The sequence below is a fragment of the Streptomyces sp. MMG1533 genome, from assembly GCF_001279775.1.
Lineage (GTDB): Bacteria > Actinomycetota > Actinomycetes > Streptomycetales > Streptomycetaceae > Streptomyces.
The window spans coordinates 1-55,800 of record NZ_LGDG01000228.1; the positions used below are offsets into that span (position 1 = coordinate 1).

At 71.0% G+C, this 55,800-nt stretch carries 55 protein-coding genes and 1 tRNA gene (1 of these 56 only partly in view); 22 read left to right on the top strand and 34 right to left on the bottom strand.

The features are described 5' to 3' along the window. Position 1 precedes the first annotated feature (1 nt). Both ADK57_RS27685 and ADK57_RS27690 read right to left on the bottom strand, forming a co-directional pair. Positions 2-1,255: a pyroglutamyl peptidase gene (locus ADK57_RS27685; protein ID WP_053752314.1), complete on the bottom strand. Its 1,254-nt coding sequence runs from the start codon at positions 1,253-1,255 to the stop codon at positions 2-4. A 72-nt stretch (positions 1,256-1,327) separates the two neighbouring features. Then, complete coding sequence (locus ADK57_RS27690; protein WP_078973376.1) at positions 1,328-2,296, bottom strand: LysR family transcriptional regulator; 969 nt, start codon at positions 2,294-2,296, stop codon at positions 1,328-1,330. Between the two features lie 48 nt (positions 2,297-2,344). Here ADK57_RS27690 and ADK57_RS27695 point away from each other — a divergent pair, with 48 nt between their 5' ends. Further along, entirely contained in the window at positions 2,345-2,737 is a 393-nt protein-coding gene (locus tag ADK57_RS27695) for a RidA family protein (RefSeq protein WP_053752316.1), read from the top strand. 18 nt (positions 2,738-2,755) lie between these two features. Here the strand turns inward: ADK57_RS27695 and ADK57_RS27700 are convergent, their stop codons facing one another. After that, positions 2,756-3,334, bottom strand: a complete 579-nt coding sequence (locus ADK57_RS27700) for a TetR/AcrR family transcriptional regulator (protein WP_053752317.1) — start codon at positions 3,332-3,334, stop codon at positions 2,756-2,758. A gap of 102 nt (positions 3,335-3,436) precedes the next feature. Here ADK57_RS27700 and ADK57_RS27705 point away from each other — a divergent pair, with 102 nt between their 5' ends. Further along, entirely contained in the window at positions 3,437-5,875 is a 2,439-nt protein-coding gene (locus ADK57_RS27705; protein WP_053752318.1) for a beta-glucosidase family protein, read from the top strand. Positions 5,876-5,951: 76 nt separating this feature from the next. Here ADK57_RS27705 and ADK57_RS27710 read toward each other — a convergent pair whose 3' ends face one another. Then, positions 5,952-6,923, bottom strand: a complete 972-nt coding sequence (locus tag ADK57_RS27710) for an aldose epimerase family protein (RefSeq protein ID WP_053752319.1) — start codon at positions 6,921-6,923, stop codon at positions 5,952-5,954. A gap of 29 nt (positions 6,924-6,952) precedes the next feature. Continuing rightward, the gene (locus tag ADK57_RS27715; RefSeq protein ID WP_053752320.1) at positions 6,953-7,852 is read right to left on the bottom strand and encodes an SGNH/GDSL hydrolase family protein; all 900 of its coding nucleotides are present in this window, start codon (positions 7,850-7,852) and stop codon (positions 6,953-6,955) included. A 274-nt stretch (positions 7,853-8,126) separates the two neighbouring features. Here ADK57_RS27715 and ADK57_RS27720 point away from each other — a divergent pair, with 274 nt between their 5' ends. Continuing rightward, a complete protein-coding gene (locus ADK57_RS27720) occupies positions 8,127-8,621 on the top strand; it encodes a DUF3145 domain-containing protein (protein ID WP_030040113.1) in 495 nt (164 codons plus the stop codon). Between the two features lie 69 nt (positions 8,622-8,690). Here the strand turns inward: ADK57_RS27720 and fabF are convergent, their stop codons facing one another. From fabF to ADK57_RS27745, 5 genes are all read right to left on the bottom strand, one after another. Continuing rightward, complete coding sequence (gene fabF / locus ADK57_RS27725) at positions 8,691-9,962, bottom strand: beta-ketoacyl-ACP synthase II (RefSeq protein ID WP_053752321.1); 1,272 nt, start codon at positions 9,960-9,962, stop codon at positions 8,691-8,693. A 79-nt stretch (positions 9,963-10,041) separates the two neighbouring features. After that, a complete protein-coding gene (locus tag ADK57_RS27730; RefSeq protein ID WP_030040115.1) occupies positions 10,042-10,290 on the bottom strand; it encodes an acyl carrier protein in 249 nt (82 codons plus the stop codon). Positions 10,291-10,367: 77 nt separating this feature from the next. Then, positions 10,368-11,366, bottom strand: a complete 999-nt coding sequence (locus ADK57_RS27735; RefSeq protein WP_053752322.1) for a ketoacyl-ACP synthase III — start codon at positions 11,364-11,366, stop codon at positions 10,368-10,370. A gap of 17 nt (positions 11,367-11,383) precedes the next feature. Continuing rightward, entirely contained in the window at positions 11,384-12,322 is a 939-nt protein-coding gene (locus ADK57_RS27740) for an ACP S-malonyltransferase (RefSeq protein ID WP_053752323.1), read from the bottom strand. Positions 12,323-12,411: 89 nt separating this feature from the next. Further along, positions 12,412-13,617: a PucR family transcriptional regulator gene (locus tag ADK57_RS27745; protein ID WP_053752324.1), complete on the bottom strand. Its 1,206-nt coding sequence runs from the start codon at positions 13,615-13,617 to the stop codon at positions 12,412-12,414. 70 nt (positions 13,618-13,687) lie between these two features. On the opposite strand from ADK57_RS27745, the gene ADK57_RS27750 reads away from it, so the two are divergent. Next, positions 13,688-14,344, top strand: a complete 657-nt coding sequence (locus ADK57_RS27750) for a pirin family protein (protein ID WP_053752380.1) — start codon at positions 13,688-13,690, stop codon at positions 14,342-14,344. Positions 14,345-14,492: 148 nt separating this feature from the next. Here the strand turns inward: ADK57_RS27750 and ADK57_RS27755 are convergent, their stop codons facing one another. Together ADK57_RS27755 and ADK57_RS27760 are read right to left on the bottom strand one after the other, a co-directional pair. Beyond that, positions 14,493-15,314 carry a serine hydrolase domain-containing protein gene (locus ADK57_RS27755; protein ID WP_053752325.1) on the bottom strand — a complete coding sequence of 274 codons (822 nt, stop codon included), beginning with the start codon at positions 15,312-15,314 and terminating at the stop codon, positions 14,493-14,495. 19 nt (positions 15,315-15,333) lie between these two features. Beyond that, positions 15,334-15,807, bottom strand: a complete 474-nt coding sequence (locus tag ADK57_RS27760; protein ID WP_053752326.1) for a GNAT family N-acetyltransferase — start codon at positions 15,805-15,807, stop codon at positions 15,334-15,336. A gap of 97 nt (positions 15,808-15,904) precedes the next feature. Between ADK57_RS27760 and ADK57_RS27765 the strand changes: the two genes are divergently transcribed. Next, positions 15,905-16,366, top strand: a complete 462-nt coding sequence (locus ADK57_RS27765; RefSeq protein WP_053752327.1) for a MerR family transcriptional regulator — start codon at positions 15,905-15,907, stop codon at positions 16,364-16,366. Then, a complete protein-coding gene (locus ADK57_RS27770) occupies positions 16,366-17,382 on the top strand; it encodes an aldo/keto reductase (RefSeq protein ID WP_053752328.1) in 1,017 nt (338 codons plus the stop codon). Before ADK57_RS27765 ends, ADK57_RS27770 begins: the two co-directional genes overlap by 1 nt. Here the strand turns inward: ADK57_RS27770 and ADK57_RS27775 are convergent, their stop codons facing one another. The 3 genes from ADK57_RS27775 to ADK57_RS27785 form a co-directional block, all read right to left on the bottom strand. Next, positions 17,383-18,240 (bottom strand): DUF4429 domain-containing protein, encoded by an 858-nt coding sequence (locus ADK57_RS27775; protein ID WP_053752329.1) that lies wholly within the window; start codon positions 18,238-18,240, stop codon positions 17,383-17,385. It abuts the gene before it with no gap. A gap of 57 nt (positions 18,241-18,297) precedes the next feature. Next, a complete protein-coding gene (locus ADK57_RS27780) occupies positions 18,298-19,518 on the bottom strand; it encodes an alpha/beta hydrolase (RefSeq protein ID WP_053752330.1) in 1,221 nt (406 codons plus the stop codon). 100 nt (positions 19,519-19,618) lie between these two features. Further along, on the bottom strand, positions 19,619-20,260 hold the full coding sequence (locus tag ADK57_RS27785; RefSeq protein WP_053752331.1) for a TetR family transcriptional regulator: 642 nt from the start codon (positions 20,258-20,260) through the stop codon (positions 19,619-19,621). A gap of 95 nt (positions 20,261-20,355) precedes the next feature. Here ADK57_RS27785 and ADK57_RS27790 point away from each other — a divergent pair, with 95 nt between their 5' ends. Together ADK57_RS27790 and ADK57_RS27795 are read left to right on the top strand one after the other, a co-directional pair. Next, entirely contained in the window at positions 20,356-22,002 is a 1,647-nt protein-coding gene (locus ADK57_RS27790; RefSeq protein ID WP_053752332.1) for an MFS transporter, read from the top strand. A gap of 307 nt (positions 22,003-22,309) precedes the next feature. Beyond that, positions 22,310-22,618 carry a hypothetical protein gene (locus tag ADK57_RS27795; protein WP_053752333.1) on the top strand — a complete coding sequence of 103 codons (309 nt, stop codon included), beginning with the start codon at positions 22,310-22,312 and terminating at the stop codon, positions 22,616-22,618. A 204-nt stretch (positions 22,619-22,822) separates the two neighbouring features. Here ADK57_RS27795 and ADK57_RS27800 read toward each other — a convergent pair whose 3' ends face one another. Together ADK57_RS27800 and aceE are read right to left on the bottom strand one after the other, a co-directional pair. Further along, positions 22,823-23,560 carry a potassium channel family protein gene (locus tag ADK57_RS27800; RefSeq protein ID WP_053752334.1) on the bottom strand — a complete coding sequence of 246 codons (738 nt, stop codon included), beginning with the start codon at positions 23,558-23,560 and terminating at the stop codon, positions 22,823-22,825. A 71-nt stretch (positions 23,561-23,631) separates the two neighbouring features. Beyond that, positions 23,632-26,379: a pyruvate dehydrogenase (acetyl-transferring), homodimeric type gene (aceE, locus tag ADK57_RS27805; RefSeq protein WP_053752335.1), complete on the bottom strand. Its 2,748-nt coding sequence runs from the start codon at positions 26,377-26,379 to the stop codon at positions 23,632-23,634. A 407-nt stretch (positions 26,380-26,786) separates the two neighbouring features. Between aceE and ADK57_RS27810 the strand changes: the two genes are divergently transcribed. The 6 genes from ADK57_RS27810 (at position 26,787) to ADK57_RS27835 (ending at position 31,203) form a co-directional block, all read left to right on the top strand. Then, positions 26,787-27,224 carry a DUF3052 domain-containing protein gene (locus tag ADK57_RS27810; RefSeq protein ID WP_053752336.1) on the top strand — a complete coding sequence of 146 codons (438 nt, stop codon included), beginning with the start codon at positions 26,787-26,789 and terminating at the stop codon, positions 27,222-27,224. A gap of 127 nt (positions 27,225-27,351) precedes the next feature. Then, positions 27,352-27,810 (top strand): peroxiredoxin, encoded by a 459-nt coding sequence (locus tag ADK57_RS27815; protein WP_053752337.1) that lies wholly within the window; start codon positions 27,352-27,354, stop codon positions 27,808-27,810. A gap of 113 nt (positions 27,811-27,923) precedes the next feature. Further along, a complete protein-coding gene (locus tag ADK57_RS27820; protein ID WP_053752338.1) occupies positions 27,924-28,499 on the top strand; it encodes a TerD family protein in 576 nt (191 codons plus the stop codon). A 101-nt stretch (positions 28,500-28,600) separates the two neighbouring features. Then, positions 28,601-29,176, top strand: coding sequence for a TerD family protein (locus tag ADK57_RS27825; protein WP_053752339.1), 576 nt, complete (start codon positions 28,601-28,603; stop codon positions 29,174-29,176). Positions 29,177-29,225: 49 nt separating this feature from the next. Beyond that, positions 29,226-30,371: a DUF475 domain-containing protein gene (locus ADK57_RS27830; RefSeq protein WP_053752340.1), complete on the top strand. Its 1,146-nt coding sequence runs from the start codon at positions 29,226-29,228 to the stop codon at positions 30,369-30,371. A 94-nt stretch (positions 30,372-30,465) separates the two neighbouring features. Continuing rightward, a complete protein-coding gene (locus ADK57_RS27835) occupies positions 30,466-31,203 on the top strand; it encodes a TerD family protein (protein WP_053752341.1) in 738 nt (245 codons plus the stop codon). Positions 31,204-31,249: 46 nt separating this feature from the next. Here the strand turns inward: ADK57_RS27835 and ADK57_RS27840 are convergent, their stop codons facing one another. Continuing rightward, positions 31,250-32,020 carry a TerD family protein gene (locus ADK57_RS27840; RefSeq protein WP_053752342.1) on the bottom strand — a complete coding sequence of 257 codons (771 nt, stop codon included), beginning with the start codon at positions 32,018-32,020 and terminating at the stop codon, positions 31,250-31,252. 188 nt (positions 32,021-32,208) lie between these two features. Between ADK57_RS27840 and ADK57_RS27845 the strand changes: the two genes are divergently transcribed. Genes ADK57_RS27845 through ADK57_RS27855 form a run of 3 tightly spaced genes read left to right on the top strand, consistent with a single transcriptional unit; the run spans position 32,209 to position 36,685 of the window. Next, positions 32,209-33,375, top strand: coding sequence for an HpcH/HpaI aldolase/citrate lyase family protein (locus ADK57_RS27845; protein WP_053752343.1), 1,167 nt, complete (start codon positions 32,209-32,211; stop codon positions 33,373-33,375). A gap of 23 nt (positions 33,376-33,398) precedes the next feature. Further along, positions 33,399-35,870: a phosphoribosyltransferase gene (locus ADK57_RS27850; RefSeq protein ID WP_053752381.1), complete on the top strand. Its 2,472-nt coding sequence runs from the start codon at positions 33,399-33,401 to the stop codon at positions 35,868-35,870. Next, positions 35,870-36,685, top strand: a complete 816-nt coding sequence (locus ADK57_RS27855) for a hypothetical protein (protein WP_053752344.1) — start codon at positions 35,870-35,872, stop codon at positions 36,683-36,685. The genes ADK57_RS27850 and ADK57_RS27855 overlap by 1 nt, the downstream gene beginning before the upstream one ends. A 163-nt stretch (positions 36,686-36,848) precedes the next feature. Here the strand turns inward: ADK57_RS27855 and ADK57_RS27860 are convergent, their stop codons facing one another. From ADK57_RS27860 to ADK57_RS27870, 3 genes are all read right to left on the bottom strand, one after another. Continuing rightward, the gene (locus ADK57_RS27860) at positions 36,849-37,070 is read right to left on the bottom strand and encodes an FmdB family zinc ribbon protein (protein ID WP_053752345.1); all 222 of its coding nucleotides are present in this window, start codon (positions 37,068-37,070) and stop codon (positions 36,849-36,851) included. A gap of 82 nt (positions 37,071-37,152) precedes the next feature. Beyond that, on the bottom strand, positions 37,153-38,544 hold the full coding sequence (locus tag ADK57_RS27865; protein ID WP_053752346.1) for a hypothetical protein: 1,392 nt from the start codon (positions 38,542-38,544) through the stop codon (positions 37,153-37,155). Positions 38,545-38,619: 75 nt separating this feature from the next. Next, positions 38,620-39,390: a DUF4097 family beta strand repeat-containing protein gene (locus ADK57_RS27870; protein WP_053752347.1), complete on the bottom strand. Its 771-nt coding sequence runs from the start codon at positions 39,388-39,390 to the stop codon at positions 38,620-38,622. A gap of 250 nt (positions 39,391-39,640) precedes the next feature. Here ADK57_RS27870 and ADK57_RS27875 point away from each other — a divergent pair. After that, a tRNA-Val gene (locus ADK57_RS27875) sits at positions 39,641-39,712 on the top strand. 46 nt (positions 39,713-39,758) lie between these two features. On the opposite strand, the gene ADK57_RS27880 is transcribed toward ADK57_RS27875, so the two are convergent. The 5 genes from ADK57_RS27880 to ADK57_RS27900 all read right to left on the bottom strand — a co-directional run bounded on the left by ADK57_RS27880 (position 39,759) and on the right by ADK57_RS27900 (position 43,261). Continuing rightward, complete coding sequence (locus tag ADK57_RS27880; protein WP_053752348.1) at positions 39,759-40,139, bottom strand: hypothetical protein; 381 nt, start codon at positions 40,137-40,139, stop codon at positions 39,759-39,761. Between the two features lie 93 nt (positions 40,140-40,232). Then, on the bottom strand, positions 40,233-40,811 hold the full coding sequence (locus ADK57_RS27885) for a dihydrofolate reductase family protein (protein WP_053752382.1): 579 nt from the start codon (positions 40,809-40,811) through the stop codon (positions 40,233-40,235). 84 nt (positions 40,812-40,895) lie between these two features. Next, positions 40,896-41,891: an alpha/beta fold hydrolase gene (locus ADK57_RS27890; RefSeq protein ID WP_053752349.1), complete on the bottom strand. Its 996-nt coding sequence runs from the start codon at positions 41,889-41,891 to the stop codon at positions 40,896-40,898. Between the two features lie 172 nt (positions 41,892-42,063). Next, positions 42,064-42,324, bottom strand: a complete 261-nt coding sequence (locus ADK57_RS27895) for a hypothetical protein (RefSeq protein ID WP_159050160.1) — start codon at positions 42,322-42,324, stop codon at positions 42,064-42,066. A gap of 34 nt (positions 42,325-42,358) precedes the next feature. Continuing rightward, positions 42,359-43,261: a ketopantoate reductase family protein gene (locus ADK57_RS27900; RefSeq protein ID WP_053752351.1), complete on the bottom strand. Its 903-nt coding sequence runs from the start codon at positions 43,259-43,261 to the stop codon at positions 42,359-42,361. A gap of 166 nt (positions 43,262-43,427) precedes the next feature. On the opposite strand from ADK57_RS27900, the gene ADK57_RS27905 reads away from it, so the two are divergent. Then, positions 43,428-43,658 (top strand): DUF2277 domain-containing protein, encoded by a 231-nt coding sequence (locus tag ADK57_RS27905; protein ID WP_053752352.1) that lies wholly within the window; start codon positions 43,428-43,430, stop codon positions 43,656-43,658. Between the two features lie 144 nt (positions 43,659-43,802). Here the strand turns inward: ADK57_RS27905 and ADK57_RS27910 are convergent, their stop codons facing one another. The 5 genes from ADK57_RS27910 to ADK57_RS27930 form a co-directional block, all read right to left on the bottom strand. Beyond that, positions 43,803-44,459 carry a DedA family protein gene (locus tag ADK57_RS27910; RefSeq protein ID WP_420711904.1) on the bottom strand — a complete coding sequence of 219 codons (657 nt, stop codon included), beginning with the start codon at positions 44,457-44,459 and terminating at the stop codon, positions 43,803-43,805. 178 nt (positions 44,460-44,637) lie between these two features. Next, on the bottom strand, positions 44,638-45,090 hold the full coding sequence (locus tag ADK57_RS27915; RefSeq protein WP_053752353.1) for a DoxX family protein: 453 nt from the start codon (positions 45,088-45,090) through the stop codon (positions 44,638-44,640). An 89-nt stretch (positions 45,091-45,179) separates the two neighbouring features. Next, complete coding sequence (locus tag ADK57_RS27920) at positions 45,180-47,126, bottom strand: FAD/NAD(P)-binding protein (RefSeq protein WP_053752354.1); 1,947 nt, start codon at positions 47,124-47,126, stop codon at positions 45,180-45,182. A gap of 169 nt (positions 47,127-47,295) precedes the next feature. Beyond that, positions 47,296-48,933, bottom strand: coding sequence for an alkaline phosphatase D family protein (locus ADK57_RS27925; protein ID WP_053752355.1), 1,638 nt, complete (start codon positions 48,931-48,933; stop codon positions 47,296-47,298). 109 nt (positions 48,934-49,042) lie between these two features. Then, on the bottom strand, positions 49,043-49,687 hold the full coding sequence (locus ADK57_RS27930) for an HNH endonuclease family protein (protein ID WP_053752356.1): 645 nt from the start codon (positions 49,685-49,687) through the stop codon (positions 49,043-49,045). A 555-nt stretch (positions 49,688-50,242) separates the two neighbouring features. On the opposite strand from ADK57_RS27930, the gene ADK57_RS27935 reads away from it, so the two are divergent. Beyond that, on the top strand, positions 50,243-50,824 hold the full coding sequence (locus ADK57_RS27935; RefSeq protein WP_053752357.1) for a TMEM165/GDT1 family protein: 582 nt from the start codon (positions 50,243-50,245) through the stop codon (positions 50,822-50,824). A 184-nt stretch (positions 50,825-51,008) separates the two neighbouring features. Further along, positions 51,009-51,668, top strand: a complete 660-nt coding sequence (locus ADK57_RS27940) for an HAD family hydrolase (protein WP_053752358.1) — start codon at positions 51,009-51,011, stop codon at positions 51,666-51,668. Between the two features lie 47 nt (positions 51,669-51,715). On the opposite strand, the gene ADK57_RS27945 is transcribed toward ADK57_RS27940, so the two are convergent. After that, positions 51,716-52,789, bottom strand: coding sequence for a peptidoglycan-binding domain-containing protein (locus ADK57_RS27945; RefSeq protein ID WP_053752359.1), 1,074 nt, complete (start codon positions 52,787-52,789; stop codon positions 51,716-51,718). A 173-nt stretch (positions 52,790-52,962) separates the two neighbouring features. Here ADK57_RS27945 and ADK57_RS27950 point away from each other — a divergent pair, with 173 nt between their 5' ends. Beyond that, on the top strand, positions 52,963-55,011 hold the full coding sequence (locus tag ADK57_RS27950; protein ID WP_053752360.1) for an MFS transporter: 2,049 nt from the start codon (positions 52,963-52,965) through the stop codon (positions 55,009-55,011). Here ADK57_RS27950 and ADK57_RS27955 read toward each other — a convergent pair. Beyond that, positions 55,004-55,507, bottom strand: coding sequence for a GNAT family N-acetyltransferase (locus ADK57_RS27955; RefSeq protein WP_053752361.1), 504 nt, complete (start codon positions 55,505-55,507; stop codon positions 55,004-55,006). The genes ADK57_RS27950 and ADK57_RS27955 overlap by 8 nt on opposite strands. Next, positions 55,495-55,800: the 3' portion of a dihydrofolate reductase family protein gene (locus ADK57_RS27960; protein WP_234390439.1), read on the bottom strand. 105 nt of this gene lie beyond the right edge of the window; only the last 306 of its 411 coding nucleotides appear in the window; its start codon lies beyond the right edge, outside the window; the stop codon is at positions 55,495-55,497. Before ADK57_RS27960 ends, ADK57_RS27955 begins: the two co-directional genes overlap by 13 nt.

A 55,800-nucleotide genomic window follows, 5' to 3' on the forward strand; every position in this document is an offset into this window, starting at 1 on the left:
CCTACGAACCCGCCACCCCCTCGACCGCCACCCGCAGAATCCCCGTCACCTGCGCAATGATGTCCACCCGGTTCCGCACGAACTCCGCATCCGTCACCGTCCCGCTCGCCGGATCGGTGTTCCCCGCCCCGAACTGCAGCACAGGCGTATGCACATGCCCACCCGGCAGCACGTCGTGCAGCCCCAACCGATCCCGCAACAACGTGGCCCGATAGGCGATCTCGTTGGACAGGTAGTTCCCGCCGCCCCCGGCCCGCGCGGTCGACCCCGGAGTCGGCCCGTCCGCCCGCACGACGGCCTCCGTGCCGCCCGCCGGGATCTCGGTCACACTCGTGTTGTCGTACACAGGAAACCGCCCGGTCCCGGCGGCCACGATCTTCCCGTACGGCAGTGTCGTCGTCGTCCACTGCGGCTGCGAGGCCGGGTCGGCGACCGGCACGGTCTCGGTCCTGCCGATGTTGTCGTTGTCAGGGAACCCGCCCCGCCAGGCCCCGTTGGTCCGCTCGACGTCGAACCGCCCCACCCGCCCCTGGCTCACGGTGGTGAAGAGATCCACCTTCCTCAGATGCGGCCGCAGCGTCCGCTCCACCGTCCCGTCGGCGAAGTCCTGCCAGCGCACCGGGAAGACGACGGTCTCGACCCGCGCCGGCCCGTCCGCGGTCTCGATCACCGTGCCGTCGAGTGCGAGCGCGGTCGCCCCCGACGGGTTGGAGATCCGGACGTCCCGGTCCAGCGTGAACGGGTCGAAGCCGGTCACCAGGACCCGCTTGATGTCCTTGCCCTGCGGATACCGGACGGCGGTCTGCCCGCGCGAGGTCCGCTCCAACTCACCCAGCAGGGCCGTACGCCGGGCGTCCGTCAGCCCGAACCCCGGCTCCCACGTCCGCACCTGTCGCGTCATCCCCAGCCGCGCCCAGTACAGCGGCCGGTCGTCGTCCCGACTGAGGTCCCCGCCCACCGGCCCCCGCCCCTGCGCCCGCGCAACGGCCCGCCGCCACAGCGCCGACCCCTCCCGTACGACGACCCGCCGCGCCTCGGCGTAGGAGCGGGCCGCACCGAGCTCCCGGGCGAACCCCGCGGTCACGGCGTCGAATCCGGAACGCCGGAGGATCTCCTGCGGCACGGCGCGGTCGAGCCGCTGCTCCTCGACGGTGGGTGAGAGGACCGTCTCGGCGGCGGACACCTGCGTGGGGGCCGCGAGCCCCGCCACCAGGGCCAGTCCGAGTACGCCGATGCGAACACGTATGTGATTCAAGGGAGTTCGGGTCCTTCCGTCGCGGTGGGGCGCGTGGTGCGAACGCCGGCAGTATGGCGTGACGGAAGTGGTCTACGCCATGGTGCGTGACGCACGCGGAATCCGTTCCGCCGCCTCCCGCAGCGCACCGACGAACGCCTCGACGGCCGGCGCGGGCGACCGCCCCCGTACCGTCGCCGCGTACACCGCCCGGGCCGGCCCGCCCTCGTCGAGCACGGACAGCAGGGCCACGTCCGGGCGTACCGACTCGGCGGCGAGCGCCGGGACCAGGGTCACGCCGAGCCCGGCGGCGACGTACCCCTGCTTGGCGGTCCACTCGCCGACGACATGCGCGACGCGCGGCCGGAAACCCTGCCGCAGGGCCGCGTCCAGCAGGGTGCCCTCGGGCCGCGAGCCGCCGGAGATCCAGTCGGCGTCGGCGAGGTGCCCGAGCCGTACCGGTCCGCGGTCCACCGCTGCCAGCGGATGGCCGGCCGGGACGGCGACGTACAGCGACTCGTCGAGCAGATGGCGGAGTTCGTACCCCGTCGGCGGGATGCCGCCGCCCGTCGTCGAGACGACCGCGAGGTCGAGGTGCCCGGCGGTGAGCCGCTCCAGAAGGACGGGTGTGAAGCCCTCCTCCCGCGTGACCGCGACCTTGGGGTGGCGGGCGCGGAACGCGGCGAGGGCGTGCGGCACCAGCGCCGCGTCGGCCGTCGCGAACGCCCCGAACCGCAGCCGCCCACCGGCCACTTCACGCAGCGCCACCAGCTCATGCCCGGCCCCCTGCAGGGCCTCGACGACGGCCTGCGCGTACGGCACGAGGATCCGGCCGGCCTCGGTCAGCCGCACACCCCGGGGCAGCCGGTCGAACAACGGCCCCCCGCTCAGAGCCCCTTCGAGCGAGGAGACCTGGCGGGACACCGCCGACTGCGTCCAGCCGAGGGTGCGCGCGGCGACCGTGAACGACCCCTGCCGGGCGACCTCCAGGAACGCCCGCAGCCAGACGGTGGAGAGGTCCGGAACGTCCACAGGGGCATGCGAGTTCGGCATGGCAGCCATGCTAGACATTCGCTTGTCGCATTCCGGTCCGGAACCTAGCGTCGACGCATGCAGATCACTCTCGGCAACCCCGCCTCCGCACCCCAGCCCCTGAGCCCGTACTACTCCCAGGTCGCCCGTGTCGAACACGCCGACGGCAGCGCCCTGCTGTTCGTCTCCGGGCAGATCGCCGAGGGCGCCACGCTCGCCGAGCAGTCCCGGGGCGTCTTCGAGACGCTGGACGCCCTGCTGAAGGCCCACGGGGCGGCCCTGGCCGACGTCATCAACATCCGTACGTACCTCACGGACATCGGCAAGCTGGAGGAATACGGGGCCGTACGAAGGGAGTTCCTCACCGGGACCCCGCCGACCAGCATGACCTTCGAGGTGCCCCGGCTGTTCCGGCCCGAGGCGCAGATCGAGGTCGAGGTGGTGGCCGCCGTGCCGGCCGGCCGGTCGTAGGCGAGGGCGAGGGCGAGTTCAGGAGGTCTCGCCCAGCAGTGTCAGGAAGTCGCGGAACGCGCCCGGCATGTCGACCGACTCCGGGTCCAGCAGCCACTGGTACTGCAGGCCGTCCATCACCGCGACCAGCAGGGGAGCGGTGCGCTCGGGGGTGAGGCCGTTCGGGAGGCGGTCGCCGTACTCGGCGCGCAGGACCGCCGCCATGTTCGTCCGCACCTGCGCGTACCGCTCGGTGAAGTAGCCGCGCGCGGGATGCCCCTCCGTGACACTCTCGCCGAGCAGCGCAGAGAAGGTCTGGATGATGCCCGGCCGCATCGCGTTGTACTCGACGAGTGCGGCGAGCAGGTCGGTCCGCCACTGCCCGACCGGGACCGCGTCCCACTTGTCCCGCTCCTCGAGGACGGCCACGAGCAGCGCGTCCTTCGTGGGGAAGTAGTGCAGCAACCCCTGCTGGGTGAGCCCGACCCGTTCCGCGACGGCGGCCAGACTCGCCCCCCGGTAGCCGCGCTCGGCGATCACTTCCAGGGCGGCGCGGACGATCTCGGCGCGTCGCTCCGCGCTCCTGGTCCTGGCGTTCATGGCGTCACCGTACGGCATCCGTCCCACCCGAATATAACGTCAAGATAACAAAACCTACCGACCTACAGGCGACGGGTGCACGATGGAGGACACCGCACGGACTCAACGAGGAGGCACCCGATGCCGGGGACCCACAAGCAGGAAGACCTGGCCCGCGAGGCGGCCGTCGAGGCGGCCCTGAGGAGGCTCGGCCTGGACGCCAAGGTCCGGCTGCTCGCCGGCCAGGACGTGTGGTCCCTGCCCGCCCTGCCGGAGATCGGCCTGGAGTCCCTCGTCATGTCGGACGGCCCCATCGGCGTCCGGGGCGTCCGCTGGACCGCCGACGACCCGTCCATCGCGCTGCCCTCCCCGACCGCGCTCGCCGCCACCTGGGACCCCGACCTCGCCCGCCGCGCCGGCACCCTCCTCGCCCAGGAGGCCCGCCGCAAGGGCGTCCACGTCCTGCTCGCCCCCACCGTCAACCTGCACCGCTCCCCGCTCGGCGGCCGCCACTTCGAGGCGTACAGCGAGGACCCGTACCTCACGGGCCGCATCGGCTCCGGCTATGTGACCGGCGTCCAGTCCGGCGGCGTCGGCACCACCGTCAAGCACTTCGTCGCCAACGACGCCGAGACCGACCGCTTCACGGTGAACAACCTGCTGAGCGAGCGCACCCTGCGCGAGCTGTACCTCGCCCCCTTCGAGGCGATAGTCGAGAACGCCCACCCCTGGGGCATCATGACCGCCTACAACTCGGTCAACGGCACCACGATGACCGAGCACCACCACCTGGTGAACGAGATCCTGCGCGGCGAATGGGGCTTCGACGGCTTCAACGTCTCCGACTGGACCGCCGCCCGCTCCACCACCGGCGCCGTCAACGGCGGCCTGGACGTCGCCATGCCCGGCCCGCGGACCGTCTACGGCGACGCGCTCGCCCAGGCCGTCCGCGCCGGCGAGGTCGACGAGGCCAAGGTCGACGACGCCGTCCGCAACGTCCTGCGACTCGCCGCCCGCGTAGGCATCCTGAAGGACGCCGAACCGGCCGTCACCGAACTGCCCGACACCGTCGACGGCGAGGCCCTGGCCCGCGAGATCGCCCGCCGCTCCTTCGTCCTCGTACGCAACGAGAACGAGGCACTTCCGCTGAAGCCGGGCACGGTCGCCCTCATCGGAGCCGCCGCCCGCGACGCCCGCGTCCTCGGCGGCGGCTCCGCCACCGTCTTCCCGGCCCGGATCGTCTCCCCGCTGGACGGCCTCACCGCGGCCCTCCCCGAAGGCACCCTCAGCTACGCCGTCGGCGCCGACCCGGACACCGAACTCGCCGTCGCCGACAGGGGATTCGAGCTGCGGGCCGTCTGCCGCGACGCCGACGGCCAGGTCATCGGCGCCGCCTCCGCGCCGAGCGGACAGCTCCAGTGGATGGGCGAGGACCTCCCCGACGGCGTGACCCACGACCGCCTGCACACCGTCGAACTGACGGGCACCTTCACCCCGCGCGACACCGGCACCCACACCTTCGGCATCAAGGGCATCGGCGCCTTCACCCTCCGGGTCGACGGCACCACGTACTTCGACGACGTCCGGCGCCCCGCCAACGACGACGACCCCTTCGAGTCGTTCTTCGGCGCCCCCGTCCCCTGCGCCAGGGCCGAACTCACCGCGGACCGGCCGGTCGAGGTCTCCCTCACCCATGTCGTCCAGTTCCCCGACGACCTCCCGCTGAAGGTCGTCTCCTTCACCCTCGCCCACCAGGAACCGCAGCGCGACCCCGACGAGCTGATCACCGAGGCGGTTCAGGCCGCCCGCGCCGCCGACACGGCCGTCGTCGTGGTCGCCACCACCGAGCGCGTCGAGTCGGAGGGCTTCGACCGCACCGATCTCGCCCTCCCCGGCCGCCAGGACGACCTGGTCCACGCGGTCGCCGCCGCCAACCCGAACACCGTCGTGATCGTCAACTCCGGCTCCCCGGTGGAACTGCCCTGGCGCGAGGAGGTGGCCGCCGTCCTGCTCAGCTGGTTCCCCGGTCAGGAGGGCGGCGACGCCCTCGCCGACGTCCTGACCGGCGCCCACGAGCCCGGCGGCCGTCTCCCCAGCACCTGGGGCAGCCTCGCCGACGCCCCGGTCACCCAGGTCGTCCCGGACAACGGGGAGATCGCGTACCGCGAGGGCGTGTTCATCGGCTACACCGCCTGGGAGAAGCAGGGCCGCACCCCCGCCTACCCCTTCGGCCACGGCCTCGGCTACACCGACTGGACCTACGAGTCGGTCGAGGTACAGGGCACCGCCGTCCGGGTCCGCCTCCGCAACTCCGGCGCGCGCCCCGGCCGCGAGGTCGTCCAGGTCTACCTGGCCCCCGGCGGGCCCGGCGCCGAGCGCCCGGCCCGCCGACTGGCCGGCTTCGCGGGCGTCACGGCCGCTCCCGGCGAGAGCGTCGAGGCCACCGTGGAGCTCCCGCGCCGGGCCTTCGAGGTCTGGGACGAGCAGGAGGGAGCCTGGTCGTTTGTGAAGGGTTCGTACGAGATCCAGGTGAGCCGCTCGATCTCGGACCGCCGGCTCACCGCGACCATTAACGTCTGATCCGGGACAAGTCTCCCCATGACCAGCCCCGGCCCGGGACCTGACCCCTGGGCCGGGGCTATGGGCGTCCGGCGACTCAGCGCGCCGAGAAGCCGTACACCGTCTCCGACCTGTACGTCTCGCCCGGCCGCAGCACCGTGCTGGGGAACTCCGGGCGGTTCGGGGAGTCGGGGAAGTGCTGGGTCTCCAGCGCGATGCCGTCGCAGGGCGCGAAGGGCTCGCCGAGGTGGTCCGCGGTGTACAGCTGGAGGCCGGGCTCGGTGGTCGCGACGGTCAGCACCCGGCCGGACGCGGGGTCGTACAGCTCGGCGACCTCCACGGGCCCGTCCGTCACCCCCTTGTCGAGCACGAAGTTGTGGTCGTACCCGGAGCCGACCTTCCGCGCCTCCCGGAAGTCGAAGCGCGTGTCGCCCACCGCTTCCAGGACACCGGTCGGGATCAGGTCCGCGTCGACCGGGGTGAACCGGGAGGCGGCGATCCGCAGTTCGTGCCCGCCCGCGTGTCCCGACCCGCCGAGGTTGAAATAGCTGTGGTTGGTCAGGTTCACGAGGGTCGGCGCGTCGGTGACCGCCTCGTACGCGATCCGCAGCGCACCGGACTCCTCCAGCGTGTACGTCACCGAGACCTCCAGACGCCCCGGGAAGCCCTCCTCGCCATGCGCGCTCACCCGCGTCAGACGCACACCGTGCTCGACCGGCGCCGGGTCCCACACCCGCTTGTCGAAGCCGCGCTCACCGCCGTGCAGGGAGTTGGGCGGGTTGTTGAGCGCAAGCGCGTACGTCCGGCCGTCCAGCGGGAAGCGGCCGCCCGCGATCCGGTTCGCGTACCGCCCGACCAGGGCGCCGAAGTACGGCTCGGGGTTTGTCAGATAGCCGTCGAGCTCCGGGAAGCCGAGCACCACGTCCGCGGCCTGCCCCTCCCGGTCCGGGACCTCCACCGACTGCACGATCCCGCCGTAGGACAGGATCCGCACACGGACGCCGGCCCGCTCCAGGGTCCAGCGGTGGACTGGCGTGCCGTCGGAAAGTGTGCCGAAGAGTTCGTTCATGTGCGGAACTTTAAGTCACCAACCCTGCGTCAGGCCTTCTTGCCCGTCACCGCCCGATAGGCGATCTCCGCGAGCCGCGCCTGGCCGTTCACACTCGGATGGAACCAGTCCCAGTGGCTGAGCTGGGCGGTGCCGAAGCGGAAGTCGTAGACCGCGCCGCCGTCGAAGCGGCAGCGGCGGTCCTTCGCGCAGACCTCCTTCAACACCTCGTTGTAGTCCTCCACACGTTGCTGCACGGTGTCCCGCCGCTCGGTCGCCGCCGCGTCCAGGGCGTCCGCGTCGCCCAGCATCGACGGGCAGAGGCCCAGCTTCCACACCTGCTTGCCCATCGGGTTCGTACGGCCCTCGGACCACAGCCGCTTCAGGTTCGGCACGCTCGCCACAAACACCTGCGCCGTGGGCGAGGCCCTCCGCAGCGTGCTCATCGCGTCCTCGAAGTCGGCGCGGAAGTCCGCCACCGACGTCATCGCCGATGTGCTGGACCGGCAGGCGTCGTTCGCCCCCGCCATCACCGCCACCAGCCCGGGCTTCTTCGCCGCCGCCTGCGCCATCTGACCGGGCAGATCCGCCATCCGCGCCCCGGTCACCGCGTAGTTCCAGCTCCGCTCGGCCGCCTTCGCCTTCCCCAGCAGGCGTACCGCGAGACTGTCGACCTCGGCACTGCTGCCCGTCGCCCACGACACCTCGGGGCAGTCCGACAGCACCGAGCACGCGTCGAAGCCGCGGGTGATGGAGTCCCCCACGGCGGCGACCGACGCCGGGCTGCTGTCCCAGGCCGGCGTCGGCTTCGGGGACGGCTTCGCCTTCTGCTCCCCGGTGCCGCTCGGCCCCGGCGAGTTGCCACCGACGGCGTCACAGCCGGTGACGCCCAGGACGACCGCCGCCAGGACGGCGAGAACGGCGCGCGAGCGGTGGCTCTGCTTCCGCATCCGGTGGTGGTCCCCTCGGTCGTCGGGTGATGGCATGAAACGCGAAAAAGGTCGTCCCCTCATAACAACGCGCGAGAGTTCCCGACGCTCACCGTGCAACGGTTCGCGCCCGTACTGGCGTCCTGCCGGGTGAATGGCGGGGGTTTCACGGCACTGGGACCGACGGTACGTCACACTCCTTGCGCCGCCGCACGGTAGCCTCGCCATCAACGTGGCTGCCCGGCCACTGCCGTCAGCCAGTTCGCAAGATGTCCCGCTCTGCCCGGAGGTCCCGGTGACGACACGTGGAGTTCTGTACGTGCACTCCGCGCCGCGCGCGCTGTGCCCGCACGTCGAGTGGGCCGTCGCCGGGGTGCTCGGCACACGCGTCAACCTCGACTGGATCCGGCAGCCCGCCGCGCCCGGCACCTGGCGCTCGGAGTTCTCCTGGCAGGGCCAGGTCGGCACCGCCTCCAAACTGGCCTCCGCACTGAGAGGCTGGCACCTCCTCCGCTTCGAGGTCACCGCCGAGCCCTGCGCCACCGCCGAGGGCGAGCGCTACAGCTGCACCCCCGAGCTCGGCATCTTCCACGCCGTCACAGGCATCCACGGCGACATCCTGATCCCGGAGGACCGTCTTCGCGCGGCCCTGGTCCGCTCCCAGCGCGGCGAGACCGATCTGGAAGCCGAGCTGGCCAAACTCCTGGGCAAGCCCTGGGACGACGAGTTGGAGCCGTTCAGGTACGCGGGCGAGGGCGCGCCGGTCCGCTGGCTCCACCAGGTCGTCTGATTTCTGCTCCGCACACCTGAAGGGCCCCCACCAGCCGGTGGGGGCCCTTCAGGTGTGTACGAACGTTTCTCAGACCGTCCGGAACGCCAGCACCACGTTGTGCCCGCCGAACCCGAACGAGTCGTTGAGGGCGGCAATCCGGCCCTCGACGGGAAGCTTGCGAGCCTCGCCGCGCACGATGTCGGCGTTGGCCTCGGCCTCGGGGTCGAGGTTCTCGACGTTGATGGTCGGCGGAGCCACCCGGTGGTACAGCGCGAGCACCGTCGCGACGGTCTCGACACCGCCCGCGCCACCGAGCAGGTGACCGGTCATCGACTTGGTCGCCGACACCGCCATGTGGTCGGCGTCGTCGCCGAACACCTTGCGCAGCGCCTTCAGCTCCGCCACGTCACCGGCCGGCGTCGAGGTGGCGTGCGCGTTGACGTGCATGATCTCGGCGGGGTTCAGGTCGGTGCGGTCCAGCAGGTTCTGCAGGGCGTGCGAGATGCCCCGCCCCTCCGGCTCCGGCTGCACGATGTCGTGGCCGTCGGCGGAGATGCCCTGCCCGACCGCCTCGGCGTACACCCGCGCACCGCGCTTGGCGGCGTGCTCGGCGGACTCCAGGACGATCACGCCGGCGCCCTCGCCGAGCACGAACCCGTCACGGGCGATGTCGTAGGGACGCGAGGCGCCCTCGGGGTCGTCGTTGTTCTTGGACATCGCCATCATGTTGCCGAACGCGGCGATCGGCAGCGGATGGATGGCCGCCTCCGTGCCACCCGCGACGACGATGTCGGCGCGGCCGGAGCGGATCATCTCGATGGCGTAGCCGATGGCCTCGGCGCCGGAGGCGCACGCGGAGACCGGCGTGTGCACGCCCGCACGGGCGCCCACGAGCAGACCCACGTTGGCCGAGGGACCGTTCGGCATCAGCATGGGGACGGTGTGCGGGGAGACGCGGCGGACACCCTTCTCCTTGAGCACGTCGTACTGGTCGAGCAGGGTCGTCACGCCACCGATGCCGGAAGCGATCACCGCACCGAGCCGGTCGGGGTCGACGCTCGCGTCCTCCCCGGCCCTGGCTTCGAAACCGGCGTCCTTCCACGCCTCCTGGGCCGCGATCAGCGCGAACTGCGCCGAGCGGTCCAGTCGGCGGGCCTGCGGCCGCGGGATGACCTCGGTCGGTTCCACGGCGATCTGAGCGGCGATGCGGACCGCCTGATCGGCGGCCCACTCCTGCTCCAGGGGCTTCACGCCGGACTTGCCGGCGATCAGGCCCTCCCAGGTAGAGGCTGCGTCGCCACCCAGCGGTGTGGTTGCGCCGATACCGGTGACGACCACGGTGCGATTGGTCGAGCTCACGGGAATTCTTTCTCCAACGGATACGAGGATTAAGCGGCGCCACCGCCGGGTGGCGGGGCCAGGCTCCGGGACTGGAGGATCAGCCCTGGTGCTTGAGGATGTACTCGGTCGCGTCGCCGACCGTCTTGAGGTTCTTGACGTCCTCGTCGGGGATCTTGACGTCGAAGCGCTCTTCGGCGGCGACGACGACCTCGACCATGGACAGCGAGTCGACGTCCAGGTCGTCGGTGAAGGACTTGTCCAGCTGGACGTCCTCAACCGGGATGCCGGCGATCTCGTTCACGATGTCGGCGAGACCGGCGACGATCTCTTCCTGAGTGGCGGCCATGTCGGGCGCTCCTTCTTGGTATCCAGAGGGTGTTGGCGATGGTTCCGCATCGGACCTGATGATCCGGCACGGAGTGCCTAGGGGAGGGTAACGACCGTCGCGGCGTACACGAGACCCGCCCCGAAGCCGATGACGAGCGCGGTGTCGCCGCTCTTCGCCTCGCCGGTCGCCAGGAGCCGCTCCATTGCGAGCGGAATCGAGGCGGCCGAGGTGTTGCCGGTGGTGCGTACGTCGCGGGCGACCGTGACGTGCTCCGGCAGTTTGAGAGTCTTCACCATCGAGTCGATGATCCGCTCGTTGGCCTGGTGCGGAATGAAGACGTCCAGGTCGTTCGGGGTGATCCCGGCCGCGTCCAGCGCCTGCTGAGCGACCTTCGCCATCTCGAACACGGCCCAGCGGAACACCGCCTGGCCCTCCTGCGTGATCGCAGGGAACTTGCCCGTGGAGCTGTCGTACTCCGTCCACGGCACGGTCTGCTTGATCGTCTCGGACTTGTCGCCCTCGGAACCCCACACGGTCGGACCGATGTGCGGTTCCTGCGAGGGCCCCACCACGACCGCGCCCGCGCCGTCGCCGAACAGGAAGGCGGTGGCCCGGTCCTCCAGGTCGGTCAGGTCGGACAGCCGCTCCACGCCGATGACGAGTACGTACTCCGCCGAGCCCTCGACGATCATGCCCTTGGCGAGGGTCAGGCCGTAGCCGAAGCCCGCGCAGCCGGCCGAGATGTCGAAGGCGGCGGCCTTGTCGGTGCCGAGCTTGTCGGCGATCTCGGTGGCGACGGCCGGGGTCTGCTTGAAGTGCGAGACGGTCGAGACGATCACGCCGCCGATCTGCTCGACGGAGATCCCCGCATCGGCGATCGCCTTGCCGGACGCCTCGATCGACATGGCGGCGACGGTCTCCTCGTCGTTCGCCCAGTGCCGGGTCTCGATGCCGGAGCGCGAGCGGATCCACTCGTCGGACGAGTCGATCGTCTCGAGGATCACCTCGTTCGGCACGACCCGGACGGGGCGGTAGCCGCCGACACCGAGGATCCGCGCGTACGGGGCGCCCTTGCTGGGCCTGATCTTCGACATTGCTCGGGGGCTCCTTTTCAGGCGCCCGCCGCGTCAGCGGCAGGTGCTGCTGCCTCGGCGATGAGCTCGCGAGCAGCGTCGAGGTCGTCGGGGGTCTTGAGCGCCAGGGTCTTCACACCCGGCAGCGCACGCTTGGCGAGCCCGGTCAGCGTGCCGCCGGGGCACACCTCGACCAGCGCGGTGACGCCGAGCTCCTTGAAGGTCTCCATGCACAGGTCCCAGCGGACCGGATTGGCGACCTGACCGACCAGCCGCGCGACGATCTCGGCGCCCGTGGCAACGGCCTTGCCGTCCTTGTTCGAGACGTAGGCGACCTTCGGGTCGGCGGGCGTCAGGGCCTCGGCGGCCTTTGCCAGCGCGTCGACCGCGGAGGCCATGTGGTGCGTGTGGAAGGCGCCGGCCACCTTGAGCGGGACGACCTTGCGGACGCCCTCCGGCTTGTCCTCGATCAGTGCCGCGAGCTGCTCCAGCGTGCCCGCGGCCACGATCTGGCCCGCCCCGTTGACGTTCGCCGGGGTCAGACCGAGCTTCTCCAGGTGCGCGACGCTCACCTCGGGGTCGCCGCCGAGCAGCGCCGACATGCCGGTCTCGGTGACGGCGGCGGCCTCGGCCATGGCCAGACCGCGCTTGCGTACGAGGGCCAGCGCGTCGGTGTCGTCGAGCACGCCCGCGAAGGCGGCGGCGGTGATCTCGCCGACGCTGTGTCCCGCGACGGCACCCGGAACAATGTCACCGAGTGCCGCGGCGGACAGGATTCCGGCCGCCACGAGGAGCGGCTGGGCGACAGCCGTGTCCCGGATCTCGTCCGCGTCGGCCTGCGTGCCGTAACGGGCGAGGTCCAGTCCGATGGCGTCGGACCACGCGGCGACGCGGTCCGCGGCACCGGGGAGTTCGAGCCAGGGGGTCAGGAAGCCGGGCGTCTGGGCGCCCTGGCCGGGAGCGACGAGTACGAGCACTCTCACACTCTCTCTTGTGGACGGCCACGGCCGCCCGTGGGGACAGGGACGAAGAACACGAGGGGGTTTTGTGGACCCCCGACAAAAGACTAGAGCTGGAGATCCCCGTCGGCCAGACGCCCCAGGATCAGCGCGATTCGCAGCGTGAACGCCGAACGTACATCGGAGGGCGACCAGCCGGTGACGTCAGTCACACGTCGGAGCCGGTAGCGCACGGTGTTGGGATGGACGAAGAGCATGCGGGCGGCGCCTTCGAGACTGCTCGCCTGTTCGAGGTAGACGGAGAGTGTCTCCAGGAGCGCCGAGCCGGCCTCCTCCAGCGGTCTGTAGATCTCCTCCACCAGTTGCTCGCGGGCCGAGGGGTCACCGGCGATCGCGCGCTCCGGAAGCACATCGTCCGCCAGGACCGGGCGCGGGGCGTCCTGCCAGGCAGAACACGCTTTCAGCCCGGCCGCGGCGGCCTGCGCGGAGCGGGTCGCGGCCTGCAGATCGGCCACGACGGGTCCGGCCACCACCGGCCCGGCGGCGAACGGCCCGATCAGCGACTTGGCGACGGCGAGCGGGTTGTCGCTGCCGCCCGCGATGACCACCAGGCGGGCCCCGAGCACCCCGGTGAGGACCTGGAGCTTGGCGTGCCGGGCGGCCCGCCGGATGGCCTCGACGGTCAACTCGCTGTCACCGTCGGGAGCGGTGCCCAACACCACGCACACGTGCTCGGGCGAGTTCCAGCCGAGGGCGGCGGCCCGGCTGACGGCCCCCTCGTCGGCCTCCCCGCTCAGCACGGCGTTCACGACGAGCGACTCGAGGCGTGCGTCCCAGGCGCCGCGTGCCTCGGCGGCCTGGGCGTACACCTGGGCGGTGGCGAAGGCGATCTCGCGGGCGTACACGAGCAGCGCCTCGCGCAGCACGTTCTCGTCCCCGGGGGCCGCCACCTCGTCGATGGCCGACTCCATGACCTCGATCGTGGTGCGCACCATCTCGACGGTCTGGCGCAGAGTGATCGCCCTGGTCAGTTCGCGGGGCGCGGTTCCGAAGACATCCGTGGAGATGGCCTGCGGGGCGTCCGGGCGCCGGAACCACTCGGTGAAGGCGGCGATACCGGCCTGGGCGACGAGCCCGATCCAGGAACGGTTCTCCGGGGGCATCGCCCGGTACCACGGCAGCGTCTCGTCCATGCGCTGGATGGCCTGCGCGGCGAGACGCCCGGACGACTTCTCCAGTCGTTTCAGGGTCGCGGGGTGCGGGTGGGCATCGGGCGCGGCGGCGTCGCCGGCGTGGGATTCGGGTTCGGGCACGGGACAAGACTGCCTTATCCGGACGGGAGTACGCGTCGCCGGGTGTCGGGGGAGGGCTACGGTGGGGTCCGTGATGGACGTACGGCGCGCCACGGAGCGCTACCGAGGCGGCGACCCGGAGGCCGGAATCGAGTCGCTCCACGCCTTCTCCTTCGGCCCGCACTACGACCCCGACAACCTCCGCTTCGGCGCGCTGATCGCCTGCAACGAGGAGCGGCTGGCCCCCGGCGCGGGCTTCGACGAGCATCCGCACAGCCACACCGAGATCGTGACGTGGGTCGTCGAGGGCGAACTGACCCACCGCGACTCGGCGGGTCACGAGACGGTGGTCCGTCCCGGAGACGTCCAGCGCCTGAGCTCGGCGGCGGGCGTCCGGCACGTCGAGCGCAACGACGGCCCGGCCCCCCTGGCCTTCGTCCAGATGTGGCTGGCCCCGCTGCAGCCCGGCGGCGACCCCTCGTACGACATCGTCCACGGCATCGCGGACTCGACGCCGTACGCCGTCCCGGAGGCGGGCGCGATGCTCCACGTACGGCGCCTGGCGGCGGGGGAGCGGACGGCGGTACCCGACGGGGCGTACGCGTACGTGCAGGTCGTACGCGGCGAAGTGAGCCTGGAAGGCGAGGAGTTGGGGCCGGGCGACGCGGCACGCATCACGGACGCGAAGGATCTGGAGGCGGTGGGGGTGACGGGGGCGGAGCTGCTGATCTGGGAGATGACGGGCTGACCGGCGCCTTGGTGGTTCACCTCTCGACCCGCCGAGTCGGGTGGTGGGTGGGCGAAGGCCGGGAGTCCAGGGGGCGGAGCCCCCTGGGACGGGACGGGAAGGGGCGGCGGGGGCGAAAGAAACCCGGCGGCACCCCGTCCGGCCGGCCTCAGCCCCGCAACTCCGCCAGCACGGCGTCCGTGAACACCGGCCACGCCTCGATCGCCCAGGGCCCGAACGCCCGGTCGGTCAGCGCGACGCAGGCCACCCCGGCGTCCGGGTCGATCCAGAGGAACGTACCGGACTGCCCGAAGTGCCCGAAGGTCCGCGGCGAGGACGAAGCGCCCGTCCAGTGCGGCGACTTGCCGTCGCGGATCTCGAAGCCGAGCCCCCAGTCGTTGGGGTTCTGGTGGCCGTACCCCGGAAGCACGCCCTTCGTCCCCGGGTACTGGACCGTCATCGCCTCGGCGACCGTACGGGGATCCAGCAGCCGCGGTGCCTGGACCTCCGCCGCGAACCGCACGAGGTCGTCCACCGTCGACACGCCGTCCTTCGCCGGTGAGCCCTCCAGCGAGGTCGACGTCATCCCCAGCGGCTCCAGCACCGCCTGCCGCAGATACTCCGCGAACGGGATCTCCGCCGCCTTGGCGATGTGGTCCCCGAGCTGCTCGAACCCGGCGTTGGAGTACAGCCGCCGTTCCCCGGGCGGGGCCGTCACCCGGTGCTCGTCGAAGGCCAGCCCCGAGGTGTGCGCGAGCAGATGACGGACCGTCGCCCCGGTCGGGCCGGCCGGTTCGTCGAGCTCGATCGCACCCTCCTCGTACGCGACGAGGGCCGCGTACGCGGCGAGCGGCTTGGTGACCGAGGCCAGCGGGAAGCGCTGCCCGACCGGGCCGCGGGCACCCAGCAGGGTCCCGTCCGCCCGTACGACGGCCGCCGCGGCGGTGGGAACCGGCCAGTTCTCGATCAAGGCGAGGCTCTGCAAGGACATGTCGTCGAGCCTAAGCCGCTCAGAGCTTCAGCCCCATCGCGGGGTCCGGCTTGCGGACGAAGCCGAGGGCGGCGTACAGCGGCTCGGCCTGCTCGGACGCGGTCAGCATGACCTGGCCGGCGCCTCGCTCACGGAACCACGCGAGGAGTTCCTCCATGCACGCGCGCGCGTAGCCGCGGCGGCGGGCGTCCGGGTCGGTGGCGACGCTGAAGACGTACCCGGCGACCCCGCGCGGATTGCCCGCCTTGCCGATCCGGTACTCGATGGTCCCCACCACCAGCGCAGCCAGCGCCCCCGGCCGTTCCGGATGGTCGACCACGAACGCCGCGAAGTCGCCGTCGGGCCCGGCCAGCCGGGCATGCAGGGCGGGCAGGCCCTCCGCGTGCCACTCCGTGTCCCCGGCGTCCGGTCCGGACATCGAATCGATCATCACCTGGCGCAGACGCAGGACTTCCTCCGCGTCCTCGGTCGTGGCACGACGTACAAGACTCATGCCCCGCACGCTAGCCAGCCGACCTGTGCCGCGTCCTGCCGATTTCTTACCGATACCGCTTGCTTCGAGTGCGCTCCAAGGCCATAGCGTTGAGGTCATGACGGTGATGGAGAGCACGGGTACCAGTACCGACAGCTGTGCGGGCCCGCGGCACCCGCAGCGGCGTCCGGAAGGCCAGGACAGCTACACGATCAGCGAGGTCGTCGCACTGACCGGCCTGACCGCGCACACCCTGCGCTGGTACGAGCGCATCGGCCTGATGCCGCACATCGACCGCTCGCACACCGGCCAGCGCCGCTACTGCAACCGCGACCTCGACTGGCTCGACCTCGTCGGCAAGCTCCGGCTGACCGGCATGCCGGTGGCGGACATGGTGCGCTACGCGGAACTGGTCCGCGAAGGCGACCACACCTACACCGACCGCTTCGAGTTGCTGAAGGCGACCCGCGAGGACGTCCTCGCCCGGATCGCCGAACTCCAGGACACGCTCGCGGTCCTGGACCGGAAGATCAATTTCTATGCGGACGCCGGGCGGGCCCTGGCGTCGGAGAGGTCCTGATGACGGACGGCAAGATCCCCGCGGTACGGCTCGGCGACGACGGCCCCGAGGTCGGCGTACAGGGGCTCGGCTGCATGGGCATGAGCTTCGCGTACGGCCCCACGGACGCCGGCGAGTCGAGGGCCACCCTGGAGCGGGCGCTGGAACTCGGCGTCACCCTGTACGACACGGCGGACGCCTACGGGGCGGGGGAGAACGAGAAGTTCCTCTCCCCGTTCTTCAAGGCACACCGGGACGAGGTCGTGATCGCCACCAAGTTCGCGCTGTCGATCCCGCCGGACGACCCGACCAGGCGCGTCATCCGCAACGACGCGCCGTACATCCGCCAGGCCGTCGAGGCGAGCCTCGAGCGCCTCGACGTCGACGTGATCGACCTCTACTACATGCACCGGCGCGACGTGAACGTGCCGATCGAGGAGACCGTCGGCGTCATGGCCGAGCTGGTGCGCGAGGGCAAGGTCAAGCACCTGGGCCTGAGCGAGGTCACGGCCGGCGAACTGCGCACCGCGCAGACCGTCCACCCGATCGCCGCCGTGCAGTCGGAATGGTCGCTGTTCAGCCGGGACATCGAGGCGAACGTGGTACCGACGGCCCGCGAACTGGGCGTTGCCCTGGTGCCGTACTCCCCGCTCGGCCGCGGCTTCCTCACCGGCTCCTTCGCCAACGCCGAAAAGGACCTCACCGCCGACGACTTCCGCCGCCAACAGCCCCGCTTCACCGGCGAGAACGCGGCCGCCAACGTGGCACTCCTGGAGCCGGTCCGCACGGTGGCCGAGGCCCACGGGGTCTCGCTGGGTCAGGTCGCACTGGCGTGGGTCCAGCAGCAGGCCTCGGTGCACGGCCTCCCGCTGGTCCCGATACCGGGCACGCGCAAGGTCGGCCGGATCGAGGAGAACACGGCGGCGACGCGGATCGAGCTGACGAAGGAGGAGCTGGCGCTCCTGGAGCCGATCGCAGCGAAGGTGGCCGGCGACCGCTACGCGGACATGACGTTCACTTCTGCCGGACGTGAGTGACTAGAGCTCGGCCAGCAACTCCGCCTTCTTCGCGGAGAACTCCTCGTCCGTCACCAGCCCGGCCTGGTGCAGCTCCCCGAGGTGACGAATCCGCTCGGCGATGTCGGCGGGATCCCGGCGCGGCATGGCCGCCGTCGGGACAGCCGGCAGCGCGGAGCGGTCCCGGAGCGCGGCCAGTACCGCCGCGGCGAACGGCAACGACTCGTGCACGGGCCCGTATCCGAGCCCGAACACCACAGCGGCGGGATCCTGGTCGGCCTGCACCGGCGGTGCCTCCCCGCGCAGCAACCGCAGATGCCCCTCGAACACCTCCGGCGACCGCCACTGCACCCCGGTCAGCTCGGACACCGCAAAGGTCTGGTCGCCGGCCTTCCACTTCGCCGAGGACGCCCCGGTCCAGAACCAGCGGAAGTGCACGGCCCTGCCGTCGAAGGACGCCTTCCCGTCGTACGCCTTGAACTGCAGCGGCACTTCGGGAGCCTCCACCAGGAACCGGTCGGACGGTCCGTCGTCCTGCTTCAGCTGCGCACGCAACTCGTCGGCGTAGTACTCGGCGAGCGTCTCCTTCTCGGCGGGCAGCACCAGCCGATACGGATCACAGCTCTCCTTGAGCTGTCCCGCGGCCGCCTCCATCAACGGATCGGCACCGGGACGCGGTTCGGCGTGCAGTACCACCGTCCCGCGTTTGCCGTGGGTGAGAGTCACCCCGGCGAGCGCGTCGAGGGGGACACGTCGTTCCCCCAACGCCTGGAAGAGCTTGGGTGTTCGAATCCCCCGTTCGTAGCGGATGAGCACGGAGTCGGAGTCGAACTCCCAGGCGGCATGAAATCCGGCCAGTACGTCACCCATGCGGGTCATCGTATGCGGCACGAGCTCCTTCGTCCCCTCCCCACGCATCCGTGGATTTCTCCGTCTCTACGCGCGTCCGGCCGATGCCGTCCCGGACAAACCCGTCCGGCAGGCTCCGGTATCGCCCGCGCAGTGCACCGAGCGGTATGCGCCAGTGCCGATCTCCGCGAAGTTCAGCAGGCTCTCCGTGCCCGGCTCGAAATAGCCGCCGTGCCCGTCCGCGCCCCGCGCCGACAGGACCCGCGCGCCGAACGCGGCGGACATCGGGTCCGCCCCGTGGCCGAGCCCTCCGACCTCCATGTACGGCACGTCCTGCACCCAGTCGTCGGCGTCCCGCATCGCCCACACATGCGCGGAGGTGCGCAGGTGGGACGCGTTCGCGACGCGCATCCCGGGGCTGCCGGCCACCGCTATGTCGGCCACCCGGTCCGGCAGCGTCCGCGCGGCGAGGCCGCACACCACCGAGCCGTAGCTGTGGCAGAAGAGGGAGACCGGGGTACCGCCGGGAAGGCCGCGCACCAGCGCGTTCAGCCGTACCGCGCCGTCCGCCGCGCGCATCGCGGTCGCCGAGTCGATGCCGAGCCCGCTGGGTGCGGTGTAGTCGGCCCAGGCGATGACGGCCGTACGCGTCGACGGGCTCGCCGCGCGCTCGGCCCGGTACAGGGCCGTGGCCATGCCGACCGGCGCGGAGTACTGGCGGGAGGTCCGCTGGAAGGTGAGCAGTTCGGTGTCGACGCCGGGGACGACGACCGAGACCCGCTCCGCGTTCCGCAGGCTGCCGAAGACCTCGGCGACCCGGCCCGAACCGTCGGGGTCGAAGGCGAGGATGTGGCGGCCCTTGCTCATCAGCGACTCGTAGCGGTGCATGCGCCGCCCGGCCTCCTGCTGGCCGTCCGGGGTGAGCCGTACGTCGTGCATGCGCTTCAGCTCGACCTTGCGGGCCTGCCCGAGGGCGATGCGGTTGGCGCGGTAACGCAGCTCGACGGGCGCGCCGTTCATGTTGCCGACGGCGAGCGGATAGCGGCGGGCGAGGCTGCTGCGCTGCTGCGCGGTGAGCGAGGCGAAGAACCGGGCGAGACGGTGGGGGGTCGTCTCGTCGGGGTCCGGCAGCCGGTCTCCGGCGATGTGGCCGTGCTCCCAGTCGGAGAGCGATGCCTGGAGCGCGGTGCTGCTCCGCTGACTGCGCAGTGCCGTCCAGCCGGTGGTCGCCAGCATCACGAACACCACGGCCAACGCGAGCAGTGCGCGCCAGACGTTCAGTTGGGGGGAGGTGTCGAAGGAAGTCACTGAAAGGACACACTAGGAGAACGAGAGGGTCTCGCGTTAACCAAGTGGCGTGAATCACGTTTGGACAAAACCGGGCCTTCAGTGCATAGTGCCGTCGCCTTCAGGCCGTTCGCCAGTTTCCCGCCAGTGCGGGTCCCACCTGTTCGAGGTACGTGACCGTCAGGTCGCGCATCGCGTCGAGGCTGAAGTCCTCGCCCGTGCTCCACTGTCGTTCCGTCACCCGTATCACCGCGCTGAACAGGGCCACCGTGAGCCGGGGGCGCGGGTCGGTGTCCACATCGAGGCCCTCGCGCTCGGCGAGCACCCGCGCGATCGTCTCCTCGACCTCCGCCGAGCGGCGCAGATGGGCGGCGAGCAGGACGGGCGTCGACTCGATCACCTGGTACATGCGCAGATGCAGCTCCACGGGTACGACGGATTCGACGACCTCGCCCAGCGTGTCCCAGCCCTCCAGGACGGCCTGCCGCAGCGCCTCCATGGGCGCCTCGTGCGCCGGGCGCTCGCGCACCGACTCGACGAAGCGCTCCAGCGTCATCTCCTGGACGGCGAGCGCGGCCTCCTCCTTGTTCGCGAAGTAGCGGAAGAAGGTGCGCTGCGAGACGTCGACCGCCTCGGTGATGTCGTCGACCGTCGTCTGTTCGTACCCCCGGCCGGTGAACAGTTCGAGGGCGGCCCGCAGCAACGCGTCGCGGGTGCGCTGTTTCTTGAGCTCGCGCAGCCCAGGCCGTGCCGCGGTGTCCATGGTGTCTCTCCTCGCAGATGACGAAAACTGTCCTGACAGTTACCGACTTGTGAATTGGTTTGTCAATTGTCAGTGGCTGTCATTAGCCTCGCCGCATGACTAGTCAGACCACCATCGACAAGACGGGGCCGGGGGGCACGGCGCCATCCGCCCCGTCGGACCGGTCGCCCGCCTCCGGGCTGCGCGGCCATCCCTGGTTCACGCTCATAACCGTCGCGGTCGGGGTCATGATGGTGGCCCTGGACGGCACCATCGTGGCCATCGCCAACCCGGCCATCCAGTCGGACCTGAAGGCGAGCTTCGCCGACGTCCAGTGGATCACCAACGGCTACTTCCTCGCCCTCGCGGTCTCCCTGATCACCGCGGGCAAGCTCGGTGACCGCTTCGGCCACCGGCAGACCTTCCTGATCGGCGTGGTCGGCTTCGCCGGCGCCTCGGGCGCGATCGGCCTGTCCGACAGCATCGCGCTGGTCGTCACCTTCCGTGTCCTGCAGGGCCTGTTCGGCGCGCTGTTGATGCCGGCCGCGCTCGGCCTGCTGCGCGCGACCTTCCCGGCCGAGAAGCTCAACATGGCCATCGGTATCTGGGGCATGGTCATCGGCGCCTCCACCGCGGGTGGCCCGATCCTCGGCGGCGTCCTGGTCGAGCACGTCAACTGGCAGTCGGTGTTCTTCATCAACGTGCCGGTCGGCATCCTCGCCGTCGCCCTCGGTGTGGTGATCCTGCTCGACCACCGAGCTGCCCTCGGGCGGAGCCCGGAAAATGGATACAGCGCCCCGCGCTCCTTCGACATCCTGGGCATCGCCCTGCTGTCGGCCGCCATGTTCTGTCTGGTGTGGGCGCTCATCAAGGCCCCGGAATGGGGCTGGGGCGCCGGGACTACCTGGACGTTCGTCCTCGCGTCCGTGGTCGGCTTCGCGCTCTTCGCCTTCTGGGAGACGAAGGTCAAGGAGCCGTTGATCCCGCCGGCGCTCTTCCGCTCGGTCCCGCTGTCGGCGGGCGTCGTCCTCATGGTCCTCATGGCGATTGCCTTCATGGGCGGTCTGTTCTTCGTCACCTTCTACCTGCAGAACGTGCACGGTATGGGCCCGATCGACGCCGGTCTGCACCTGCTCCCGCTCACCGGGATGATGATCGTCGGCTCCCCGCTCGCGGGCGCGATGATCACCAAGCTGGGCCCGCGCGTCCCGCTGGCCGGCGGCATGGCCGCCGTCGCCGTCGCCATGTTCGGGATGTCCACGCTGGACGCGGGCACCGGCAGCGGCCTCATGTCGCTCTGGTTCGCCCTGCTCGGCCTCGGCCTCGCGCCCGTCATGGTCGGCGCCACCGAGGTCATCGTCGGCAACGCCCCGATGGAGCTCTCCGGTGTCGCCGGCGGACTCCAGCAGGCCGCGATGCAGATCGGCGGCAGCCTCGGTACGGCCGTCCTGGGCGCCGTGATGGCCTCCAAGGTGGACAGCGACCTCGCGGGCAACTGGAAGGACGCGGGGCTCCCGGAGCTCACGCCGACCCAGCTCGACCAGGCATCCGAAGCGGTCCAGGTCGGTGTGCCTCCGGTCGCCAAGGGCACCCCGGAGGCGATCGTCGCGAAGATCACGGACGTCGCGCACGACACCTTCGTCTCCGGCATGAGCCTGGCGTCCCTGGTCGCCGCCGGAGTCGCCGTCGTCGCCGTCCTGGTCGCGCTGCTCACCAAGCGCGGCGAGAACGCGGAGGCGGGCGCGGGCGTCGGGCACATCTGACGCGGGGCATCACGCCCATCGCCGAACCCCCGGAGGAATACGCGGAGTTCCCCTATCAGGGTGACAACGCTAAAGATTCCTCGCACCCGGTACGCGCCGCGGGTCACAGTGGGTCAAGCCCTCCGGTACGGCATGTTCCCCAGGCAAGTTCGGGACGTTCGTACGACGAACGAGGGCGACCGGATCTGCGGCGCGCTGCCGGAGGGGGGCGGCGCGCCGCAAGGCCGGAGGATTAGCCCCCGCATCGGGGGTACTCGCATCGTCGAACCCGAAACGAACCCAACCAACCGAGGGGTTCTGGGAGTTGATGATGGCGGGCTTCGGACAAGGAACGCGCAGGTACCCCCGCTCACGTAGCCGGACGAGGTCACGGAGTGGGCCGGATCGCGCGACGCTCGGAATCATCGGAGTCATCTGCGCGATCGCCGGATTCTTCGTGCTGGGGATCATCCTCGGCCCCGTCGCGATCGTCTGCGGCTGGCTCGCCATGGGCCGCAGCTGGGCGGGCAGCCGCCCGGTCCCGGCCCTGGTCGCCCTCGTACTGGGCGCCATCGACACGCTCCTGGCGGTCATCTGGCTCGCCGGAGCGGCAACCCCGGGCACGGGCATGTTCTGACCCGGGCGTGAGGGAAGGGCCCCCGGTGGGACGCCGGGGGCCCACCCGCGCAGGCGCGGCAAGCGATGCCGTCGGTCCGCGGGCAGTCGTGCCTCCCTCAGCGCCTTGAAGGCCTGGGGGATCCCACGGGCGGCACGGGTGGGCGCGGACGGCACCCCGTCAGCGCCGGGCCGCGCGATCCGTCCTCCGGGGCCGCAACCCCGTTCACTGCCGAACAGACTGCTCCTGCAACGCCGCGATCTCCGCCCGAAGCGCCCGCACCTCATCGGTCAGCAGGCGGATCGCCTCCGTCTGCCGCCGTTCCTCCACGTCGTCCTTCTCGAACCGCGCGATGAACCACGCGGCGATGTTCGCGGTCACCACACCCAGCAGCGCGATCCCGGACAGCATCAGCCCCACGGCGATCATCCGCCCCAAGCCGGTGGTCGGCGCGTGATCCCCGTACCCCACGGTCGTCATCGTCGTGAACGACCACCACACAGCGTCACCCAGTGTCCTGATGTTCCCGTCCGGGGACTCCCGCTCCACCGACAGCACGGCCAGCGACCCGAACATCAGCAGCCCGACGACCGCCCCCGCGACATACGTCGTCAGCCGGATCTGCGAGGCCATCCGCGCCCGCCGCTGCACCAGCAGCAGTGTCGACACCAGCCGCAGCAGCCGCAGCGGCTGGATCAGCGGCAGCGCCACCGCACACAGGTCCAGCCAGTGCCTGCGTACGAACCGCCGGCGATCCTCGGCGAGAACCAGCCGCACCAGATAGTCGACGGCGAAGGCCCCCCAGACCACCCACTCGACGGCCGTGCACGCGTCGGTCAGCGACCGGCTCGTCGGACTGATCACGATGGGCACGGCGTAGGCGACGGCGAACAGCACCGCGAGGGCCAACAAGGGCCGTTGGGTCCGTCGCTCCCACCGCACCTGCGCCGTTTGTTCCTTCATGAGCGCATAGTAAAGAAACGATAAGGGCGGTGGGGCCCAGGCCCCACCGCCCTTCACTCGATCATGCCGCGCTACGCGTCGCCGCCCGCGGCCCCCGGGTCCGCCGCCGAGACGTCGAGCAACTGGTACCTGTCGATCGCCTGCTTCAGCGCCGACCGGTCGACCTTGCCCTCCCTGGCCAGCTCGGTCAGCACGCCCACCACGATCGACTGCGCGTCGATGTGGAAGAAGCGGCGGGCCGCCCCACGGGTGTCGGCGAAGCCGAAGCCGTCCGCACCCAGTGACTGGTACGTCCCCGGCACCCACCGCGCGATCTGGTCCGGAACCGACCGCATCCAGTCGGACACGGCGACGAACGGTCCCTCCGCGCCGGCCAGCTTCCGCGTCACGTACGGCACCCGCTGCTCCTCCTCGGGGTGCAGCAGGTTGTGCTCCTCGCACGCCACGGCCTCGCGCCGCAGCTCGTTCCAGGAGGTCGCCGACCAGACGTCGGCCTTCACGTTCCACTCCTCGGCGAGGATCTTCTGCGCCTCGATCGCCCACGGCACCGCGACGCCGGACGCCATGATCTGCGCCGGGATCGACCCCGAAGTGCCCTCCGCGAAGCGGTGGATGCCCTTGACGATGCCCTCGGCGTCCACGTTCGCCGGCTCGGCCGGGTGCTGGATCGGCTCGTTGTAGACCGTGAGGTAGTAGAAGACGTCCTCACCCGCTTTGCCGTCGGCGGTCTCGCCGTACATCCGGCGCAGACCGTCCTGCACGATGTGCGCGATCTCGAAGCCGAACGCCGGGTCGTACGCCACACAGCCCGGGTTGGTCGAGGCGAGCAGCTGCGAGTGGCCGTCCGCGTGCTGGAGGCCCTCACCGGTCAGGGTCGTACGGCCGGCGGTCGCACCCAGCACGAAGCCGCGCGCCAACTGGTCGGACATCTGCCAGAACTGGTCGCCGGTGCGCTGGAAACCGAACATCGAGTAGAAGACGTACACCGGGATGAGCGGCTCGCCGTGCGTGGCGTACGACGAACCCGCGGCGATCAGCGAGGCGGTGCAGCCCGCCTCGGAGATGCCGTCGTGCAGCATCTGCCCGGTCGGCGACTCCTTGTACGCGAGGAGCAGGTCCCGGTCCACGGCCTCGTACTGCTGGCCGAGCGGGTTGTAGATCTTCGCGCTCGGGAAGAAGGAGTCCATGCCGAAGGTGCGGTACTCGTCCGGCGCGATCAGCACGAACCGCTTGCCGATCTCCTTGTCCCGCATGAGGTCCTTGAGGAGCCTCACAAAGGCCATGGTCGTCGCGATGGACTGCTGGCCCGAGCCCTTCTTCACGGTCGCGTACGTCTTGTCGTCGGGCAGCGCGAGCGGCTGCGAGCGCACGACGCGCGTCGGGACGTAACCGCCGAGCGAGTTGCGGCGGTCGTGCATGTACTGGATCTCCTCCGAGTCCCGGCCCGGGTGGAAGTAGGGCGGCGCGCCCGACTCCAGCTCCTTGTCGGAGATCGGCAGGTGCAGCCGGTCGCGGAAGCCCTTGAGGTCGGCGACCGTCAGCTTCTTCATCTGGTGCGTGGCGTTGCGGCCCTCGAAGTTCGGGCCCAGCGTCCAGCCCTTGATCGTCTTGGCGAGGATCACGGTCGGCTGGCCCTTGTGCTCCACGGCCGCCTTGTACGCCGCGAAGATCTTCCGGTGGTCGTGACCGCCGCGGCCCAGGTGCAGGATCTGGTCGTCGGTCATGCTCTCGACCATGGCGCGCAGCCGGTGGTCGTCGCCGAAGAAGTGGTCGCGGATGTACCCGCCCGTCTCGGTGGCGTACGTCTGGAACTGCCCGTCCGGCGTGGTGTTCATCTTGTTGACGAGCACGCCGTCGCGGTCCTGGGCCAGCAGCGGGTCCCAGGTGCGGTCCCACACCAGCTTGATCACGTTCCAGCCGGCGCCCCGGAAGATCGACTCCAGCTCCTGGATGATCTTGCCGTTGCCGCGCACCGGGCCGTCGAGCCGCTGGAGGTTGCAGTTGACGACGAAGGTCAGGTTGTCCAGGCCCTCGCGGGCGGCGATGGACAGCTGGCCGAGCGACTCGGGCTCGTCCATCTCACCGTCGCCGAGGAACGCCCACACGTGCGACTTCGAGGTGTCCGCGATCTCGCGCGCGTGCAGATAGCGGTTCATCCGGGCCTGGTAGATCGCACCGATCGGGCCGAGGCCCATCGACACGGTCGGGAACTCCCAGAAGTCCGGCATCAGCCGCGGATGCGGGTAGCTGGACAGGCCGTACGGCGCCTTCGACTTCTCCTGGCGGAACGCGTCCAGGTTCTGGTCGCTGAGGCGGTCCAGCAGGAACGCGCGGGCGTAGATGCCCGGGGAGGCGTGGCCCTGGAAGAAGACCTGGTCGCCGCCGTCGCCCTCGTCCTTGCCGCGGAAGAAGTGGTTGAAGCCGACGTCGTAGAGGGAGGCCGAGGAGGCGAAGGTGGCGATGTGGCCGCCGACGCCGATGCCGGGCCGCTGGGCGCGCGAGACCATGACCGCGGCGTTCCACCGGGTCGCGTTCAGGATCCGGCGCTCGATCTCCTCGTTGCCCGGGAAGAACGGCTCGGCCCTGGTGGGGATGGTGTTCACGTAGTCCGTGCTGCGCATCTCCGGCACGGCCACGCGCTTCTCGCGGGCACGCTCGATGAGCCGGAGCATCAGGTAGCGGGCCCGCTCCCGGCCGCGCTCGTCCACGGCGGCGTCGAGGGAGTCGAGCCACTCCTGGGTTTCCTCGGGGTCGAAGTCAGGAACCTGACTCGGAAGGCCGCCAATGATGATCGGATTGCGATCGGATCCGGAAGCCACGCTGTTCCTTACCTGTCAGAGGGCTGCTTTGCGAGGGATTTCTCGGGGTTTTCGTATGCCTGCACCGTTCCCCATCGTGTACCTCGGCGTCGCAAACGTCATCTCTACTGTGAGGTAATCAGAGCCTTGTCTGCACGGGCGCACCTCCAGGTGGTTCCCAAACGCGCAAACAGGGCAGAAAGGTGTGGGCTGTGTCACGCCGGGCCGGGACGGTGTGCCGTAGGTTGCGGCGACACGGCCGGTATCGTCACCGTTTCGGCGGTCTGAACGGCCGGGTACTTGCGCGATCCGTCCCGCCCGTGTGGACTACGGCCAATGCTTCGCGCACGCGCGTGGCTGAGACTCCCCCAAGGCCCTGAAGGGGCCCGGGGGGACCCCCATTCCAAAACATGATCAGGAGGCAACCCGTGAGCGCGACCGCGGACCACGCGGAGGAGCGGACGAACCCTGCCGTCAGGCTGGGGTTCCAGCCCGAGCAGGTGGTCCAGGAGATCGGCTACGACGACGACGTAGACCAGGAACTCCGCGAGGCCATTGAGGAAGTCATCGGCAGCGACCTCGTGGACGAGGAATACGACGACGTCGCCGACGCCGTTGTGCTGTGGTTCCGCGACGAGGACGGCGACCTGACCGACGTACTGGTGGATGCCATCACGTACATCGAAGAGGGCGGTTCGATCCTGCTGCTGACGCCGAAGACCGGCCGAGACGGCTACGTGGAGCCGAGCGACGTCTCTGAAGCCGCGACCACGGCAGGGCTGTCCGCGTCCAAGAGTGTCAGTGTCGGCAAGGACTGGAGTGGCAGCCGGCTGGTGACGCCGAAGGCCGCGAAGTCCAAGAAGTAGCCCGCAGCGCCGGACGGGCTGGGCTTCGCTCGGCAGTGGCCGAGACCCCCAGCCCGTCCGAAGGCCTTCGGTGATCGCTGCGTAGGGTGTTCTCACCCGAACAGCCCACGAAGGGACATCCGAGGCGATGGCGATCCAGGTCGGCGACAAGGCCCCCGACTTCGAGCTCAAGGACAACCACGGTGCGACCGTGAGGCTGTCCGACTTCCGCGGCAGCAAGAACGTCGTACTGCTCTTCTACCCCTTCGCCTTCACCGGCGTGTGCACCGGCGAGCTGTGCGAGCTGCGCGACCACCTGCCGCAGTTCTCCGACCGCGACACCCAGCTGCTCGCCGTCTCCAACGACTCCATCCACACCCTGCGCGTCTTCGCCGAGCAGGAGGGCCTGGAATATCCGCTGCTCAGCGACTTCTGGCCGCACGGAGAGGTCTCCCGCGCGTACGGCGTCTTCGCCGAGGACAAGGGCTGCGCGGTGCGCGGCACCTTCGTCATCGACAAGGAGGGCGTCGTGCGCTGGACCGTCGTCAACGCCCTGCCGGACGCGCGAGACCTGAACGAGTACGTCAAGGCGCTCGACACCCTGTGATTCTTCGGTTCCATGCCATGCGTGGTGCGGGAACCCGTCACTAGGATCGACTCGTTGATCCGACATCGAACGCACGGCGGGGCTCCCAGCCCCTGGACACCAATGGAGGACTCGTGGGAGTCAGCCTCAGCAAGGGCGGCAACGTATCGCTGACCAAGGAGGCCCCGGGCCTGACCGCGGTCATCGTCGGTCTGGGGTGGGACATCCGCACCACCACCGGCACCGACTTCGACCTGGACGCCAGCGCGCTGCTGCTGGACGCGTCCGGGAAGGTCTCGAGCGACGCGAACTTCATCTTCTTCAACAACCTCAAGAGCCCGGACGGCTCGGTCGAGCACACCGGTGACAACCTCACCGGTGAGGGCGAGGGCGACGACGAGCAGATCAAGGTCAACCTCGCCGCTGTCCCGGCCGACGTCGACAAGATCACATTCCCGGTGTCGATCTACGACGCCGAGAACCGCCAGCAGTCCTTCGGCCAGGTGCGCAACGCGTTCATCCGCGTGGTGAACCAGGCCGGCGGCGCGGAGATCGCCCGGTACGACCTCTCCGAGGACGCCTCCACGGAGACCGCCATGGTCTTCGGGGAGCTCTACCGCAACGGCGCGGAGTGGAAGTTCCGCGCCATCGGCCAGGGCTACGCCTCGGGCCTGCGCGGCATCGCCCAGGACTTCGGCGTCAACGTCTGAGCCGTCGTCCGCGGGTCTCACCGTCCGGCGCCGCACCGTTTGCGTGCGGCGCCGGACGTGCAGGACAAGCAGAGAAGCACTCTCGGGGAGGGACCAGCATCATGGGCGTCACGCTCGCCAAGGGGGGCAATGTCTCCCTGTCCAAGGCCGCACCCAACCTCACCCAGGTGATGGTCGGGCTCGGCTGGGACGCGCGCTCCACCACCGGCGCGCCCTTCGACCTCGACGCCAGCGCACTGTTGTGCAACAGCGGGCGAGTGCTGGGTGACGAGTGGTTCGTCTTCTACAACCAGCTCAAGAGCCCGGACGGCTCGGTCGAGCACACCGGCGACAACCTCACAGGTGAGGGCGAGGGCGACGACGAGTCGCTGCTGATCGACCTCTCCAAGGTGCCCGCCAACGTCGACAAGATCGTCTTCCCGGTCTCGATCCACGACGCCGACAACCGCGGCCAGACCTTCGGCCAGGTCAGCAACGCCTTCATCCGTGTGGTCAACCAGGCCGACGGCCAGGAACTCGCGCGCTACGACCTCAGCGAGGACGCCTCCACGGAAACCGCGATGATCTTCGGCGAGGTCTATCGCCACCAGGGCGAATGGAAGTTCAGGGCTGTGGGGCAGGGGTACGCGTCGGGGCTGCGGGGCATCGCTCTAGACTTCGGAGTCAACGTTTCGTAAAGCCGAGTACGGCGCGGCAGAGACCCGTACTTACAGGATTGGGTAGCCAGTGGTTCTGAAAACCTTCGGCTGGTCGTTCGCGGTCACCGCGCTCGGCCTCGTCGCGGCGGTCTTCTACGGGGGGTGGACCGGCTTCGGTATCGTGGCGATCCTCTCCGTCCTCGAGATCTCGCTGTCCTTCGACAACGCAGTGGTCAACGCCGGAATCCTGAAGAAGATGAGTGCCTTCTGGCAGAAGATCTTCCTCACCGTCGGCGTTCTCATCGCCGTCTTCGGCATGCGGCTGGTCTTCCCGGTGGTCATCGTCGCCGTCAGCGCCTCGATGGGCCCGATCGAGGCCGTCGACCTCGCTCTCAACGACAAGGACCGTTACCAGCAGCTGGTGACCGACGCCCACCCGTCGATCGCCGCCTTCGGTGGCATGTTCCTGCTGATGATCTTCCTCGACTTCATCTTCGAGGACCGGGACATCAAGTGGCTGAGCTGGCTGGAGCGCCCGCTCGCCAAGCTCGGCAAGGTCGACATGCTGTCGGTCTGCATCTCCCTGATCGTGCTGCTCATCTCCGCGATGACCTTCGCCACCCACGCCCACCAGCACGGCGGCGCGCATGCCGACAAGGCGGAGACGGTCCTCCTCTCCGGCATCGCGGGCCTGATCACCTACATGATCGTGGGCGGTCTCTCCGGCTACTTCGAGGACAGGCTCGAAGAGGAGGAGGAGCGCGAACACGAACAGGAGGAAGCGGCCGAACGGCAGGGCAAGCCACGCTCGGCGGTCGTCCTGGCCGGCAAGGCAGCGTTCTTCATGTTCCTCTACCTGGAGGTCCTGGACGCGTCGTTCTCCTTCGACGGTGTGATCGGCGCCTTCGCCATCACCAACGACATCGTCCTGATGGCCCTCGGCCTCGGCATCGGCGCCATGTACGTCCGGTCGCTCACGGTCTACCTGGTCCGCCAGGGCACCCTCGACGAATACGTGTACCTGGAGCACGGCGCGCACTACGCCATCGGCGCCCTCGCCGCGATCCTCCTGGTCACCATCCAGTACCAGATCCACGAGCTCATCACCGGCAGCATCGGTGTCATCCTGATCGGCTGGTCCTTCTGGTCCTCCGTCCGCCGCAACAAGGCTCTGGCAGCGGCAGAGGGAAAAGCGGGCTCGGACGAGAAGACTGAGGTCTCGTCCGGGGTGTGACACCCCTCGGGGTGAGGAACGCTCTGTGCGGGGCGGCGACGAGGCGACTCCTCGGTGCCGCCCCGCCGGTCTTTGACGTGAAGGTGGGGCGGGAATGGGTTTCTTCGACGGGCTCTGGCGCGGGCGCGAGTCCGACTTCGACTCGGGCAACGCGGCGACCAACTCCATCGAGCTGACCAAACGGCACAGTCAGGTCTCCCTCACCAAGCAGGGCGCCGCCACCGGGCATCTGCGCATAAACCTGGCCTGGCGGATGCGGACGTCCGACTTCGGCGGCTCCCAGCGGGAGAGTCTGCTGCGGCACCCCTTCAAGGCGCTCAAGCCGCCGGAGGTCCTCGGGCACAGCCAGAGCATGGTCAACGTCGACCTGGACCTCGGGTGCCTGTACGAGCTCCAGGACGGCACGAAGGGGGTCGTGCAGCCGCTCGGAGGCTACCTCGGGGACGTCAACGGGGCGCCGTACGTGAAGCTCAGCGGGGACGACCGGTTCGGGTCGGCGTCCGGGGAGACGATCTACGTCAACCTCGACCACCGGGACGCGATCAAGCGGCTGCTGGTCTTCGTGTACATCTACGACCAGACGCCCGCGTTCGACCGTACCCACGCGATCGTCACGCTGTATCCGAGCAATGGGCCGCGGATCGAGATAGGTCTCGACGAGCGGCATCCGCAGGCCCGCTCGTGCGCGGTGGTGATGATCGAGAACGTGAAGGGGGAGATGGTGGTCCGGCGTGAGGTGAAGTTCGTCTACGGGTTCCAGGCCGAGTTGGACCGGTTGTACGGCTGGGGGCTGCAGTGGGGGCGGGGCTACAAGGCCAAGGCCGATCGGTGACCGTGCCCGGCGACAGGTGACCGTGCCCAGCGATCCGTGACCGTGCCTAGCGGCCGATGAACTGAGGCCCCTGCGGCGGCAGCCGGAACTCGTGGGCCGGTACCGCCGTCACCGGTTGCGGGTAGCCGTAGGCCGGCTGGACCGTGGGGGCGGGCTGCTGGGGGTAGCCGTAGGCCGGCTGGGTCGGGACCACCGTCGGCTGTTCGGGGGGCAACGGCTGGGAGAACTCCGGCGCGGCCTGTGTCACGGGCTCGTCCGGGGATTCCTGCTGCTCCGAGTCGTCCACCGCGATGCCGAAGTCGGTGGCGAGGCCCTGGAGGCCGTTGGAGTAGCCCTCGCCCAGGGCGCGGAACTTCCAGCCCTCGCCGCGGCGGTACAGCTCGCCGCAGATCAGGGCCGTCTCCTCGCCGGTCTCCGGCTTGATGTCGAAGTGGGCCAGCGGCTCGCCGTCGGCGAGCGCGGCGTCGTACAGCAGGATGCGCAGACCCTGTACGCGGTCGAAGGTGACGTCGTCCGCGGAAGCGACCAGCAGAATCCGGCTGACATCGGACTCGACACCGGCCAGATCTGTCTGGATCGTGTCCGTGGGTCCCTCGGCGACACGCTTCTTGCCGAGCAGCCAGACCTTTCCGGAGGGGTGGCGGGGCTGGTTGTAGAAGACGAAGTCCTCGTCCGATCGCACACGACCGTCGGGTCCGAGGAGCAGCGCCGAGGCGTCGACGACCGGGCTTCCCTGCCCGGGCGCCCAGCGCAGCACGGCGCGTACCGTTGTGGCTTCGAGCGGGACGTTCGACCCCTTCAGCATCGCGTGCGTCATGCGGTCATCCTGCCCTCTCGGTCCTGGTCACGACAACGCGGGGTGGCAGATCCGTGTGTTTGGGTGTGCGCGTCCGTGTTACCTGAAATTCATGCCGTGCGGGAACCTATGACATGGATCCCTACGTACTATTACCGGCCACCTGTGGACAGCCCGCAGGAGTCCATCAGCGTCCACGGGGGAGTTCTATGCGTCATTTCGGGCACATCGCCCCTGAGGTGCGGCAGCGCCTCTTCCACCAGGAGCCCTGCGAGTTCACCGCGGATTCCTCGGCCCGGCTGCTCTCCGTGGCCCTGGGCGCCACGCTCTACAGTCCGGCCACCCGGCCGCGGCTCGCGGACGACATCGTCAAGCAGACCGGGCGTGGCGTGGTCTCGATGGTGCTGTGCCTGGAGGACTCGATCGGCGACGAGGACGTCCCGGACGCCGAGGAGAACCTCGTACGGCAGTTCACGGACCTCGCCGCACGGGGTGGCATGGACCTGCCGCTGCTGTTCATCCGGGTCCGCACGCCCGAGCAGATCCCCGACCTCGTACGACGTCTCGGCCCCGCCGCCCGGCTGCTGTCCGGGTTCGTGATGCCGAAGTTCACCGAGGAGCGCGGCATTCCCTTCCTGGAGGCCCTGGCGACCGCCGAGGCGGCCGGCGGGCGGCGGCTCTTCGCGATGCCCGTCCTGGAGTCGCCCGAGCTGCTGTACCGGGAGTCGCGGGTGGACACCCTGGAGGGCATCTCCCGAGCGGTCGACAAGTACCGCGACCGGGTCCTGGCACTGCGCCTCGGCGTGACCGACTTCTGCTCCTCGTACGGCCTGCGCAGAGCGCCCGACATGACCGCCTACGACGTCCAGGTCGTCGCCTCCGTGATCGCCGACGTGGTGAACATGCTGGGCCGGGCCGACGGCACCGGATTCACCGTGACCGGGCCGGTGTGGGAGTACTTCCGTGTCCAGGAGCGCATGTTCAAGCCGCAGCTGCGCCGCAGCCCCTTCCTGGAGGGTCAGGCCGAGGAGCTGCGCGAGGCGCTCATCGAGCACGCCATGGACGGCCTGCTGCGCGAGATCACCCTCGACCAGGCCAACGGCCTGCAGGGCAAGACCTGCATCCACCCCTCCCACGTGCTGCCCGTGCACGCACTCTCCGTGGTCAGCCACGAGGAGTTCAGTGACGCCCATGACATCCTGAGGTCCGAGCGGGGCGGCGGCGGCGTGCTCCGATCGGCGTACACGAACAAAATGAATGAAGTGAAGCCGCATCGCGCCTGGGCCGAGCGGACCCTGCTGCGCGCCGAGGTGTTCGGTGTGGCGAACGAGGACATCGGCTTCGTGGAGCTGCTCGCGGCCGGAATCCCCGAGTGAGACCGCTGAACAACAAGGGACGCATGAACCACGCAGTGAACAAAGCCGTCTGGTCCGGCAGCTGGGTCGCCGAGCGACTCGGTGTCGAACTGGTGGGCGACGACGAGCTGGCCGACCTGCTGGGGCTGGCCCTGCGCCGCAACCCCAAGCGTGCGCACCTGCTCGTGTCGAACGTGCTCGGCAAGCACGTCCCCCAGTCGCCGTCCGTCGTCTACGGCCACGGCTTCGCCCTCGGCCGCCGGGTCCGCGACCTCCTCGGCACCGAGGAGGCCGGCCGGGCCGTCGTCCTGGGTTACGCGGAGACCGCCACCGGTCTCGGCCACTCCGTCGCCGACGGCCTGGGCCTCGCCCCCTATCTGCACTCCACCCGCCGCCCGGTCCTGGGCGTCGCCCCGGCCGGCGGCTTCGAGGAGTCCCACTCGCACGCCACCTCCCACCTGCTGCTGCCGGAGGACCCGGCGCTGCTGGTCGGGGACGGGCCGCTGGTCCTGGTCGACGACGAGTTCTCCACCGGCAACACGGTCCTCAACACCATCCGTGACCTGCACGAACGCTATCCGCGCGGACGGTACGTGGTGGTCGCCCTCGTCGACATGCGCTCGGCGGCCGACGCCGGCCGCCTGGAGGGGTTCGCGCGGGAGATCGGCGCCCGGGTGGACCTGGTGGCGGCCGCCTCCGGGACCGTACGGCTCCCGGAGGGCGTGCTGGCGAAGGGGCAGGAGCTGGTCGCCCGGCACGAGGCCGCGGCGGCCCCCGCAGCGGCGGGGGAGCCGCACGGCCGCGTCTGCCGTGTCGACCTGTGCTGGCCCCGCGGCCTGCCCGACGGCGGACGGCACGGGTTCACGCCGCAGCACCGAATACGTCTGGAGGGCGCGCTGCCCGCCATGGCCGCCCGGCTCGCCGAGGCACTGCCCGCGAAGGCCCGGCGGGTGCTCGTGCTCGGCTTCGAGGAGTTGATGTACGCGCCGCTGCGGCTGGCCCGCGAGCTGGAGCAGCTCGCAGACACCGCTGACAACGTCGGCGCCGAGGTGCGCTACTCCACCACCACCCGCTCACCCGTCCTCGCGGTCGACGACCCCGGCTACGCGATCCGCAGCCGCCTCGTCTTCCCCGCCCACGACGACCCGGCCGACGGCCCCGGTGAGCGCTACGCCTACAACGTGGCGGGCGGCGGCTTCGACACCGTCATAGCCGTGGTCGACTCGGCCGCCGACACCCCCGAACTGCACGCTCCCGACGGCCTGTTGGACCGGCTGGCAGCCCACACCCCGCACGTCGTCCTCGCGGTCGTGCCCTCGTACGTGCCCGAGCCGCTGTACGTCCCCGAAAGGCCCGCCATGCTGCCCGAGCCCCTTCGCGGCCCCGCCTTCTCCTCGTACGCGCCGGAGGAGGTCGGCTGGCTGCTCCAGGACCTCTCGGACGTGACGCTGGAGGCGCCGACCGAGGAGCGCGAGGAGGCGATCCAGAGCGGCGGCGCACACTACGCGGAGTCGCTGCCGGTGGAGTACCAGCCCAGCGAGCGGTACCAGGAGCTGTTCCAAGCGGCGCTGGAGGAGTCCGCGGCACGGCTGGCGCTGGCGGTGGGCGCGGTCACCGAGCTCGTGCTCGCCGAGCGGTCGCCCCGGCCGGTGCTGGTGTCACTGGCCCGTGCGGGCACCCCGATCGGTGTGCTGATGCGCCGCTGGGCCCAGTTCCGGCACGGCCTCGACCTGCCGCACTACGCCGTCTCCATCGTGCGCGGCCGGGGCATCGACGCCAACGCGCTGCGCTGGCTGGCCGCCCACCACGACCCGGCCGACGTCGTCTTCGTCGACGGCTGGACCGGCAAGGGCGCCATCACCCGCGAACTCGCCGACGCCATCAAGGAGTTCGAGGCAGGGGGCGGCGCGACCGGCTTCGACCCGGAGATCGCGGTGCTCGCCGACCCGGGCTCGTGCGTGCGGACCTACGGCACCCGCGAGGACTTCCTCATACCGTCCGCGTGCCTCAACTCCACGGTGTCCGGCCTGATTTCGCGAACCGTCCTGCGCGCCGACCTGGTCGGTCCGAACGACTTCCACGGCGCGAAGTTCTACCGCGAACTCGCCGGTGCCGACGTGTCGGTGGCCTTCCTGGACGCGGTGGCCGCGCGCTTCCCCGAGGTCGTGGAGGCGGTGGACGCGCAGGCCAAGGAGCTGCTGTCCGGCGACCGCGCCCCGACCTGGGAGGGCTGGGCGGCCGTCGAGCGGATCAGCGAGGAGTACGGCATCCACGACGTCAACCTCGTCAAGCCCGGCGTCGGCGAGACCACCCGCGTGCTGCTGCGCCGGGTGCCCTGGAAGATCCTTGCGCGAGCCGGAGCGGGGGCCGACCTGGACCACGTACGCCTGCTCGCCGAACAGAGAGGTGTCCCGGTGGAAGAGGTCGCCGAACTCCCGTACACCTGCGTGGGGTTGATCCACCCCAAGTACACGCGGGGCGCCACGGGTGCCGACGGCAGGGCGGTGACGGTCTGATGCCGGTGCTGGTGGCGAGCGACCTCGACCGTACGCTCATCTACTCCGCGGCGGCCCTCGCGCTGACCATGCCGGACGCGCGGGCGCCCCGGCTGCTGTGCGTCGAGGTCCACGAGAGCAGGCCGCTGTCGTACATGACGGAGACATCGGCCGCCCTGCTCGCCGAGCTCGGCGACGCCGCCGTCTTCGTCCCGACGACGACCCGGACCCGCAAGCAGTACCAGCGCATCAACCTGCCCGGCCCGCCGCCCACTTACGCGATCTGCGCGAACGGCGGCCACCTCCTGGTGGACGGCGTCTCCGACCTCGACTGGCACGCCCGGGTGACGTCCCGGCTGGCCGACGAGTGCGCCCCGCTCGACGAGGTCCGCGAGCACCTGATGAACACGGCCGACCCGCTCTGGGTGCGCAAGCACCGGATCGCCGAGGACCTCTTCGCCTACCTGGTCGTCGAACGCGAACTGCTCCCCGAGGACTGGGTGAAGGAACTCGCCGTCTGGGCGGAGAACCGCGGCTGGACGGTCTCCCTCCAGGGCCGCAAGCTCTACGCCGTCCCGAAGCCGCTCACCAAGAGCGCGGCCATGCACGAGGTCGCCCGCCGCACCGGCGCCGAACTCACCCTCGCCGCCGGCGACTCCCTCCTCGACGCCGACCTCCTCCTCGCCGCGGACCGCGGCTGGCGCCCCGGCCACGGCGAACTCGCCGACGCCGGCTGGAGCGCCCCCGAGATCAGCGCGCTGCCGGAGCGGGGCGTGCTGGCGGGGGAGCGGATCCTGCGGGAGTTCCTGCGGGGGGCGCGCCAAGGGGCCCTCTGAGGGGACCGTACGGCCTGAGCGGCCCGGTCGGTCGGCCTGAGGACGTTGCCGACGGGCCGGCCGCGGCGGTCGGCCCCAGCGGCGCGGCGAGCAGACGCCTCCGCCGGGTGCTCGCCGCGAAACCCGCCTGAGGGTCTGCCGAGGAAGGTTCCCCGGGTGGCCGTCAGCCGCAGCAGCCCCCGCCGCAGCAACCGCCGCCGCCACCGCCCGACCGGGGTGCCGGGGCGGGCGCGGAGGCCGAGCCGCCGACCGCCACCGTCGACAGCAGTTTCACCGTGTCGTCGTGGCCCGCGGGGCAGTCGGCGGGGGCGGAGGACTCCGCCATCGGACGGCTCAGTTCGAAGGTGTCGCCGCAGGTCCGGCAGCGGTACTCGTAGCGAGGCATGCGCACAGGTTAACCGGCGTCCGCCCGGCGTCGTACCGGCATGTCGGTGACCGGCCGGCCGCCCGGCGCGGCGCGGGGCGGGTCAGTGCCCGGACCCGCGCTCCCCACGGATCTGGCTCACGACCCGTGCCACCGTCTGCCGTACCGCCTCCGTCTCCGTGAGGAAGTGCCAGTAGTCCGGGTGGCGGCCCTCCAGCGTGCCGATCGCGCGGTCGAGGCGGACGACCGCGTCGTCCAGGGGGCGCGCGTGCTGCGGGTCGGGGGTGTGGCGGCCGGCCATGGCGAGCCGCTGGGCGTCGCGGATGGCGAAGCGGGTGCGGTCGATCTCCTGCTGAGGGTCCTTCTGCACGGCGTTCAGCCGGTGCAGTCGGTCCCCGGCGGCGGAGACCGACTCGTCGGTCGTGTTCAGCAGCGCCCGGACCGTCGACAGCAGGGCGGTCGCGTCCGGCCAGCGCTGTTCGTCGCGGGCGGCGCGGGCCTCGCGCAGCTTCAGCTCGGCCTGCGCCACGTTCTCCGCGGCCTGGTCCGGCACGTGCTGCAGGTCCTGCCAGCAGGCGGCCACGAAGCGGCGCCGCAGCTCGCTCAGGATCGGGTCGACCTGCCCGGCGCGGGTGGTGAGGGCCTGGGCACGGGTGCGCAGGGAGACCAGCCGGTGGTCGATCTCGGCGGCCCGCTCCGGAAGCCGCTCGGCCTCGACCCGGACCGATGCGGCCTCCCGCGCCACGTACTCGGCGCGCTCCAGGGTCTGGGGGACGCCGTGCGCTCCGGCGCCCTGGTTCAGCCTGGTCAGCTCGGGCCCGAGGGCGGCGAGCCGGGCGGCCAGGTCGTCCGCCTTCAGCCCCGATCCCCGTACGGCATCGAGGGCGTTGGACGCGGCCAGCAGGCCCTGCCGGGCCCGCTCGACGGCCGGGGCGAGGCGGGCCAGCTGGGTCTCGGCCTTGCCGAGCAGCGGCCCGAGCCCGGCCGTGAACCGGTCCAGGTCCTGCTTGACCCGGCCCAGTTCGTCCTTGGCCTGGGCGAGCGCGGTGCGGGCCTGCGAGGCGGCCGAGGCCTCCAGGTCGTCGCGGTCGAGGTCGTGTGCGTCGACGGCGTTGATGTACTGGTGGCTGGCCTCGTCGATGCGGTTGCTGATCGCCTGGAAGTCGGCGACCGCGCGCCGGGCGGCGGGGGAGTCGTCGACGGCCGTGATGGTCTCTATCGAGATCCGCAGATCGCGCTGGGCGGTGTCCAGCTCGTAGAACGCGGCCGCGGCGGCGTCCTTCGCGGCCTGCGCCTCGGCCCGCTGGCTCTCCGCGCGTCCGCCGAACCAGCGCCGGGTGCCGCTGCCGCCGCCGCTCGCGAAGGCGGCGGGCAGTGTGAGCGCGACGAGGAGCGGCAGTCCGAGCAGGGTGAGGGTGTCCCGCAGCGCGTGACGCACAGGATGGTGTGCGCGCGGCACCAACGGCGAGTACGGCTGCGAAGGTGTCGCCGTCACATCCCTCTCCCGTGCTGTGATTCGTCCTGGCCCGCTGTCATTCTCCCACCGGTAGAGGACGAACACACGGGCCGGTCAGTTCGCCTTTCGGACCGTTACTTTGCCGTCGCCGGTCCGTGCGGACACCACATGGGGGCTGGAGTCGTCCCGGGGCACCGATATGTCCTCGGCGCCGTCGCCGGTCTTGGTCGTCACCCGGTACGTGGCGTCGGGCAGCGCGATCGTCACGGAGCCGTCGCCGGTGCGGGACTCCACCAGGTCCGGTACGACGGCCAGTTCGAGGTGGACCGAGCCGTCACCGGTCTGGGCGCGCACCTTGCGCGAGGAGACGTCCGCGCGCACCGAGCCGTCGCCGGTGTGCAGCTCCAGCGGCCCGTCGGAGTCGGTGACACGCACGGAACCGTCGCCGGTGCGGATGTTCAGCGCGTCCTCGAAGCCCCGCGCGCGCACGCTGCCGTCGCCGTCCACCACGTTCACCTTGATGCCGCGCGGTACCTCGATCCGGTGCTTGGCCGCGCAGTCGGCGACCACGCCCGTGCACTCGAGCCGCAGCTTCAGCCGGTCCTCCTTCATGGACCAGGTGACCTTGGGGTCCTTGCCCATGGCGACCGTGCCCTGGAACCAGCGGGTGACCTCGACCGTGCCCGCCTTGTGCGAGTCGGCGGCGATGATCTCCAGTGCGGAGTCGTCGGAGTCGATCGTGAGCGTGTCGCCCCGCAGGGCGAAGGAGCGCCGGTCGGGATCCTTGTCGTCGGCGGCGGAGGCGCCACAGGCGGTGGCACCGGCGACGAGGGCCGTGACGACACCGGCTACGGCGAGGGCACGGACGGGAACGGTACGGGCCATGACGATCTCCCCCTGGGACGAGCGGCGAAGCCTCTGCTACGACGCTCTTCGACCGTACGGATCCCGGGTCCGCGCAGGCATCCGGGCCGCTCCCGGATTCCAGGTGGGGATAACCCCCGTAGGTGTCCCTTACACAGGACTGTTGCACGGGACTGCGGTACGGGACTGCTGCACGGGACTGCGGTACGGGACCGCGCGATACGGGTTTGCGGGACAGTGCCCCGGGCAATGTAGGCTGTCGACTCGTCTCGGGTGCGTAGCTCAGGGGTAGAGCGCCTGCCTTACAAGCAGGATGTCGGCGGTTCGAAACCGTCCGCGCCCACACCGACGAGAAGACCCCGGCCGCTCACGGCCGGGGTCTTCTCGGTTCAGGACTTCTCTTCCTCCGGCTTCTCCGGGTTCTCCGGCTTCCACGGGTTCTCCGGAGTCTCGTGCGCGTGCTTCAGCTTCATGCGGGCGTCCACCCGCTCCGCGCCCGCGACCTCCGCCCAGAAGCGGTGGCCGCTCACGAAGACCGCGAGTTCGTGCTCCCGTCGGCGGAGCTTCTCCACCGAGGCCTGTTCGTCGGCCGTCCAGCCGGGGGAGGCGGGGCGCTCCACCTTGCGCCAGCCGCCCGCGTCACTGAAACCGTCCAGGGGCTCGACCGACCAGGGAAGCCGCTTCAGCAGGGCCGACAGCTCGGCCCGGACCTGATGCAGCTCCTCCTGACCGGCGAGCAGGTCACTCGGAAAGTCATAGGTCGTAGCCACGCCGCAATGCTACGCCTGTTCGATTTTGGGTGGCGAGTTCCTTCACGTGGTTCATGCGAACGGGTGTGCCGGAGTGCGGATGCCGTTCGGGGGTCACCGTCGGCGGCGGACCCGGTAGAGCAGGTGCAGCACCCGGTCGCCCTGGATCACCGTGTGCGGGTCGTCGAGCAGGTACTGGCCGTCGGTCGACCCGAAGTACCGCTTGCCCGAGCCGAAGACCACCGGTACGACGTCCATCGCGACCTCGTCGACCAGACCGAGGGCGAACGCCTGTCCGCCGACCTCGCCCGCCGCCACGGCGACGGTGCGGTCCCCGGCGAGTTCCTTGGCCTTCGCGATCGCCCGGGCCACGTCGTCGACGAAGTGGAACGGCGCCTCGGGGTGCCAGCCGTCGGGCCTGGGCCGGTGCGACACCACGACCACGTGCTCGCCGGCCGGCGGCTTGCCCTCCCAGCCGTTGGTGATGTCGAACACGTGGCGCCCGACCACCAACGCCCCGATGCCCGCCATCATCGGCTTGACGTACTCCGCCGAGGTCTGTGAGACCTTGGCGAACTCGCTGAGCAGGACATCGCCGTTGGAGTACCAGTCGAAGAGCGGGCCGACCTGGTCGTCCGCGTCGGCGATGAAGCCGTCCACGGAAACGACGTTGTGCATCACCACGGTGCTCATCACATCTCCCAGGTGTTCCGGGGTCTCGGGGCAGGTCTTGTACACACAGACCCGGCCCGCCCCCGAAACTCGTCGCCACGCCGTTCAGGCCGCGGGCAGGGCGGCCAGCCAGGCGGCGAGCAGGCGGTTGACCTCGTCCGGGCGTTCCTGCTGGATCCAGTGGCCGCAGCCTTCGAGGAGGTGGGAGGAGCGCAGGCCGGGGAGGGTGGCCGGGAAGGCCTCGATCGCGTCAGCCAGCCAGGTCGTCGAGGCGTCCAGGGTGCCGCCGAGGAACAGGGACGGCTGGGGGATCGGGGCGCCGGAGAAGTCGGCGAGGTCCCTCCAGTCGTGGTCCATGGCGCGGTAGCGGTTCAGGGCGCCGGTCAGGCCGGTGCGCTCGAACTCGCCGGCGTAGACGTCGAGTTCCGCCTCGCCGAGCCAGGCAGGCAGACGCTCGGCGGGGAAGCGGTCGCGGAGGGTCTTGCCGGGGCTGACGAAGTGCGGGTCGGGGGCGCCGGGTTCGGGCATGGTGTCGGCGGACAGGGCGGCGTAGAAGCCGGCGAGCCAGCCGCGTACGTCCGGTTCGATCTCGCGCTCGGCCCGGCCGGGCTCCTGGAAGCAGGAGACGTAGAACTCCTCCTTCCCGCCGCCCAGTCGGGCGAAGACCTCGCTCGGCAGCGGGCCGCCGGGCGGGGTGTACGGCACGCTCAGCAGGCCGACCGCGCGGAACGCGTCGGGCCTGAGCAGCGCGGAGTGTGCGGCGATGGTCGCGCCCCAGTCGTGTCCGACGACCACCGCGGAACGCTCGCCGAGGGCCTCGACCACGGCCGCGTTGTCCGCCACCAGATCGCGCAGCCGGTACGCCTCCACCGCGTCCGGCCGCGACGAACGCCCGTATCCGCGCACGTCCACGGCGACCGCGCGGTAGCCGGCCGCGGCCAGGGCCGGCAGCTGGTGACGCCACGAGTACCAGGACTCGGGAAAGCCGTGCAGCAGCAGGACCAGCGGCCCCTCGCCGAGTTCCGCGGCGTGGATGCGGCCGGCGGGGGCGGGGAGCAGGCGGTGGGTGACGTCCTTGAGCTGGGGGGTCGGCTGCGGCATGCGTCCTCCGTACGTGGCTTGGGTGCTACGGCTCGTACGGCGATCCTGCGGCGGTGCGGTGGCCGGGCGCGAGGGTTGTTGCCGATTCGGCAAATCGGCAACAACCCTCGGCGCGAGAAGGCAACCGGGGCGGCGCGAGGGCGGGCCGGCCCCGGTGACCTGGGGGTGTCGCTCAGCCGGTGGCGGCGTACACGAACAGGTTGTACTTCCAGCCGTCCTCCTGCTTCAGGGCGAGGGCCGCCGACCCGTTGACCAGGACCGGGGCGATGCCGGGGCTGGCCGGGGCGTCCTCGCCCGTGCGGGCGTCGAGGGCGACCGGGCCGTTCTCCGTCTCGCCGTAGACCCGGCCGTGCCAGGCCGAGGTGACCTCGGGGGCGACGCGGTCGCTCTGCTCGTCGGGGAGCTGCCAGAGGACCTTGCCGCTGCGTGCCACCCACACCCGGCCGCGCCCCGAGGAGCGGCTCGTGTCAGTGGCCGGCGTCCCTCAACTCCCTTACCAGACGGGCCGTTACGGGTGCCTTCACCCCGTGGCGCCCGGCCGCGCGCAGCAACGCTCCGCCGATCGCGTCCAGTTCGATGGGGCGGCCGGCCTCCGCGTCGCGCTGCATCGAGGACTTGGTCGCGGGCGGGAAGCTGTCGTAGCGGGCGAGCGCCTGGGCCGGGTCCGCCGGGCCGCCGCAGGCGGCGCTCACCGCCGCCGTCTCCTCCACCAGGGCCGTCAACTCCTCGCGGTACTTGGTGCGTACGTCGCCCAGCGGGAGTCCGTGACGAGTCGTCAGCAGCGCGAACGGCGCCAGGAACGACATCTTCGCCCAGAGCGCCGCCGACTCGTCCGGCAGTACGCGAGGGGCCGGGCCGGCGGCCGTGAGGGCCCCGGCCAGTGCGTCGAGCCGTTCGCGGGGGACGCCGTCGCCGGTGAGGTCGACCTCGGCGAAGGGGCTGCCGTGCTCGATCACGCCGGGCGCCACACGCGTCGACTCCACGCGGATGACGGCGGGGGCCACGCGGTCGGGGCGGTAGCGGGTACGAAGGGTCGCGGGGTGTTCGACGCCGTTCAGGAGCGGTACCACCAGGCCGTCGCCCAGGGCCGCGGGCGGGACGCGGTCTAGGGCGGCGCCGAGGGTCGTGTGCTTGACCGCGACCAGGCAGACGTCGACCGGTTCGCGCAGGGTGGTGTCCGCCTCGACCGGGGCCGTGAAGTCGCCGAACTTCTCGCTGCGGACGCGGATTCCGGACGTGCGGAGGGTGTGTGCCGTCTCGTCGCCGGCCAGGCAGATCACGCGGTGGCCGGCGCGGGACAGGAGTGCGGCGAGCAGGCCGCCGGTGCCGCCGGGGCCCAGGACGGCCACGGTGAGTTCGTCGTTCGCCATGTTTCGGGTTCCTCTCTGGGTCGGCCCCGGGTCGGTGGCCGCCTCGGAGTGATCATTTCAGGCGCGGTTCGGTGATGGTCGTGGTTTCCGGAATCGGGCGGGGCCCGGCGGCATTCCCTGGCGGTATTCCCCGGCGGTATTTCCGGGCGGGGGCGAGACTGGAGGTATGTGCCGCAGTATCAAGACGCTACGTCCGCCCGTGCTGCCCGAGGAGGCGACCGAGGAGGAGATCCGGGCCGCCGCCCTGCAGTACGTCCGCAAGGTCTCCGGTTTCCGCGCCCCCGCCGCGCACAACCGGGAGGTGTTCGACCGGGCCGTGGAGGTGATCGCCGAGGCCACGGCGGAGTTGTTGGCCGGGTTGGAGGTGCGGGGTTCCGCTGCACAGAGGGCCGGGTAGAGCGGGTCGGGGTTCGCGGCGGTGCCGGTGTTGCTGTCGAGGGTGGGTGCGCAGCCCGGCGCCGCGGGGTGCCGCCCGCGCCCACCCGTGCCGCCCCGGCGGCACGATTGCCCTCGGGGTGGTGGCGTGGGAAGCCGCCCGTAGCTAGGACGCCTGCGCCGGTTCCGGCTGGCGTCGCATCACGTATGCCGCGCCCGCGCCCGCCGCGAACAGCGCCAGGACGGACACGCCCGTCGCCAGCCAGGTCGTGCCCAGCCACTGGGCGCCGAAGTAGCCGAGGGCGACGCTGTAGGCGGCCCAGGAGAGGCCGGCGAGGGCGGACCAGGGGAGGAAGTCGCGGGCGCGGCGGTGGGCGGCGCCGGCGCCGAGGGAGACGACCGAGCGGCCGGCCGGGGCGAAGCGGGCGAGGACGACCAGGGTGCCGCCGCCTCGGGCGAGGGTCGCGCCGAGACGTTCCTGCGCGCCGGTAAGTCGGGGGGAGCGGGCGATCGCGCGGTCCAGGCGGGCCCCGCCGCGCCAGGCCAGGCGGTAGGCCACCAGGTCGCCCAGCACGGACGCGGTCGTGGCGCAGAGGATGAGGGCGAGGATGTCGGGCACCTCGTGCGGCGAGACCTGGCCGGTTGCCGCGCCCGCGGCCGCGGTGGCGGCCGTGATGACGAGGACGCCGCTGGGCAGGACCGGCAGGAACACGTCCAGGAGGACGGAAGCGGCGATCACCGCGTAGATCCATGGGCCGCCGGTCAGCAGCCCCACACTCTCCATGCTTTCCAGCACCGCGAACTCCCCGTGATCCCCCGTCATAACAGCCATACAGCGTACGCCTGGGGTCTGACAGGACATTCACCGGGGGCTCGTGTGTTCGGCACGACATGTTCACCCGGCTGCCGCTTCGGACCGACACGGACCCGGGGACATGCGGCGGCGCCCGCCCCCGCGTGAGCGCGGGAACGGGCGCCGTCGTTCACGGAGCCGCCGAGGGTCAGGCCGCCACGGGCGTCTGTTCCGTGGCAGGCTTCCCCGCCGTCGTGGAGCGCCTGGCGAAGAGCTGGTCAAGGCCGAGGGCGCCGGAACCGGTGAAGACCAGCAGCAGGAAGGCCCAGCAGAACATCGCCGCGCCCTCGCCGTTGTTCTCCATCGGCCACAGGCCGCCCGGCTGGTGGACCTTGAAGTACGCGTAGGCCATCGCGCCCGAGGAGATGAACGAGGCGGCCCGCGTGCCCAGGCCGAGCAGTACGAGCGAGCCGCCGACCAGTTCGATCACGGCCGCGTACCAGTTGGGCCAGGCGCCGGTCTCGACCGTCTGGCCGCTGCCGCCCGCGCCACCGAGGACACCGAAGAGCGAGGCGGCGCCGTGGCAGGCGAAGAGCAGGCCCACGACGATGCGGAACAGGCCGACAGCGTACGGCTGGGCTCTGTTGAGACGTGCGGTCATGTGGGGGGACTCCTTCGGTCGGGCCGGTCCGTGGGGACGAGGACCGGTCTGGGGGACAGAACCGAGTGAGTGACCCAGGCTAGGAGGGCCTAATCAATACTTGCAAGTTCAACATTTGGCCACCGATTTACCTCCGCTTGCCCTTCCGTTTCGGCCGCAGCCGCACGTAGAGCCGCTCTGGCCACCGCATCCGCGTCCGAAAGCGTGACCGAATCCACACCCGGACGGGCCCCCGCCGCGGTCACCCAGTGCACGCCCTCCGTGGGTACCCCGAAGGCCAACCGCCTTGTGTGCGCGTGGCCTTGACGGTCGATCAGACGGTACGGACGCTGTGTTACGTCCAGCCCGCCGGTTTCGTAACCGTCCACGGTGTGCGGCCGGCACTGGCCGGTCTTCAGCAGCCGGGCGAGCAGGTCGTCGGCCGTGCGTCGCAGATCCGGTTCCGGTAGCCGTGCCTCTATGAGCGTCGTCACGCGTACGGCGGACCCCGGCACCTCCGGGGAGTGCGCCACCCATGCCCCGTCCTTCTCGCGGACCTCCAGCCGCGGCCCGAGCACCTCCACCACGCCCGCCTCCAGCAGCGCGGTCAGTTCCTCGATGCGGCGCCGGGGCGGGCCGATGGACAGGAAGGCGTTGAGCGGGGTGTACCAGCGGTCCAGGTGGTCCCGGCGGGAGGCGCCCGCGAGTCCGCCGTGGTCGACGATCTGCCGCAGCTCGTTGCGCAGGTCGCGCAGCACGTCCTGGGCGGCCTTCAGCGGGCCGGAGACATTGCCGAGGGCGGCCTGGGCGGCGTCCTCGTGGAGGTGGGCGAGCAGCCAGTCCCGCCAGGCGCCGGGGTCGGCGAAGGCCCGCCCCGCGTACGGGCGCGACATCCGGTCCCAGGACCAGTGGTCGGCCGACGCGACCCCGAACTCGTCGAGTACGGCGGCCTCCTCGGCGGTGCCGTGCGCCGTGGAGAGGAACCGGTCCCTGAAGGCGCCGGGCCCGAACCGCCCGGCCCCGAACGCCGCGGCCCCCTCCGGGGAGCCGAACTCGGTGTCCGCGACCAGCGCTTCGTAGTAGACGGTCTCCACCTCCTTCGCCACCAGCGGCCATATCTCCGCGAGGAAGTCCGGCGCCTCGCCGGAGTCGGCGCGCTTGCGGAAGCGGGCGATCACCTCGTCGGTGAGGACGAGCGGGAGGTGACGGCCGTAGGGGCCCTTCGCGTTGTCGCCGCGGGCCTGGTAGGGGATGCCGCGCCGCGAACCGGCGTACAGGCGCGGCTCGCGGCCGGAGGGTATGTACCGCAGGCCACGACGACCGTGTACGAAGCGTCCGCCGCGGCCGGTCGTCAACAGGGCCGTGTGGTCGAAGAAGTTGAGGCCCAGGCCGCGCAACAGCACCGGTTCGCCGGGGGAGACGGAGGACAGGTCGACTTCGGCCGGGTTGGCGGGCGGTATGTGGCACAGGCCGTGCTGCTCGGCGTAGGCCGCAAGGCGCCGTACGGTCGTGTCCGCGGCCACCGGCAGATGGCCCTGCGCGAGGACGACGGCGGACAGGCCGGACAGGGCGCGGCCGTCGTCGAGGGTGAGGGTCTGGAGGCCGTCGGGGGCGTCGTCGAGCCGTACCGCCCGCGCCGCGTGCGTCTCCACCCGCACTCCGGGCGGCGCCTCGCGCACCGTCCGCGCGAACACCCACTCCAGGTACCGGCCGTACTGGGCCCGGGTCGGGTACTCGTCGGGCCCGAGAGCGCCGCCCGCCCACTCGTGCAGGCTCGGGCCCGGCCGGATCGGCCCCGAGCAGTCCACGCTGTCGTCGGTGAACAGGGTCACCTGCGAGGCCACGGTGTTCATCAGCAGCTCGGGCGACTGCGCGGTCCGCCAGACGCGGCCGGGCCCGGGCGGTGCCGGATCGACTACGTGGACCGTCAGCCGGGCGCCGGGCGGGAGGAGTTCCGGCGCCGAGGCGCTCAGGCGTTCCAGAACGCTGGTGCCGCGTGGTCCGGCGCCGACCAGGGCGACGGAGACGGGCACGTGGTCCTCGGTCGGTGCGGGCAAGAGGGGGACTCCCGGGCGTGTGGGGCGCGTGGTGGCGGCCGCTGGAAGCGGACGGTCCGCATCATCATGCCGTCGGGAACCGAGGGAGCAGAGACCAGGGTGCACGGACTGTGGGATGCATCACGAGCATCACGGGCCACGCGCACAACAAACGGTCGTAAGGGGCTGATTACCGGGCGAGTTCGGACTCCGTGACGGTCGCCAGCCGCGGACTTCCGCCCCGCACCTCCTGCGCCTGTTCCAGCCGCAGCCGGGCCGAACGGCCGTGCAGGGTCAGGGTCATGAGCTGGTTGCCGAACCAAGGGCCACCCTTCTTGCGCCAGCTGACCGGCGGGAGCGGGGAGCCGGCGTGCCAGGCGAAGCGGCGGCCGAGGGCGCGGGCCAGGGCGCTCCAGCCGAAGCGGAAGCCGAGCCTTATCGACAGGGGGATGGAGTTGTGGACGGGGGAGCAGGTCAGCTGGAGGACGCGGGCGTCGGGGGATTCGGAACGCCACTTCGGCTCGGCCACGTAGGCGTGGTGCACGTCCCCGGACAGGACGAGGACCGTCGCCGGTGCCTGGTGGCCCGAGCCGACCTCGGCGATCAGGTCCGCCAGCGCGGCGAAGGACTCCGGGAAGGCCGCCCAGTGCTCCAGGTCGGCCTTGCGTCGCAGGTCCTCGCCGAAGCGGGCCCAGCGGGCGCCCTTCTCGCCCCGGCACAGCGCCGCGTTCCACGCCTCGGCGTCGTGCACCAGCTGCGGCAGCAGCCAGGGCAGCGAGGTGCCGATGAGGAGGTGGTCGTACGACCCCGGGGCGTCCAGCGCCTGCGCGCGCAGCCATTCCGCCTCGCTCGGGCTGAGCATCGCGCGGCGCTCCTCGTCGAGGACCCGGGCCGCCCGGCTGTCCACCATCAGCAGGCGGACGCGGCCGAAGTCGCGGCGGTAGCTCCAGCGGGCCGAGGCGGCGTCCTCGTCGGCCCGGGCGGCGAAGGCACGCAGCGCGTCGGTGCCGTCGGGGGTGTCGCGCACCGCCGCGTACAGCGGGTCGGCGGCCAGTTCGTCCGGGGACATGTTCCCCAGGTGCTGGTGCACCCAGTACGACATCAGGCCGCTCAGCAGCCGCTCCTGCCACCAGCCGGTGGCCCGCATGTCCTCCAGCCAGGCGGCGGAGGTGTTCCAGTCGTCGATGACGTCGTGGTCGTCGAAGATCATGCAGCTGGGCACCGTGGACAGCAGCCAGCGCACCTCGGGGTCGAGCCAGGACTCGTAGTAGAGGTGGGTGTACTCCTCGTAGTCCGCGACCTCGTTGCCCGGCGGGTCGCTCAGGTCGCGGCGGGCGGCCAGCCAGCGGCGGGTCGTGTCCGTGGTCTCGTCGGCGTACACCTGGTCGCCCAACAGCAGGAGCACGTCCGGGCGCTCGCCGTCGGACCCGTTCGCCATCCGGGCCGCGAGGGTGTCCAGGGCGTCCGGGCCGACCGGGTCCTTCTCGCCGGCCGGGGGTGAGGCCCAGCGGCAGGAGCCGAAGGCGACACGGAGGTCGTCGCCCTCGGTGGAGGTGCGGATGACCGAGGGCGGGAAGGGGCTGTCGGGCAACGGCCACACGCGCGTGCCGTCGAGAAACACCTCGTACGCCCGTGTCGTGCCCGGGGTGAGGCCGGTCACCGGGACGAGGGCGTAGTGATGGCCCTCGACCTGGAAGGTGCGGGCCTCGCCCACGGCGCCGTCCGCGCAGCGCACCTCGGCGGTGCACGGGCGGCTCGCCTCGACCCAGACGGTCGCTGACGAGCCGTCGGCATACCTCAGCAGTGGCCCAAGGCGCAGTCCCGCCACGTGATCACCCTCCTCCGTCGCCCCGTACGGTACGGAACGACGGAGGGGAAAGGGGAGGTTCCGCAGATCACGGTTTGTCGATCCTTGTGGATCTTTCAGGAGCGCGGGATCAGCAGCTGGAGAGGTAGCTCGTGAGGGCGCTCTTCTCGGCCGAGTCGACCGAGAGGTCGTAGTAGTACTTCACCTGGACCCAGGCCCGGACGTAGGTGCAGCGGTAGGACGTGACCGACGGCATCCACTCGGCCGGGTCCTGGTCGCTCTTCGACTGGTTCACGTTGTCCGTGACGGCGATGAGCTGCGGGCGGGTCAGGTCGTTGGCGAAGTTCTGGCGCTGGGTGCTGGTCCAGCTGTCGGCGCCGGAGTCCCAGGCCTCGGCCAGCGGCACGAGGTGGTCGATGTCGAGGTCCGAGGCGGCGGTCCAGGTGGCGCCGTCGTAGGGGGAGTACCAGGTGCCGCTGGTGGCGGCGCAGGCGGAGCTGGTGACGACGTTCGAGCCGTCGCGCTTGAGGACCGTCTCGCGGGTGTTGCAGGTGCCGCTGATGGTGATCCAGTGGTTGAACAGGTCCCGGCTGTAGCCGGTGCGGTCCTCCGTCGCCACGGTGAGCGAGGCGAGGTAGGTGCGGGCGGTGGCGGCGCTGACCGGGGTGGGGAGGGCGGCGGAGGCGGTCGGGCCGTTGAAAAGCGCGACGGAGGCTATGAGACCGGTGAGCGCCGCGAGTATGCTGACGCGTCGACGCGCGTAGAACTTCGACATGCGAACTCCCATGGGGTGTGGGGGCGTTGGGGTGCGAGCAGGGGAATGCTCGCGACGCCGCATTGCGGGGGGATGTGCGTTGGGTAAGAAGTTAATGACGTGCACATGACACGTCTATGCCTGCGGCGGGACTTTCGGCCCCGGCAAGTCGCGGATCGATCGGCAAAGAGAAACGCCGCCCCTCCCTGTCGCCACCACCGAGCACGGTTTCGCCGCCGCCGCACGCCCTGGCGTCCGGCACATCGCCGAAGGCGCCACCACCTGTTCGGCACCGCCGGAAGCCTTGCGGCCCTCCGGGCGGTCGGGCGGTCGGGCGGTCACGTACCATGGACGGCGCAGAAGGGGAGTAGCTCTTCGCCGGACCGTCGACATACTGCTCAGCTCGTCTGAGCCGGCGCCCGGAGGCGGATCCTTTGCGGATCGGCCAGCGAGACCTTCGGCAAGCAGTGCACGCCCGTGCCCCACGGCACGGGTGCCGAGTGTGCTGCCGTGCCGAGGTGTCTTGTTCGAAGGACTCAGCGCTCTCGGTGGGGCAGCCCGACCGATTGAGGACCCTTGATCAGCTTCACCGTGACGGCGCTCGTCTTCGGCGTCGTCTTCCTTGCCGAACTGCCGGACAAGACCGCGCTCGCCGGACTCGTCCTCGGCACCCGCTACCGAGCCTCCTACGTCTTCGCGGGCGTCGCCGCCGCCTTCGCGCTGCACGTCGCGCTCGCCGTCGCGGCCGGCAGCGTGCTGACGCTCCTGCCGCAGCAGATCGTGCACGCGCTGACCGGTGTGCTGTTCCTCGGCGGCGCGGCCGTGCTGCTGATGAAGAAGGACGAGGACGAAGAGGAGATCCGAAGGCCGGAGAACCAGTCCTTCTGGAAGGTCGCCGGGGCCGGCTTCATGCTCATTCTGGTCGCGGAGTTCGGCGACCTCACGCAGATCATGACGGCGAACCTCGCGGCCCGTTACGACGATCCGCTCTCCGTCGGCCTCGGCGCGGTGTTCGCGCTGTGGGCGGTGGCCGGACTCGGCATCGTCGGCGGCAAGGCCCTGATGAAGCGGGTTCCGCTGCGGCTGATCACCAAGGTCGCGGCGCTGCTGATGCTGGGGCTCGGGGTGTGGTCCCTGTGGGAGGCCGTGGCCGGCTGACCCGCGCCGTACGAGCTGAACTGTGAGTGAACTGTTTCGTCAGACGGTGGCGGGAAGCCGGTTCTGTTTTGTACCGTGGAGGAACAAAGTGGCTCCCGCCCGTTTTCCCTGACCGGCGGGCGGGGCCGCCTTGTTTCCCCGGGGCTCACCCACACGCCCCCTGCCCCGCGTCTTGGAGCTGCCGATGACGGCCACCGCCGTGCTCACCGCCCGCGCCCTTCTGCTGGACATGGACGGCACCCTGGTCAATTCCGACGCCGTCGTCGAACGGATCTGGCGGCGCTGGGCCGACCGGCAGGGCCTGGACGGGGGCGAGGTCATGAAGGTCGTCCACGGCCGCCAGGGGTACGCCTCGATGGCGCTGCTGCTGCCCGGCCGCCCCATGGAGCAGAACCACGCGGACAACGCGCGGATGCTCGCCGAGGAGACCGCCGACATGGACGGCGTGGTCGCGATCCCGGGCGCCTGCGAGTTCCTCGCGTCGCTGCACGGTCTGCCGCACGCCCTGGTCACCTCCGCCGACGTCCCGCTGTCCACCGCGCGCATGGCCGCCGCGGGCCTCGGCCTGCCCGACGTCCGCATCACCGCCGAGTCCGTCGGCGCGAGCAAGCCCGACCCCGAGGGGTTCCTCAAGGGCGCCGCCGAACTGGGCGTCGCCCCGGCCGACTGCATCGTCTTCGAGGACTCCGGCGCCGGGATCCAGGCAGGCCTCGCGGCCGGGATGCGGGTCGTCGGCGTGGGGCCGCGGGCCGGCCTGCACGGGCCCCACGCGCTGGTGCGGGACCTGACCCAGGTGCGGGTGGAGGCCGTGGGGGACGGGACGATCAGGCTGTACGTCGGCTGAGACCCGTTCGGCATCCCGGGCTGCCCGGGCAGGGCGCCCGGGGCCGGTCACGGCTCCGTCGTCTCCGACTCCAGCTTGGCCCGGGTCTCGTGGTCGTACACCCCGAGGTCGTCGGTGCCCACACCCCGGGACCACTGGTAGTTGCGCAGCGCGTCCTCGACCTGGGCGGTGAAGTTCCCGTCGATCGCGTCGTTGTAGAGGTACAGCTGGTGCAGGCGCTGCTGGAGCTCGGTGACCTCGGGGCCCTCGTCACCGAGGCGCAGGACGGGGCTGCCGTCGCGTCCCGCGCCGGACTCGTCCCCGGAGCCCGCGTCGGAGCTCGTCGGGGACTGCGTCGGCTGGGCCGACCGGGACGGGCTCGGTGAGGCATCGGCCGCGGATGCCGAAGGCGACGAGGTGGGCGACGGGCTCGCGCTGGCGGACGCGGACGGGGAGGCGGACGTCGGCGCCGCGGACGTGGTCCGCGTGGACGGGGACACGGACGCCGCGCTCGGCGAGGTGTCCGGCACGGCCGCCCGTACGTCCTGCGGCGGTGCGCCGTCCCGCGACGGTGTCTCGTACGAGAACAGCCCGCTCGCGATCCCGGCCGCCGCCACGACCGAGACGACGGCTCCGCCGGCGCCGAGCAGGACGGTGCCGCGGCGACGGCGGCTCGGCTTCTCCTCACCGTCGGCGTCGGCCTCGGCGGGACCCGGGCCGCCGGCCGCATCGAACAGGTGCAGGTCGGTGGGGCTCGGGGTGGTCTCGGGGGCTGCCAGAGGAGTCGGGAGCACGGAGGTCGCGTCGACGGCGGGGAGCGAGACGGTGGCGTCCTCGGCGGCGGCACCGGGGCCGTCGGCGGCCTCGTCCGGCGTGACCGGACGCAGCGCCATGGTGGCCTCGACGTCGGGCACGTCGGGCACGTCGGGTGTCTGGGCTGCGTCGGCTGCGCCCGCCGCCCCGTCCAGTTCGACGTACGGCCGTATGCGCAGCGGATCGAAGTCCTCCGCCGCGGCCGCCTCCGCCGTGCGGGCGTCGCGCAGGGCGTCGGAGGCCCGTTGGGTGCAGGCGCAGGACGGGGTGTTGTCGGCGCCCCTCGGGGCACCGCATTCCGGGCACAGGTGCCCCTTCGACTCCTCCACGCGTTCGTCCCTCCCCTCGCATCTCCCCCTCGCGAACTCCAGAGATTATCCAGACCTCCTCCACACCATGACTCATGAGCCCCCGGAACAACGGCTTCCGGCAGGACTCGACAGGCCATAAATGGTCACACCGACCACGATGGAAGATGGAACGAGACCCTCGGGAGGTCTTCATGGCCGGGGACGCGCACGCGATGACGGGGCAGGCGCAGGACTCACGCGACGAACACGTGCCCGGCAACGTGCTCGTCCCGATCGGGGCCCTGCTGCTCGGGATGCTGCTGGCCGCCCTGGACCAGACGATCGTGTCGACCGCGCTGCCCACGATCGTCAGCGAACTCGGCGGCATGGACCACCTGTCCTGGGTGGTCACGGCGTACCTGCTGGCCTCGACCGCGGCGACCCCGTTGTGGGGCAAGCTGGGCGACCAGTACGGCCGGAAAAGGCTGTTCCAGATCGCGATCGTGATCTTCCTGGCCGGCTCGGCGCTGTGCGGCGCGGCGCAGGACATGTCCCAGCTCATCGCGTTCCGGGCGCTCCAGGGCCTCGGCGGCGGCGGGCTGATGGTGCTGTCGATGGCGATCGTCGGCGACCTCGTCCCGCCGCGCGAACGCGGCCGCTACCAGGGGCTGTTCGGTGCGGTCTTCGGGGCGACCAGCGTTCTCGGCCCGCTGCTCGGCGGGCTGTTCACCGAGCATCTGAGCTGGCGCTGGGTGTTCTACGTCAACCTGCCGATCGGTGTCGTCGCCCTCGCGGTGATCGCGACCGCGCTGCGCATCCCGCGCAAGTCGACGCGGCACGTCATCGACTACCTCGGTACGTTCCTCATCGCGGCCGTCGCCACCTGCCTGGTGCTGGTGGCGTCGCTCGGCGGCACGACGTGGGGCTGGAGTTCGCCGCAGATCATCGGCCTGGCCGTCCTGGGCGTCGTACTGGCCGTCGCGTTCGTGGCCGTCGAGCGGCGGGCGGCCGAACCCGTCCTCCCGCTGAAGCTGTTCCGAATCCGCACTTTCACGCTCTCCGCGATCATCAGCTTCATCGTCGGCTTCGCGATGTTCGGCGCGATGACCTATCTGCCGACCTTCCTCCAGGTCGTCCAGGGCGTCAGCCCGACCATGTCCGGCGTGCACATGCTGCCGATGGTCCTCGGCCTGCTGCTGTCGTCGACCCTCTCCGGGCAGATCGTCAGCCGCACCGGCCGCTGGAAGGTGTTCCCGGTCGCGGGCACCGGCGTCACGGCGCTCGGACTGCTCCTCCTCCACCAGCTGGACGAGCACAGCTCGACGGGCGAGATGAGCGCCTACTTCTTCGTCTTCGGGCTGGGGCTCGGCCTGGTCATGCAGGTCCTGGTCCTGATCGTGCAGAACGCGGTCTCGTACGAGGATCTGGGCGTCGCCACCTCCGGCGCGACCTTCTTCCGCTCCATCGGAGCCTCCTTCGGCGTCGCCATCTTCGGCTCGGTCTTCGCCGGCCGCCTCGGCGACAAACTGGCCGACGCCTTCAGTGGCACCCAGCTGCCGCCCGGCGTCTCCCCGGACTCCCTGGAGTCCGACCCGCGCGGCATCGCCGCCCTCCCGGCCGCGCTGCAACCGCCGGCCCTGAACGCGTACGCCTCGTCCATCACCGACGTCTTCCTGTACGCCGCGCCCGTCGCCCTCGTCGGCTTCGTACTGGCCTGGTTCCTGAAGGAGGACCGGCTCCGCGCCTCGGTCACGGCACCGGACGTCACGGAGACGCTCGCCAGCAACCCCGTGGAGCGGTCGTCGTACGACGAGGTGTGCCGGGCGCTGTCCGTGCTCGGCACACGGGAGGGCCGCCGCGAGATCTACCGGGACATCACCGCGAGGGCGGACCACGACCTGCTCCCGGCGGCGAGCTGGCTGCTGCTGAGGATCAGGAGGTACGGCAGTGTCGAGCCGGCCATGCTCGCCGAGCGCACCACCGCGCCGCTGACCGTCGTCATCGAGGCCGCCCGTCAGGTGGAGGAGCGCCGCCTCGCGCTCCGGCAGGGCCTCGACCTCGTCCTGACCGACAAGGGCTGTGAGGTCGCCGACCGGCTCGCCGCGGCCCGCGAGGAGTCCCTCTCCGAGCTCCTCGGCGACTGGTGGGGCCCGGATCGGCCGACCGACCTGGTCCAGCTGGTGAAGGAGCTGAACGCCGAGCTGTGCGGTTCGGAGGGGGAACGCCCTTACGACGAGCGCACGGTGACCCGGTTCAGCTGAGCGGCTTGCGGAACCAGTGCTCGGCGTACTGCTCGTCGTTGTGCCGCTCGGTCTCCTCGTAGCCGAGCCGCGCGTACAGGGCGCGGGCCTCCACGAGGTCGCCGCGGGTGTCGAGGATCATCCACCGGGCGCCGAGGGCACGCGCCGCGTCCTCCGCGGCCCGGACGAGGAGCGCGGCGCCGCCCCGGCCCCGCATCCCTACGTACAGGAACACCCGGGTGAGCTCGGCACTCCCGCCCTCCAGCAGCCGTACCCCCGCACTGCCGGCCGGTTCGCCGCCGTACCGGCCGACGAGCAACTGCCCGGTCGGCGGGGCGAGTTCGGACCCCGTCCGGGCGGCGATCTCCCGCTCCAGCTCGTCGGGGTCGGTCCTGCGCCCCTCGTGCACCAGGTACCAGCGGTCGCTGACCTCCGTGTAGTACGCACGCCACAGCGCGGTGGCGACGGGGGAGTCGAAGGGTTCCGGAGCGACGGTCCAGATCGTCATGGCCCCCATTCTCGGGAACGTGCCCATGCCGCCCGCAACCGGATATGGGTGACCTCCGGCGAGTCCGGCACCTGCGTCTTCCGCCACTCGATGTGCTCGTCGCCGAGCCCGTCGAAGAGCCGTCGGCCGCCGCAGGCGAGCACGGGTACGACGTGCAGCAGCAGCTCGTCCAGCCGTCCGGCCCGGATGAACTGCTGCACCAGGTCCGCGCCGCCGGCCGGCGAGACGTCCTTGTCCCCGGCCGCCTTCCGGGCGAGGGCGAGGGCGTGCTCGGGGCCCTCGGTGACGAAGTGGAAGGTGGT

Coding starts and splice junctions, on each gene's coding strand:
- ADK57_RS27695 (WP_053752316.1), top strand. CDS start 2,345: ATGCAGATCACTCTCGGCAACCCCGCCTCCGCACCCCAGCCCCTGAGC.
- ADK57_RS27710 (WP_053752319.1), bottom strand. CDS start 6,923: ATGAACGAACTCTTCGGCACACTTTCCGACGGCACGCCAGTCCACCGC.
- ADK57_RS27690 (WP_078973376.1), bottom strand. CDS start 2,296: ATGGCTGCCATGCCGAACTCGCATGCCCCTGTGGACGTTCCGGACCTC.
- ADK57_RS27800 (WP_053752334.1), bottom strand. CDS start 23,560: ATGAAGGAACAAACGGCGCAGGTGCGGTGGGAGCGACGGACCCAACGG.
- ADK57_RS27715 (WP_053752320.1), bottom strand. CDS start 7,852: ATGCGGAAGCAGAGCCACCGCTCGCGCGCCGTTCTCGCCGTCCTGGCG.
- ADK57_RS27790 (WP_053752332.1), top strand. CDS start 20,356: ATGACTAGTCAGACCACCATCGACAAGACGGGGCCGGGGGGCACGGCG.
- ADK57_RS27770 (WP_053752328.1), top strand. CDS start 16,366: ATGACGGACGGCAAGATCCCCGCGGTACGGCTCGGCGACGACGGCCCC.
- ADK57_RS27940 (WP_053752358.1), top strand. CDS start 51,009: ATGACGGCCACCGCCGTGCTCACCGCCCGCGCCCTTCTGCTGGACATG.
- ADK57_RS27890 (WP_053752349.1), bottom strand. CDS start 41,891: ATGCCGCAGCCGACCCCCCAGCTCAAGGACGTCACCCACCGCCTGCTC.
- ADK57_RS27775 (WP_053752329.1), bottom strand. CDS start 18,240: ATGACCCGCATGGGTGACGTACTGGCCGGATTTCATGCCGCCTGGGAG.
- ADK57_RS27765 (WP_053752327.1), top strand. CDS start 15,905: ATGACGGTGATGGAGAGCACGGGTACCAGTACCGACAGCTGTGCGGGC.
- ADK57_RS27735 (WP_053752322.1), bottom strand. CDS start 11,366: ATGTCGAAGATCAGGCCCAGCAAGGGCGCCCCGTACGCGCGGATCCTC.
- ADK57_RS27905 (WP_053752352.1), top strand. CDS start 43,428: ATGTGCCGCAGTATCAAGACGCTACGTCCGCCCGTGCTGCCCGAGGAG.
- ADK57_RS27795 (WP_053752333.1), top strand. CDS start 22,310: ATGATGGCGGGCTTCGGACAAGGAACGCGCAGGTACCCCCGCTCACGT.
- ADK57_RS27850 (WP_053752381.1), top strand. CDS start 33,399: ATGAACCACGCAGTGAACAAAGCCGTCTGGTCCGGCAGCTGGGTCGCC.
- ADK57_RS27815 (WP_053752337.1), top strand. CDS start 27,352: ATGGCGATCCAGGTCGGCGACAAGGCCCCCGACTTCGAGCTCAAGGAC.
- ADK57_RS27700 (WP_053752317.1), bottom strand. CDS start 3,334: ATGCCGTACGGTGACGCCATGAACGCCAGGACCAGGAGCGCGGAGCGA.
- ADK57_RS27785 (WP_053752331.1), bottom strand. CDS start 20,260: ATGGACACCGCGGCACGGCCTGGGCTGCGCGAGCTCAAGAAACAGCGC.
- ADK57_RS27835 (WP_053752341.1), top strand. CDS start 30,466: ATGGGTTTCTTCGACGGGCTCTGGCGCGGGCGCGAGTCCGACTTCGAC.
- ADK57_RS27755 (WP_053752325.1), bottom strand. CDS start 15,314: ATGTCCTTGCAGAGCCTCGCCTTGATCGAGAACTGGCCGGTTCCCACC.
- ADK57_RS27840 (WP_053752342.1), bottom strand. CDS start 32,020: ATGACGCACGCGATGCTGAAGGGGTCGAACGTCCCGCTCGAAGCCACA.
- ADK57_RS27950 (WP_053752360.1), top strand. CDS start 52,963: ATGGCCGGGGACGCGCACGCGATGACGGGGCAGGCGCAGGACTCACGC.
- ADK57_RS27760 (WP_053752326.1), bottom strand. CDS start 15,807: ATGAGTCTTGTACGTCGTGCCACGACCGAGGACGCGGAGGAAGTCCTG.
- ADK57_RS27930 (WP_053752356.1), bottom strand. CDS start 49,687: ATGTCGAAGTTCTACGCGCGTCGACGCGTCAGCATACTCGCGGCGCTC.
- ADK57_RS27955 (WP_053752361.1), bottom strand. CDS start 55,507: ATGGGGGCCATGACGATCTGGACCGTCGCTCCGGAACCCTTCGACTCC.
- ADK57_RS27885 (WP_053752382.1), bottom strand. CDS start 40,811: ATGAGCACCGTGGTGATGCACAACGTCGTTTCCGTGGACGGCTTCATC.
- ADK57_RS27855 (WP_053752344.1), top strand. CDS start 35,870: ATGCCGGTGCTGGTGGCGAGCGACCTCGACCGTACGCTCATCTACTCC.
- ADK57_RS27825 (WP_053752339.1), top strand. CDS start 28,601: ATGGGCGTCACGCTCGCCAAGGGGGGCAATGTCTCCCTGTCCAAGGCC.
- ADK57_RS27705 (WP_053752318.1), top strand. CDS start 3,437: ATGCCGGGGACCCACAAGCAGGAAGACCTGGCCCGCGAGGCGGCCGTC.
- ADK57_RS27910 (WP_420711904.1), bottom strand. CDS start 44,459: ATGACGGGGGATCACGGGGAGTTCGCGGTGCTGGAAAGCATGGAGAGT.
- ADK57_RS27900 (WP_053752351.1), bottom strand. CDS start 43,261: ATGGCGAACGACGAACTCACCGTGGCCGTCCTGGGCCCCGGCGGCACC.
- ADK57_RS27915 (WP_053752353.1), bottom strand. CDS start 45,090: ATGACCGCACGTCTCAACAGAGCCCAGCCGTACGCTGTCGGCCTGTTC.
- ADK57_RS27730 (WP_030040115.1), bottom strand. CDS start 10,290: ATGGCCGCCACTCAGGAAGAGATCGTCGCCGGTCTCGCCGACATCGTG.
- ADK57_RS27860 (WP_053752345.1), bottom strand. CDS start 37,070: ATGCCTCGCTACGAGTACCGCTGCCGGACCTGCGGCGACACCTTCGAA.
- ADK57_RS27870 (WP_053752347.1), bottom strand. CDS start 39,390: ATGGCCCGTACCGTTCCCGTCCGTGCCCTCGCCGTAGCCGGTGTCGTC.
- ADK57_RS27845 (WP_053752343.1), top strand. CDS start 32,209: ATGCGTCATTTCGGGCACATCGCCCCTGAGGTGCGGCAGCGCCTCTTC.